Raw genomic sequence first — 57,671 nt, 5'->3', positions numbered from 1 at the left:
CTTTCTTCGGCAAGAATTTCATGGTCTGGGTAATATTTCTTGATCGTTTGAATAATGGTGTTTTCGGCTTCTTTGTCCACTTCGCTTACGTAATCGTTTTTACCTTTATGTTCAACATTTAGTTGGTCAATTCGGTCAAGATGGTGAAGGATATTTCCTCCCGCTGCTCTGGCTGCTTGAGTGGCAATATTTAGAAGTGGATGCATGCTGTGCCTTTGGTTTTTTATTGGTGATTAATGTTTAAATTGTTATGAACGGGTAGAATACACTTTTATAACAATAAATTTTAATGTAATGAGTCCCTTACACTAAAGAATTTTGGATAAACATAGTTAAGTCACTTTTCGAAAGTACGGTTTATCTAAATTTTTGTCTTAATTTGTATACTTATATTTTGGTTTTCTCATTAAGAAATTCATGACAAAAACTCAATAATATTATAAACGGAAATAAAAAATGATTGAAGACTACCGCCTTGATCCAGGATTGGCAAAAATTAGAATAGTGTTAATAGAAACGTCACACCCTGGAAATATTGGCGGAATAGCGCGAGCCATGAAAAATATGGGGTTAAGCCAGTTAGTGTTAGTTAGTCCAAGGGAGTTTCCTAGTCAAGTTGCATCTGCACGAGCTTCTAGCGCAACAGATGTATTGGATAGTGCCAAGGTAGTGTCCACTTTAGATGAGGCTTTACAAGGAACTAAACTAGTTGTTGGTGCCAGTGCAAGATTACGTAAAGTCTCTTGGCCACAGCTTGATGTAAGAGAAACGGCAAAGCTAACTCTAGAAACAGTCGAAGAGGGCGATGTAGCATTAGTCTTTGGTAGAGAGGATTCTGGTTTAAGCAATGCTGAGATGGATAAATGTCATTATTTGGCACATATTCCAACCAATCCCGCTTATAGCTCTTTAAATATTGGTGCGGCTGTACAAGTTTTTGCCTATGAATGTTTAATGGCTACGCAAATCGAATCGGTTCATAGAAAAGGGTATAAAAATAAGTTGGCGAGTACTGAGCAAATCGAAGGGTTTTATGATCATTTATATCAAGCATTGCAAGATATAGAATTTTTAGATCCAGCAAAAAATGCACGCTTTATGAGACGAATGCGACGTTTATTTAATCGTTCGCAGTTAGATGTTAAGGAAATTGATATTCTTCGAGGAGTGCTAACGGCCGCTCAGAGACAATCCCCTAAATTTTTGGCAAGACATAAAAGCATTGATTTAGAATAAAAATATTTTTACGAATGGATTGGTCGTCATAAAAAAGATTTAAATTCAGACGTTGGTTTTTAAAATTTTGTATGTGTATAAAGTTTATTAAAAGCCCTTTTAGAGATGATTCAATCTAATAATACAGATAAGGTTACAGGAGAGTAGATACCGTGTTTAAAAGATTAAAATCGGACATTAATTGTGTTTTTGACCGAGATCCTGCGGCTCGAAATACTTTTGAGGTTTTAACTACTTACCCTGGTTTGCATGCCATACTTTGGTATCGTTTAGCGCATTGGTTTTGGAAGCAAAATTTAAAATGGTTAGCGCGTTTTATTTCTGGGTTTGCTCGTTGGTTCACGGGGATTGAGATTCACCCAGCGGCCAAAATTGGAGAACGATTTTTTATAGACCACGGGATGGGTGTCGTTATTGGTGAAACCGCCGAGATTGGTAATGATTGTACGCTTTATCATGGTGTTACATTAGGTGGAACATCTTGGCAAAAAGGAAAAAGACATCCTACATTAGGTGATGGGGTTGTTGTGGGTGCTGGTGCAAAAGTTCTAGGGCCTATTGAAATTGGAGATGGTGCTAGGGTGGGTTCAAATGCCGTGGTGATCAAATCTGTTGGTATCGGAGAAACGGTTGTTGGTATTCCTGGACGAATTGTTAATCAAAAGGATGATTCTGTAAAAGCCAAAAGAGCCAAAATGGCTGAAAAAATTGGTTTTGATGCTTATGGTGTTGGGCAAGAAATGGCGGAACCTGTTGAAAAGGCCATATATAGTTTGCTGGACCATATTCAAGCGCAGGATGAAAAAATAGAGAAGTTAGCAAAATCAATTTCAGAAATGGGTGGTGAATCTATTGAGATGAATATGCCTGAATTAGATGATGTTGTTCTAGAGCCGAGTGATCCAGAGCAAGTTGCACATTTAAAGAAAAAACACACAGAAGAGCAATAGTTTTTTGTAAGTGTTAATTAAGTATTAAGATAGGGTAAAATGGCCTGAATAAATCTTGAGTTAAATAGTAGGTTATTATAGAATTCTAATATACTATTTAACTGGATTATATTCTTATGAAGTTAACCTCAAAAGGTCGTTACGCAGTTACAGCGATGATAGACATTGCTTTAAATCAAGAAAAAGGTGCGATTACCTTATCTTTAATCTCTGAAAGACAAGGTATCTCGCTATCTTATCTAGAGCAGCTTTTTGCTAAATTAAAAAAAGCGGAGTTGGTTATTAGTGCTAGAGGTCCTGGTGGTGGTTATCGATTAAGTCGAGCACCCGCAGAGATTTCAATTAGCCAAATTATTCGTGCTGTTGATGAATCTGTAGATGCCCGTAAATGCGGTGGTAAAGAAAACTGTCATGGTGGTGATGAGTGTTTATCCCATGAATTGTGGAGCGAGTTAAGTTCAACAATTGACAGTTTCTTAAAAAGTATTACACTTCAAAATGTAATGGATAAAAAACAATCTAATGTCAAAGAAATTGCATTTGGATGAAATAAGGAAAGAATATGGCTGTAACATTAACTGAATCTGCATCAAATCGTGTTAAAAAAATGATTGATAAAAGAGGTCACGGTATTGGCTTACGTGTAGCAACTAAAGTCAGTGGTTGTGCAGGATTTGCTTATGTTGTGGATTATGCTGATCAAATTGACGTTGATGATTCTGTTTTTGAAAGCTTTGGCACGAAAGTCGTTGTTGATTCTAAAAGCTTAGATAATATTGATGGTATGGAAATTGACTACGTTCAAGAGAGCTTATTAAATGAAGGCTTTGATTTTAGAAATCCAAAGGTTAAAGACAGTTGTGGTTGTGGAGAATCCTTCACGGTATAGTTTTTTCCTGGCGAGAGATTAAAACTGACCCCGGCAATTGACCGGGGTTTTGTTTTTCTGCAGTTTTGGTTAATTGTTGGTAAAATATGCCGATTAAAAATTAAAGGGCATTAGTTATGCAAAAAACATTTTCAATAATTAAACCAGACGCGGTTTCAAGAAACCTAATAGGACAGATTACACAACGATTTGAAGAAAATGGTTTACGTGTTATCGCCTCTAAAATGAAACGCTTAACACTTGACGAAGTTGAAGGATTTTATGAAGAACATAAAGGACGAGAGTTTTATGAGCCTTTAATTCAATATATGACTTCAGCACCAGTGATTGTTCAGGTTTTAGAAGGCGATAATGCTATTGCTAAAAACCGTGAAATCATGGGTACAACAGATCCAAGTAAAGCAGATAAAGGAACTATTCGTTCAGATTTTGCTATATCAGTACGCGAAAACTCTGTACACGGTTCAGATTCGCCAGAAAGCGCAGAGCGCGAGATTGCGTATTTCTTTACAGAAAATGAAATTTGTCCTAGAGACTAAATGGTTGTTAAATTAAATGAATCATAGCGATACCTCTCTTCAAGCTCCCGACGAGATAAAATCAGTGCAAAAAATTGATCTATTAGGTATGGATAGACAAGCAATGGAAGCATTTTTTGTTTCGATTGGTGAAAAACCATTTAGAGCTGGCCAAATCATGAAATGGATACACCAGTTTGGGATAAGTGAATTTGAGGAAATGACAAACCTTAGTAAAGCGCTTAGAGAAAAGCTTGCCAAGGTTGCTCAAGTTAGAACTCCTAAGATTGTTGCGGAACAGTTTTCTGAAGACGGTACGATTAAGTGGTTGCTAGAAATGGATAACCATAACTCAGTTGAAACAGTATTTATTCCAGAAAAAAACCGTGGAACACTTTGTATTTCTTCACAGGTTGGTTGCGCCTTAGAATGTAGTTTTTGTTCTACAGGGCAACAAGGTTTTAACCGTAATTTAGAAAACTGGGAAATTATTGCTCAAATGTGGGTGGCAAATAAAGCCCTAGGTTGTAAGCCAAAAGAAGAGAGACGAATTTCAAATGTGGTGTTTATGGGAATGGGGGAGCCGTTGTTAAACGTTACCCATACTTTTCCAGTGGCACGTATTTTAGTAGATGATTTTGCATATGGTTTATCAAAAAGACGTGTAACAATAAGTACCGCTGGTGTTGTACCGGCCATTGATAAAATTAAAGAAGAAACAGACGTAAGTTTAGCAATTTCTCTTCATGCGCCCAATAACGCTCTTAGAGATGAACTCGTTCCTATTAATCAAAAATATCCTCTTGAACAACTCATGCCAAGTTTGCATAGATACGTAGAGGGAGGGCATAGTAAAAAGCATGTAACGGTTGAATATGTCATGCTTGATAAGATTAATGATCGCGTTGAACATGCTCACCAGCTCGTTAAGTTATTGGGCGATTTACCTTGTAAGGTGAACTTGATTCCCTTTAACCCATTTCCAAATACCGATTACAAACGTTCATCAAACAATGCGATACACAAATTTAGAGCCATACTTGAAGAGGGTGGGTTAAATGTAACGGTGCGTAAAACACGTGGAGATGACATTGATGCCGCGTGTGGACAACTGGCTGGTAAAGTTTCAGATAGAACCAGAAGAACCCAGCATCGAGTTGAATTTGCTGACAACCTCTTAAATAAAGTTTAAATCTAGCGGGATAAGAAATGACGGATACTGTTGAAGAAACAATTAAAACGCAGCCATTACAAGAACTTCTTGTTCAAGCAAGAGAAAAGAAAAATATGGCACTTGCTGAGGCTGCAAAAAAACTTAATTTATCCGTTAAGCAGTTAGAAAAATTTGAAACATCAGACTTAGATTTAAAAAACTTAACGCCATTTGAGCGTGGTTATTTAAGGAATTATGCTTTTTTACTGAATGTTGATATGAAAGAATTTGAAGATCAGTTTCCAGCAGGAATGAGTATTGGTTCAGATCTACAAACAATACATCATGATAAATTTCAAACACGTAAACCATTTAAAATTAGTGGTTGGATAAAGTTATTGTTTATTGTCTTACTTATCGCATTAGTTATTTGGATTGCATCGACTCTTGGTATTGATTTTTCAAAAACGGACATAGGTAAAACACTAGAAAAAGTCACTGAAATTTCACTTCCAAACCCAACAGAATAAACATAAATACTAATAATTTAAAGACACAAGAGATTTATAAATAATGGCAAAACAGATTTCAGCAATCAGAGGCATGAATGATATTTACGATCAAGATGCCTCTGGTTTTGATCACTTAATAAATACCGCTGAAAATACCCTGCAACAATATGGTTATCACTCAATACGTTTGCCAATTGTTGAAAAAACAGAACTGTTTGCACGTTCTATTGGTGAAGTCACTGATATTGTTGAAAAAGAAATGTATACCTTTGAAGACAGAAATGGAGAAAGTTTAACGCTTCGTCCAGAAGGTACTGCAGGTTGTGTGCGAGCTGTTGTACAAAATGGCCTTGCCTACAACCAAATACAAAAACTTTATTATACCGGTCCAATGTTCCGCTATGAACGACCACAACGAGGGCGTTACCGTCAATTTCACCAATTTGGTGTTGAAGTTTTTGGTTTAGCAACAGCAGATATTGATGCTGAGTTAATTGTTTTAACAGCGCGTCTTTGGGAAAAGTTGGGTTTAGAAAACTTAGAACTACAAATTAACTCACTGGGTAGTAAAGAAGCTAGAGCCGCATATCGTGAAATATTGGTTACTTACCTAACGCAATATAAAGATCAGCTAGATGAAGACAGTTTAAGACGTTTAGATTCAAACCCATTGCGTATTCTCGATACTAAAAATCCAGATATGAAAGATATCGTAGAAGGCGCTCCCAAGTTAATTGACCATTTGGATGCTGAATCTAAACAACATTTTGAAACGGTTAAATCGTATCTTGATGACCTAGGGATTGGTTATGTTGTTAATCCAAACTTAGTAAGAGGTTTAGATTATTATAATCGTACTGTTTTTGAATGGGTAACTACCGAACTTGGTGCACAAGGTACCGTTTGTGCCGGTGGTCGTTATGATGGTCTTGTAGAACAAATTGGTGGAAAGTCTGTACCTGCAGTTGGTTTCGCAATGGGAATTGAACGTTTAGTTGCGTTGCTTATTGATAAAGATCTTGTTCCGCAACTTCATCAAGCAGATGTCTTTGTTGTTGCTGTTGGAGAAAAAACTTCAAGACCAGGCCTGGTAATTTCAGAAATGGTAAGAGATGCGTTTCCACAACTTAATGTACAAATGAACTGCGGAGCAGGTAGCTTTAAAAGTCAGTTTAAAAAAGCAGATAAATCGGGTGCAAAATACGCCATAGTTATTGGTGAACAAGAAGTACATGACCAAGTGGTAGCATTAAAGCCATTACGTGTGGAAGCTGAACAACAGATTATTGCTTGGGATGATTTAACTAAACATTTAGGTACAATTTTTAATTAATGGTTTGGTATATTGCCAAATAACAATTTTAATAAGAACGAGTTAAAAAGGGTTTATAACAAATGAGTCGCTACGAAACTGAAGAAGAACAAATCGAAGCATTTAAAAGTTGGTGGAATAAACACGGTACACAGTTACTAACAGCAATTTTAGTTGTTGTATTGGCTTTTTCGGGTTGGCGTTATTGGACAAATTCTAAATATGTAGAATCGGCTAACGCTTCTTCTATGTATGAACTACTACAAGCAAACATGCAACAAGGTACTTTTGGTGACGTATCTCGTGAAGCATTAAAACTGATTCAAGAGCAACCTAAAAGCCCTTATTCAGCTGGTGCGGCATTATTATATGCGACTTATAGTTATGATAAAGGTGATACCGATGAAGCTATTGAACATCTAAAGTGGGTAACCACTCATTCATCAGATTTAGCGTTAAAAGCAACTGCTCATATCCGTTTAGCTCGTATTTATACCGATTTAAAAAAATACGATGAAGCTGACGCTCAGCTTGTAGAGCTAAAAGAATTAGATTTAAAAGGTGCAGCTAAAGGTGATGAAGATTACGTTGCTGGCATGTTGGCACTACAAAAGAATAATATTGATGATGCTTATGCCGCTTTTACAGCCGTTGTACAAAACCCTGAAACTGAAAAAAACCTACTAGGTCTTGCTCAAATTCAGTTAGCTGATTTAGCTAAATAACCCATAAATATTGAGTTGGAATCTAGAATGAAGAAACGTATTACTCTTGCCCTTATGATAATGTCTAGTGTGGGGCTTATTGGTGGTTGTTCAACGGCTGAACCGCTAGTTGAACCTTATATGGCACCTATGGAATCGGATTACTCGTTACATAAAAATTGGCAGGTTAAACTTGAAGCAATGCCTAATCGCGATGCTAAAGGACTCTTCTTTGCAGAAGATCAGCAAAATGTTTATATTGCGACAGAAACAGGTTTTCTTGCTTCTTTAAAGAAAAGTAACACTTCACGTTGGAGTGACCAGGTTAATTGGGAGGTTAAATTTGACTCTCCTATTGTTTCTGGCCCAACACGAGATGGTGATCGTTTATTTATAGGGACTTCTAAAGGGCAACTTATAGCCGTTTCAAGCAAAACGGGTGAATATTTATGGCAAAGTCAGCTTTCAAGTGAAGTAATGAGCCGAGCAGTAATTGCCGATGGCAAAATCTTTACCAGAACGGTTGACGGCAAACTATATGCATTGAATGCAAATGATGGCAGTACTGAATGGGTAGCAGAACATCAAATGCCTAACCTTTCTTTACGCGGTGCTCCACAGGTTATTTATTCTGACGGTAAAGTTTTTATTGGTTGGGAATCTGGTTCTGTTCAAGCCTTGTCAGCTAAATCAGGATCACTATTATGGGAAACACGTGTTGCTGTACCAAGTGGTCGAACTGACTTAGAGCGAATGGTTGATGTGCAATCTAACCTAGTTTTAAAAGATGGTCGTTTATATGTATTAGGTTTTCACGGTAAATTTGCTTCAATCAACCCTGAAACTGGAAACTTTTATTTTGTTAAAGAAGTCTCAGGTTTTAGAAATTTTGTAGTGGATGATAATGCAATTTATTTAGTGGATGAAAATGACGTTTTATATAGTTTCGATTTAGTCAGCGGTGCAACATTGTGGAAACAAAACGCCTTTAAAAACCGTTTAGTAGGTGATTTGTCTTTGGCTGATAATGACCTTTTGGTTGTGGATGGTTGGGGATACTTACACTGGTTAAATAAAGTGCAAGGTATTGAAGTTGCACGTGCAAAACACAGTAATGAATATGGTGACGGTGACAGAATTTTAAGAGTTTATTCAGAAGGTAAAAAAGTTTTTTTACTGGATGATGAAGGGGTGATTACAAGCTATAACGTAACCCCATCAGATTTAAAGCTATTTAAAGAACAGTACGCTAAACAAAATGATAAAGCCACAAAAGTGGCGGCAGAAAAAGATACGGCAGACAAACAGAAGTAAAGTTTCTTGTCTGTACAAAAAATTAAAAACAAAAACAAATCTGGTTGGTATTAAAACAGTCAGATTTTGTTGTTTTAGGTAAAGAGAAAAATGAGTAAACCGGTTATCGCTCTAGTTGGGCGACCAAATGTTGGAAAATCCACACTATTTAATCGCTTAACGCGTTCAAGAGACGCTATTGTAGCCGATTATCCCGGATTAACTCGTGACAGACAATACGGAACAGGTCGTGTCGGAAGTTCACCATATATTGTTGTTGATACAGGTGGTTTAAGTGGAGAAATTGAAGGTGTAGATCCTTTAATGGCCGACCAAGTTAGAGCTGCTTTGGAAGAAGCGGATGCAATTTTATTTTTGGTTGATGGTCGTGAAGGTATTACTCCAGCAGATGAAGGTATTGCCAATTATATAAGACAGTTTGATAAACCTGTGCAAGTCGTGGTTAATAAATCTGAAGGTCGCGATCACACAATGACTACGGCTGATTTTTTTCAACTTGGTTTAGGTGAGCCTTTTGCGATTTCTTCTGCACATGGTGATAACGTTACAGCCACTATTGAAAAAGTGTTATCAACGCTTCCCAAAAAAGATGAAGAAGAAGAGTTTGATTTAGATGAACATCCAGGCGTTCGTGTTGCCGTTGTTGGTCGGCCTAATGTAGGTAAATCAACCTTAATTAACCGCATGATTGGTGAAGAACGTGTTGTAGCATTTGATTTACCGGGTACAACACGAGATAGTATATTTGTTCCATTTGAACGTGATGGTAAACCTTATACATTAATCGATACTGCGGGAATAAGACGTCGTAAAAATATTAAAGAAAAAATTGAAAAGTTTAGTATTGTTAAAGCGATTGAAGCGATGGCTGATTCACATGTCGTTATCTTGGTAATCGATGGTTCTGAAGGTTTGACTGACCAAGATTTAACTTTACTAGGCTTGGCTATTGAATCAGGCCGTGGATTAGTTATTGCTGTTAATAAATGGGATAATTTATCAACGGAACAAAAAGATTGGGTTAAAAACGAATTGAGTTTTCGTATTCAATTTGCAGATTATGCCAAACAACATCTAATTTCTGCACTTCATGGTACTGGTGTTGGCGATTTGTTTAAAACCATCGATGCTGTTCATTTAGCCGCGTTTAAACGTGTTTCAACTTCGGATTTAAACCGTGTATTAGAACAAGCGGTACTTGATCACCAACCGCCTTTAATTTCAGGACGTCGTGTTAAATTACGTTATGCTCATTTAGGTGGATTAAATCCTCCAAGAGTCATTGTTCACGGTACCCAGGTAGATAAGTTACCAGCAGCGTATACAAAATATTTAGTGAATGTCTTTCGTAAAGCGTTTAAATGGGTGGGAACCCCCATTACGGTTGAATATAAGGTCACACAAAACCCATTTGAAGGCCGTAAAAACAAATTGAGTTCAAGGTTATCAGCAAAAACTGAAAAATCTGATATGAAAGCAAAGCTTAAGAAAAAGAAAAAAACTCAAAAACGACGTACTTAAGTTACTTAAATAGGTCGTATATGATTAGGCCGTTTTAATTAGGCCTTTTTTAGTTAAAGTTTAAAAATTAAAATGCGTTAAAACTTATTTTTAAAAAAGGTTTACCAAGTTTTAATTTCAAAACCATCATTTTTACCTTCCCAAAAACATTAAGAGTTGAATAAATACCATGAGTCCAAAACTGACCAAACGTATTCGCGAAATCCCTTACAACTATACCTCATTCTCAGATAAAGAGATTGTGTTAAGGTTTTTAGGGGAAACGTGTTGGTCGACCATAGAATCTTTAAGACAAACACGTAATACAGGGCGTTCTGCTCGTATGTTGTTTGAGGTTTTGGGCGATATGTGGGTCGTTACTCGTAACCCATATATTCAAGACGATTTAATTCAAAACCCTAAGCGTAGAGAAGCCTTAATTCAAGCCCTAAGACACCGTTTAAAAGAAGTTGAAAAACGTCTTAATGGTAATGAAATTGCTGCTGGACTTTTAGAATCTACTGCAAATGCCGTTAAGGAGTTTGCGGAATGGTTTCCTCAGCAAGTACTGCTACGTCATCAAGTTGTAAAACGCCTAAAAAAATGTACTCGAGAAGATAACATTGATTTTGGTGGCCTTGCTAGAGTTTCACACGCTACGGATGCGACTGACTGGCGTGTAGAGTTACCATTGGTTGTGCTTACTCCTGATTCGGAGCAAGAAATCATAGAAATGGTGCAAGCTTGTATTGATTTAGAGCTTACGATTATTCCACGTGGTGGGGGGACGGGTTATACCGGTGGTGCAATTCCATTGCATCAAAATACGGCGGTAATTAATACCGAAAAACTTGAATTTATGAGTTTGGTTGAACAAGTCGAGTTACCATTAATAGGTAAGGTACCAACCATTAGAACTGGTGCAGGGGTTGTTACTCGTCGTGTGTCAGAACAGGCCGAACGATTTGGTTATGTATTTGCAGTAGATCCAACATCGCAAGATGCTTCGACCGTAGGTGGAAATATCTCCATGAATGCGGGTGGTAAAAAAGCGGTGTTATGGGGTACAACCTTAGATAACTTAGCTTCATGGAGAATGGTTACACCAGATGCTAAATGGTTAGAAGTAGAACGTATTAACCATAATTTAGGTAAGTTACAAGATCAAAAAACCGTTATTTTTGAGATTCGCCGTTATGAAAAAGATGGCCAAACTCAAATTGGTGAAACGGAACGTTTAGAGATACCAGGTTCAGGTTTTAGACAAGCTGGATTAGGTAAAGATGTAACCGATAAGTTTTTGAGTGGTCTTCCAGGTATTCAAAAAGAGGGGTGTGATGGGTTAATCACCTCTAGCCGTTTTATTGTTCACCGTATGCCAAGCCATATTCGTACAGTTTGTTTAGAGTTTTTTGGTACAGACCTTAGTTTAGCTGTTCCAGCGATTGTTGAAATCCTTGATTATGTTGAATCTAAGAAAAAAGAAGGCATTTTAATTGCCGGCCTTGAGCATTTAGATGATCGCTATATTAAAGCGGTTAAATATAATACAAAAGCAAGCCGTAAAGAATTGCCTAAAATGTTATTACTGGCAGATATTTGTGGTGAAAACGGTTTTGAAGTTGCCAATACTTGTACAGAAATTGTAGCGTTGGCTAATAAGCGTAATGCAGAAGGTTTTATTGCCGTCAGTGACGAAGCACGTAAACGTTTTTGGTTAGATCGTTCTCGTACAGCGGCTATTTCAGCGCACACAAATGCCTTTAAAATCAATGAAGATGTGGTTATTCCACTAGACAGGCTGAATGAATACAATATTGAAATTGAAAAAATCAATATTGAAATGTCGATTAAAAATAAGATTGATATTCTTAACGCCTACATTGAATATTTTGAAGGGGATATTCCTGAATTTAGTCAAGCTGATGATTTTGAAGATATTTCTGGGCCTTCTAACTATTTTAGAGGCAAAGTGGATGAAACGCTTGCGCATTTTAAAACCGTTAAAGCTCGTTGGTTAGGTAAGTTAGAACATTTGCACTCACCAGCAAAAGATTGCCTAGATTTGTTACCCGTTGAGTTTCACGAAAATGTACGAGATGGCGATACGTTATCGAGCCTATTTTTACGTCGTGAAACCGTATTGTCATACCGTAAAGAGGTTAAAGAGTTTTTAACTCAGACTTTCTTAGGGCATGATTTTGAGGCACTGCATAAACGCCTAGATAAAATTCATACTGATATTCGTACTACTCGATTATTTGTGGCGTTACATATGCATGCGGGTGACGGTAATATTCATACAAATATACCTGTGCACTCGGGTAATTATGAGATGGTGCATTTAGCTGAAACTTTAGTGGATCGTATTATGGAAATCTCTCATCGATTAGGTGGGGTTATTTCTGGTGAGCATGGAATAGGGTTAACTAAATTTCAATATTTAGAAAAGTCTAAAATTGAAGCTTTTGTTAAGTATAAAGAAGAAGTAGATCCAAATGGCCACTTTAATAAAGGTAAATTATTACCAGGTTCAAGTTTAGATAATGCCTATACACCATCGCTAAGTTTAGTGAATCAAGAAGCCATAATATTAGAGGCATTTGAACTTGACGCACTGAATAATGATATTAAAGATTGTTTGCGTTGTGGTAAGTGTAAACCTGTTTGTCAGACACATATTCCACGAGCTAATTTGCTGTATTCACCACGTAATAAAATATTGGCAACGGGCCAGATGATTGAAGCCTTTATGTATGAAGAGCAAACACGCCGAGGTATTTCATTGCAGCACTTTGATGCCATGAATGATGTTGCAGACCATTGTACGACTTGTCATCACTGTGAAGCACCTTGTCCTGTGAATATTGATTTTGGTGATGTCACAATTCGTATGAGAAATATTCTGACTAAGATGGGTAAAAAGCGTTCATCGTTTACCGTTAAGTTGGCACTATTTTTCTTAAATACTAAAAACCCTTTAACCATTAAAATGTTAAGAAAAGCAATGATTGGCTGGAGTGCAAACTTTATCACTTTAGGTTATAAAGTCGCTAAAACATTTGGTTTTTTAGGAAAATCAGGGGATATTCCAGCACAATCAACAACCATCGCTCCAGTTCAGCAGCAAGTGATTAACTTTGTGCGTAAGCCATTAAACACGGGGCCTAATCAGTCCACTATGCGCGGTTTATTAGGTTTAGAAGAATCAAATATGGTGCCGATTATTAGTAATCCTAAAAAAGTAGATGATGACTCAGAAGCGGTATTTTATTTTCCGGGTTGTGGTTCAGAACGCCTATTTAGCGACATCGGTTTAGCAACGATTTCAATGCTTTCTGAAACAGGAGCGCAAACCGTGTTACCTCCTGGCTACTTATGCTGTGGTTATCCACAAACAGCAGCAGGTCAGGCGGATAAAGGCGCGCAAATTACAGCAGAAAACCGAGCCTTATTCCACCGTGTTGCCAATACACTTAACTATTTGGATATAAAGACGGTCATTGTTTCTTGCGGTACTTGTATGGATCAATTATTAAAATACGAGTTTGAACTTATTTTCCCTGGTTGTCGTTTGTTAGATATTCATGAATACTTGGTTGAAAAAGGTATGTCAGTAAACTCATCAAATGGTGTTAAGTATCTTTATCACGCGCCTTGTCATGATCCAATGAAAAAAATGGATGGTACAACCGTAGCCAAAGATTTGCTTAAAACTGAAGAAGTGCTTTTTTCTGATCGTTGTTGTAGTGAGGCGGGGACTTTAGCGACAGCCAGACCAGATATTTCTGAGCAGCTTCGTTTTAGAAAATCGATTGAGTTAACGAATGGTATTAACGAACTAACAGGGCATGATAAATCAATTGGTGGTGAGGTTAAGCTTCTAACGTCATGTCCTGCTTGCCAGCAAGGTTTAAATCGTTATGAGGATGAAACAGGTCTTAAAACGGATTATATTGTTGTAGAGCTTGCTAAAAACCTTTACGGCGATGATTGGAAAAAGCAATTTATTGAAAGACTTGAGCATGAAGGCGTTGAAAAGGTACTGCTTTAAATAGAGTGGTATTAGCGTTAATAGCTTAAAATTGAAAACTAAAAAAGGCACATCAATTGATGTGCCTTTTTTTGGTTAATTTTATTGTTTAAATATCTAAATAAAGCAATTTACCAGGCCTGGTAAATTAATAGTGGCCTGTTTTTAAGCGTTATAAAACAAGTTTTAAAACAATATATAACGCTGTTTATTTAGCTACTTGAGAAGAGTAGTATCCAGCTAATTCTTTAATTTCAGAATCAGATAAACCTTTGGCAAAGGTAGACATGGTTGCGTCTTTGCGGAAGCCATCACGGAAGTCTTTAAGCGCTTTTTCTAAATAAGCCGCATGTTGACCAGCAAGTTTAGGAAAGTTAGGTACTACACTATTACCTTGGTCTCCGTGACAACCAATACACATTGCTGCCTTAGCAGGAGCTGCTGGATCGGCCGCTTGTGCATTTGCAGAAAGAAGTAAACCTGTTGATAAGGTTGCAATAATTAATTTTTTCATATTGATTCTCTTTTTTATAATAATGTTTATACACAATAAGTTAATTTATAGCGATAGTGATATTAAATCAAGTTTTCTGCTCTAAAGATTGTGTTTTCGTCTTATGAAGTACTTGTTTCAAGAATTTTAGGTATAAAAAAACCGCCTAAGGTTTTCACCAAGAGGCGGTTTATATACGTGAACACTATAAAAATTATAGAGTACCAACGTATGCAGCAACGTTTTCCATGTCAGCTTCAGAAAGGCCAGCAGCCATTGGAGCCATCATTGAAGTCATTGGACCGATTTGTTCACCAGCTTTATAAGCGTGTAGCTTAGAGATGATTTCAGTTGCAGGAAGTCCTGCAAGTTTAGGTCCAACACCACCTTCAGCAGCGGCACCGTGACAACCAACGCAAGTAGCGAAAGTAGCTTGACCAGCAGCTGCATCACCAGCAGCTTGAGCCGCTGCACCAAAAGAAACTAAACCAGCCGCAGCTAATGCAATTAATGTATTTTTCATAGGGTACTCTCCTAAAAGCACTAAAATAAAAGTTCGGGTTTTCACCCTGGGTGCAATTACAAACCAAAAGAGGGGGTTAGTCAAGATAAGAAGAGTTGAGTAATCCTTAATATTTAAGGGATTTGCTTAATCTTTTAATCTTAAATGATATTGAATTAGGTATCAAATTGTTTCGTAATATTGGTGTTAGATACCAGGCCTGGTAAAAACATATTCTTTTTTATTTTAAAATTATCTTTATATCATGTACTTAGCTGTTTTTATGCTTTGTTGGTTTTTTTTAATAAATCATAATGTCTATTTTGCCTTACTCACTGATTAGCTTTAGCTATAATGAAAACTTAATAGAGATAAATAAATTTTTTTTGTGGGTAACTCATGTTTTTTATACGTTTATGGATTGTTGCAATCGTTCTAACCTTAATAAGTTGGTTTTTATTAAAGTTAATTAGAAAGCCTATGCACATAGGTTTAGTGTTTTTGTTTTGGGTTGCCGTTATTTTTGTAAGCACAGGTTTGTTGTATGCTGTGTCAGTTTGGTTTGTTTCAAATTAATTGAAGTGCAAAGGTAAAGCTGAAAATTAACAATTAAAATGAACTGTTTTCAGATTCTGCTTCTTTAAATTCTTCTAACAGTCGTTGAAAACTTTGATAACGACTTAATGCAATTTCATCATTATCCACTGCTTGTTTAATGGCACAATTAGGTTCTATTGAATGGGTGCAATTATTGTATTTACATTGTCCCAAAAAGGGCGCAAAGTCAGGGTAATAACTTTCAAGTTCAGCAAGTGAGCAAGGTGTAGGGCTAAACTGTCTTACACCCGGTGAATCAATTAAATTCCCGCTACTTCGTCGTTGAGATTGTCCTGATTCTGCTTCAGTTTGAGGCAGGTGATACAAAATACTGTTAGTTGTGGTGTGTTTACCTAAACCAGTGGCTTGCGATAGTTGACCAACACGAATCTCTAAATCTGGAATTAAGGCATTAATTAATGAGGATTTACCAGCACCAGAAGGTCCTACAAACACACTGTTTTTATCCGCCATAAAGTCTTGCAATGTTTGCAGGCCTTCTTGAGATATTGTTGACGCAGGTATTAGTTCAATATTCATCGCATCGTACGGTTCTAATAACTCAGCAATGGCTTCCCAGTCTTCATCCGACTCTAATAAATCGACCTTATTAATAATGATAATAGCGGGTATGTCTAATTGTTGCGCGGCAATCAAATAACGGTCAATCATGTCAGGATGAATACCGGGTACAACAGGCATAACAATACCAATAAAATCAATATTAGCGGCAATCATGCGAGTTTGCCCTCTAAAACCTGGTCTGCTTAATTCATGTGTTCTTGGTTGTACTTTAACCACAACCCCTTTATTTGCTTCAATGTCGGTTTGCCAAATGACCTGATCTCCCGCCACTAACTTGCCTAAGTGTTGGCGAATAGCACAAGTGTATTGTTCGCCTTTACTGTTTTCGATGAGCACACGTTTGCCAAAACTGGTAATTACCAGGCCTGGTTGTTCTTCTCCCAGTGAACTATTGTCAGTTGTGGATTGGGTAAGCGTTTGAGTGCTATTTTTTTTAAGCACTCGGCGTTTTTGTTGATGGGTCAGCTTGCGTTTGGCCATGTTGTTTTAGTCTAACAAGGCATTAATTTTGGCGGCCATAATCATATCATTCATGGTTAGGCCTTTCGCTGAGTGTGTGGTTAAGCTGATTTTACAACTGTTGTAATCAAAACAAATTTTAGGGTGATGATCTTCTTTGTTTGCCAGCCAGGTGACGGCATTTACAAAAGCAATGGTTTGATGGTAGTTTTTAAACTGAAAAGTTTTTTCAATACTGGCATAGTTAAGCGGTGCATCCCAACCAGTTAAAACACTTAAATTACTCTCAATGGTTGGAATAATAATGGGTTTACTGCCTTTAGGCATGTCTACGCAGTGTTGATTTAATAGTTCTTGATTTAGTGGTGTATTGCTCATGGTGTAAATCCTAAAATAATAATTTTGTAACTATAAGAGCTTTGCACGAGTGATGAATGAAGCAAATACTCAGCTACAAAGGTCTTAAATATGTTTATTCTGTTTAGTTAATATAGGTTTAATACAGCTTTATTCAACCCTAATTTTTAATAACCTAGATTCGCAACGCTTTATTTTTTAGCCAATGCTTTTAAATGGTCAATTCTAATTTTAGCGGGTGGATGACTGTCGTGATAAGCCGAAAACAGTGGATCAGGCGTTAAAGTGTTAGCATTATCACGGTACATTTTTAATAAGGCAGAAATTAAATATTCTGCACCCACGTGTTGCGCGGCAAATGCATCGGCTTCAAATTCATGTTTACGGCTTTTCATGGCACCAATTGGCCCCATAAAAAAGAACATAACTGGTATGGCGGTCATAAATAACAATAGCGCAATGGCTGGCGATTGATCTTGCATACCCAGGCCTGTATAAAATTGAGGCAACTGAATTAACCAACCTAATAAAGCCAAACCAATTAAGCTGTAAACAGTACCTTCAATTAAACGTTTGCGAATATGTCCGTGTTTAAAATGCCCAAGTTCGTGTGCAAGTACCGCTTCGACTTCTTCTGGTGTTAAGGTTTCAAGTAAGGTGTCAAAAAACACAATGCGTTTGTTTTTACCCATGCCTGTAAAGTAAGCGTTACCGTGGCCTGATCGTGACGAGCCATCCATTACAAAAATGCCATTAGATTCAAATCCAGTACGCTCAAGTAGATTATTAATACGCGTTTTCATTTCTTCATCTTCAAGCGGGGTAAATTTATTGAAGATTGGCGCAATCCATTTAGGGTAAGCCCACATAATAATTAACTGAAAGGCCATCCAAACTACCCAAGTATAAAACCACCACGCTTGGTGAATGAAATTCGTCATTATGCTCAAAATGACCCAAACCAAAGGTAAACCTAAGGCCAATATAAGAACCCATTGTTTTAATAAGTCCGTAATAAATTTAAACGGGGTGGTTTTATTAAACCCAAAATCGGCTTCTATTTTAAACGTGCTTAAAATGCTAAATGGTAAGTGAAGTATAGATAATACCCATAAAGTTGAAAGTAAAAAAGCCACTTCCATCCATTGTGTTTCTAAACCACTATTAAGCCATAAAGAATAAATTTGCTGAAAACCACCGCCTAATGTCATAAACCACAAAATAGCGGCATCATAAAAAAGCCCTAAACGGCCAAGTTGTAATTTTGCACGGCTATAATCAGCCGCTTTTTGGTGGGCTTCTAAGCTGACTACCTCAGAAAAATCGTCAGGAACCTGATTACGATTTTTTCCAATAAAAAACTGATTTTTGATATTTAACCAAACTTCAATAATTAAATTTAAAGAGAGTGCGACTAAGAATAAAGGGGTAATCCAATTCATACAAAACCTGTTTTGTTATTTTATTTATTACAAAGACCTTTAATTAAATTTATGCAAAGGTCGCTTGTATTTGAGCATAGCGGTGTTTTCTGTAGAAATTCTACGTTAATATAGTGGCATATTGTATGTTAAGACAGGTTTTCACGATAGGTGTTGATAACAAAAGCGCATTAAAAAGTCATGTTATGAATAGTTTTCATCGTTGTGAACAAAATAAATAAGAGAATATGTTGTGAAGTCAGATAAAAATTTAATTTGGATTGATCTTGAAATGACAGGCTTGCAGCCTACTGAACATAAAATCATTGAAATAGCGACCGTTGTAACGGATAGCGAATTAAATGTATTAGCAGAGGGCCCTGTTTTAGCGATTAAAACCGATCAAGTTGAATTAGATAAAATGGATGAATGGTGTACAACGCATCATGGTAATTCTGGGTTAACAAGCCGAGTTCAGCAAAGCCAAGTGACTATGCAACAGGCTGAAGCGCAAACGATTGAATTTTTAAAAAAATATGTACCCGCTGGTAAATCGCCCATGTGTGGTAATAGCATCTGCCAAGATCGTCGTTTTATGGTTGAGCAAATGCCTGATTTAGAAGCGTTTTTTCATTATCGAAACTTAGACGTAAGTACGTTAAAAGAGTTGGCAAAACGTTGGGCGCCAAAAGTGTATCAATCACATCAAAAAAAGGGTGCGCATTTGGCTTTGGCAGATATTTTAGAGTCTATCGATGAGCTTAATCACTATCGTAAATTGATGTTTATGGAGAAGTATCAAAACTAAAAATTAACGATGAATCTAAATTAATTTATGACTTCTGAGGTAGCCTTATAAATACTTATAATCATGAGTCATAACTTAAATTCTTACCCTGTTCTATTAAACCGTTAAGAAAGCCTTAAAATTCAAGCCAATTTATCGATAAAAAGCTCTCTTTAGGTTCTAAAATTATAAAAAATCTTATATAATTCCCTCCTTATCACTTTTAAAAATTCGTGATGAATTTAACTAATTTTTATTCGTTTTTATTTCTGGTGTTTCCGTTATAGGAAATTACATCAAAAAAGGAACGTTTTATTACTAAGAGGACGATGTTGTGGAAATGACTGGTGCCCAAATCTTCGTAAATTATCTAGAAGACGAGGGAGTAGAGCATATATGGGGTTATCCAGGTGGGGCCGTTTTGCCTATCTACGATGCCCTTGATACGGACGCTAAAAATTTAAATCACATTTTAGTGCGTCACGAACAAGCTGCGGTGCATGCTGCAGATGGCTATGCGCGCTCTACAGGTAAACCAGGAGTGGTACTTGTAACGTCTGGACCTGGCGCAACAAATGCGGTAACAGGGATAGCAACAGCTTATATGGATTCTATTCCATTGATATGTATTACAGGCCAGGTGCCAACCGCACTGATTGGTTTAGATGCATTCCAAGAGATTGATACTGTTGGTATTACAAGACCTATCGTAAAACACAACTTCTTAGTTAAGGATGTTAATGATCTTGCTGATACGCTCAAAAAAGCGTTTTATTTAGCAACAACAGGCCGACCTGGCCCTGTTGTGATTGATATTCCTAAAGATATTCAAAACGCCAAAAGCTCTTATGTGTATCCACAAGAAGTTGATATGCGCTCCTACATGCCTGTAACAAAGGGCCATAGTGGACAAATTAAGAAAGCGGTAGAAATGATGCTTTCGGCTAAGCGACCAATTTTATATACCGGTGGAGGTGTTGTTTTAGGTAATGCTTCGGCAGAACTTACTGAACTAACGCATAAATTAGGCTTTCCTATTACCCAAACATTAATGGGGTTAGGGGCTTTTCCAGCGTCAGATAAACAGTCTGTTGGTATGTTGGGTATGCACGGAACTTACGAAGCTAACCTTGCCATGCATAATAGTGATCTTATTATTGCTATTGGTTCACGTTTTGATGACCGCGTAACAGGAAACCTTGAAAAGTTTTGCCCTGATGCAAAAATCATTCATGTAGATATTGACCCAGCGTCCATATCTAAAAATGTATTGGTGGATATTCCAATCGTTGGGCCTGTTACACAAGTTCTAACTGAAATGAATGCTATTTTAGATAAAACAGAACTAAAATCAGATGCAGAAGCGCTAGCTGATTGGTGGACTCAAATTGAAGAGTGGCGTGCAACAAAATGTTTACGTTACGACACAATGGGGCCAAAAATTAAACCACAAGCGGCTGTTGAGTCTGTTTGGCGTGCAACAAAAGGTGATGCCTTTGTGGCTTCTGACGTAGGTCAGCACCAAATGTATGCGGCTCAATACTATCCGTTTGATAAGCCTCGTCGTTGGCTAAACTCTGGTGGGTTAGGCACAATGGGCTTTGGTTTACCTGCGGCAATGGGTGCACAAATGGCACATCCAGAATCAACGGTAGTTTGTGTAACGGGTGAAGGTTCTATCCAAATGAATATTCAAGAACTTTCTACTTGTCTACAATACGGATTACCTGTAAAAATTATCTGTTTAAATAATGGATTCTTAGGCATGGTTCGCCAATGGCAAGAGTTCTTTTATGAGCGACGTTACTCCATGTCGTATATGGAATCATTACCTGACTTTGTTAAATTAGCAGAATCTTATGGTCATGTAGGTATGCGAATTGAAGATCCAAAAAAACTGGACGCTCAATTAGAAGAAGTTTTCTCGGAAAAATACAAAGACCGATTGGTGTTTGTTGACATATTAACCGATCAACAAGAAAACGTTTACCCAATGATTCCTGCCGGCGCAGGCCTTAATGAAATGATTTTGGTATAGGGGCTGACGATGAAACATATTATTTCAATGTTAATAGAAAATGAATCAGGTGCACTTTCACGTGTATCAGGGTTGTTTTCAGCTCGTGGCTATAACATTCATGCATTAACCGTAGCGCCAACTGAAGACGACTCATTATCACGTTTAACTTTGGTAACGAGTGGCACATCAGCTCAAGTAGAGCAGATTGTTAAACACTTAAACCGACTTATTGATGTGGTTAAAGTATTAGATTTAACAGAAGGAACGCACATTGAGCGTGAACTGATGTTAATCAAACTGTCTGCAACAGGTGATATGCGTGAAGAATATAAGCGTTTAGCTGATATTTTTAGAGGTGATATTATTGATGTCACTTCAACGACTTATACCGTGCAAATGGTTGGTGAATCTAGAAAGTTAGATGCATTTATTGACGCGATTGATCCCGTTCTGATTCTTGAAACAGTACGTTCAGGAACGGTTGGTGTTATGCGCGGAGAAAAATGTTTACACATCTAATTAAGTCATTGATAATGCCCACATAAACATGAGGGTGTTATTTACAACGTGTAAACAAACCCAATTTAAATATTAATTTAGTAACAACGAATGCCTTGTAAGCCAAGGTACTCATTAAAAGTAAGGATATAACAATGCAAGTTTATTACGATAAAGACTGCGATCTATCAATCATCCAAGGTAAAAAAGTTGCCATCATCGGTTTTGGTTCTCAAGGTCACGCTCACGCAGCAAACCTAAAAGATTCTGGTGTTGATGTCACCGTTGGTTTACGTGCAGGTTCTTCTTCAATTGCTAAAGCAGAAGGTTATGGCCTAAAGACTGCTGACGTTGCGACTGCTGTTGCAGGTGCTGACGTTGTTATGCTTTTAACACCAGATGAATTTCAATCAGTACTTTATAAAGAAGAGATTGAACCAAACATCAAGCAAGGTGCTGTATTAGCATTTGCACACGGTTTTGCAATCATCTATAACCAAGTTATACCACGCAAAGATTTAGACGTAATCATGATCGCTCCAAAAGCACCTGGGCACACAGTACGTTCAGAATTTGTACGTGGTGGTGGTATTCCAGATCTTATTGCTGTTGAGCAAGATGCATCAGGAAACGCAAAAGAAATCGCTCTATCTTACGCTTCTGGTGTTGGTGGTGGTCGTACCGGTATTATCGAAACAACGTTCCGTGACGAATGTGAAACTGACCTATTTGGTGAGCAAGCCGTTCTTTGTGGTGGTGCAGTTGAACTTGTTAAAGCTGGTTTTGACACACTTGTTGAAGGCGGTTACGAGCCAGAAATGGCTTACTTTGAGTGCCTACACGAACTTAAGTTAATTGTAGACTTAATGTTTGAAGGTGGTATTGCAGATATGAACTACTCAATCTCAAACAACGCTGAATATGGTGAATACGTAACTGGTCCACAAGTTATCAATGCCGAGTCTCGTGCAGCAATGCGTCAAGCACTTAAAAATATCCAAACGGGTGAATACGCTAAACAGTTTATCCTTGAAGGACAAGCTGGTTACCCATCAATGACTGCAGCACGTCGTAACAACGCCGAGCACGGTATTGAAGTAGTTGGTAAAAAACTACGTGGCATGATGCCTTGGATTGCTTCGAACAAAATCGTAGACCAAGACAAAAACTAATTTTTTAGCGGCTTGTTTTGCCAATCTCCGCGTTGTCGCTAGGCTCGTTTAGTTTACTAAACTTCACCTAGCTCCGCCTTGACCTTGACAAAAACGCTCGCTAAAAAGGTTTGATTTAAAACCCTGTAAATCGTTTGGTTTACGGGGTTTTTTAATGTCTGTTGATAATAAAATTTAGATTTTACCAGGCCTTTATACCCCCTTGCGGGGTGTGGTAAAAGGATTGTTTTGCTAATCTTTGCGTTGGTTAATGATTGGCTTAGTTTACTAAACTTCGCCATTAACCGCCTTGACCTTGGCAAAAATGCTCGCTAAAAATGTTTGATTTAAAACCCTGTAGTTCAATTGAATTACGGGGTTTTTTATTGCTTTAAAATTATAGAAATTTGATTTTACCAGGCCTGGTAAAATGGTTTATAGGTTATTTAAATGGTCTTGTTGAATAGGTTTTAGAGTGAAAGGGAGTTATATTTAATCTAAATCCCTTTCACTATTCAGTTTTTTTGATTTAGGCAATAGTAATTCTATTTTTACCATTAGTTTTTGATTGGTAAAGCGCATTATCGGCTTTTTTTATGGTGTGTTCATAGTCTGGTTGCCCATCAAATTCTGCAATACCTGCTGAAAAAGTGACTTTAAATGAATCATCATTAGATTCTAAAAAAGATACAGAGTTCATGGCGTTTGCAATGTTTTGAATAATCAGTTGTGCTCGATCAGCTGACGTTTCGCTAAGTAATATTAAAAACTCTTCCCCTCCAAAACGAAAAGCAAAGTCACTGGGTCTGATATATTGATCCATGAGACCGGCAATGTATGAGAGAACGTTATCCCCCATGTCATGTCCGTAAATATCATTAATGTTTTTAAAGTTGTCGATATCAATCATTGCTATGCTGTAAACAAAACCTGATTTTTGAGCATTGGTTGTTGCTTGAAGCATAATGCTGTCTAAAAACCGACGGTTAAATAATTTTGTTAGAGGGTCTTTTTTCTCTTCATCGGCAACGAGTCTTTTAGATTCTTCTGATAAATGCCAAGATATATCTTTAATGGTTTGCGTTAGCTCTGGTAGAAGTTCTTGTGTGTTTTTATCATATTCAGAGGCGAGTTTAGATAACTTTGCAAGTAATTCTTTGATTTTGATGTAGTCATTTTGGGCGGTAATTACGAGACCAAGTTTGTGATTTATCCAAAGTGAAAAATCAGTATCATTGATAGCAACAGATTTAGTATGAGTGATAAAAGACATAAACCATTCATTGAGTTCATTTCTCATTTGTTGAATCTCTAAGGCAAAAGACATAGATGAGAGGTGGTTTCTTAATAAATGAGATTGATGTTCAATTTTGTTGTGGTTTGAAAAGTAGACTTGGTTAATGTTAATGAGTGCCGCATCTAAAATATTGTGAATAATTAAAAGAATTCTGTGGTCAGTATTTTTACACTCAAGCAGGCCTTTATGTAATGTGTTTTTTAACACAATCATTGCTTCTGAAACCAGGTGCATATCTAGGTTGATACGTGCATGAACTTGTCCAATATGTTGTTGTTGATCGTAGAGTTCATCTAGTTCATCAGGTTGTTTTGATGAAAGAACACTTTTTAACCACATTGATAAAGCATTTTGTAAATGGTTTTCTACTAAATCGTTGGTTAAAAACAGGGCGGTTTTTGGGTTGTTCATCAATAATTTGTAATATTCTTTAACTGATTTTGGAATTAAAGTCTGAATAATATCAACGTGACTCTCTAATAATTGGTTGTTTTCATTTGAATAGACATTACAAAGTTGTGCATACATTGGCATAGAGTTTAAAACCTTATTTTGGGTCTTGAAGTGGGAATTCAAGTTTTAGTATTTATTCTTTCATTTTACATTTTTATTGAGATAAAAGGATAAGATGCTGTGCTTTGTAATAAACAATGATGTTGGATAAGTTGGCAAGGATATGTTAGTGACATCTTTGGCAAAAGAGGTTTTATTGATTTTACCAGGCCTGGTAAAAATGAATTTTTATAGGCCTGGTGGTTATAAATTAAAAATTACAGTCTTTAATCCATTAGAATTGATTGAATAATCTCTTCTGGATTTTTATTTTCTGTTGTATAGACTTTTATGCCGTCTTCATTTAACCGTCTATTTAAACCTTCACCAATACTTTGTGTAATAAAGATATTAATGCCATTTAATGGGTGGTTAGGTGAGCGTGAAAGAGGTCCAGAGAAGTTTTGAAACACTTGTTCTTTGGCTAGTTTAAGGTGTGATTTTTGAATGTTTTTGTTTTCATCAATCTCATAGATTAAATAACCTGGACATTTTCCTGCATGGCCACTGATGGTTTTTGCATTTGGGCTTGTAATGGCAATTCTCATACGTTGCCTCCTTAATTAAATAGTTTAAGCAATGGGCTATTTTTAAGTGGTTTAGAATGATCACCCACCGTTACAACCGTGGTATTAGCCATTGCCATGAGTTTCATAGATTCAGCCAGGTAGATTGTTTGCTTAAAACAGACTTTGAGTTTAGATATTTGTACCGGTTCCACGGTAACAATAAAAATATCATGCGCTCTTAGAGATGCTTTGTAACTAATCTCAATATGATTCACCATTAGGTTTATATTTTGTTTAGCCAGTTGTGCAAAATCGATATCATTTTCAAGTAAAAAGCGATGGCGTGCATGTTCAAAATAATGCTGATAGTGCGCGTTATTCACCACGCCTTGTATATCGCATTCATGATCACGCGCGTCCATTGTTAGGCTAAATATATTTGAATTGATTGGCTGATTCATTTAGATCACTTTACTAATGCTTGTCGTTACAGATTTGTTGTAAATAAACAGCTTTGACAGTTTTAACTAAAAACCATAAAACGATTGTTAATAAAAATAGATGAATGGCCATAGCAATATATAAATAAGAGTCATGCATTGTGTAGTGTGCCATTTTATAGCTTGCAATAGAAATTGCCGCTAATGGGAAAGTAAATGCCCACCAAGACAGTGCAAATGATAATTGCATAAACTTACCAATTGAAACTATCATCAGCAAAGTCATTGCTAAGCCAAAGAAATACAACACCATTCCAAATTGGTTAATTTCATGGTTGTTTAGTCCTAAGTACGAGATAAAACCAAGCGCAGGAGGTGCTATAAATATAAGTAGCGTTGGAACAAGTTTAGCCTGTAAAGGTGTATGGAAAATAATTCGGTTGATTAAAATCGATTTTACGACGATCCAAAAAATAATCCCAACAGAGAAAAAGAACCAGCTTACCTCAATAGGTGCGTGATTAATACCAGAGATAGGTGCAATAATATTACCAACAATAGGGATAAACCAAGCTGGATTAGAGTGTTCGGGTGTAAAAAAGTCTTGGTGTACCCAGTTATAAAGAACCCAATAGGTTAATACGAGTTGCAATACAGCACCAATAATCCATGTGTATTGAGCTACAGAAGTATATCCAAGTGCATCAAAGGCAATACTCAATAATAATAAACTAATGCTAATGGTTGGCACAAAATTCATTTTTATTGGGTGTTTAAGTTCAGCTACAACTTCTTTTGGAAACCTTACAATTTTATAAAAATAGGTTAACAGTAAAATAATAAAAAGCACTAGGGTTATACCTAATGAAATATTCACCAGTGATTGTAAATTAGTATATACGTGTGCAAGTTCAATAAAGGCGATACTCAGGCCTGTAAAGCCCATAATCATGCCAAAAAAGCTGGCGGGGAAATAGGCAATATTTTGTAATCTTTGTAACATGGTGTTCTCCAGTTATTTGCGAAGAAAGGTAGGTTATTTATTAACGAAATGAACTTCTACGACTTAATACCTTGGCTTTGTAAACAAAACTGCCAAAAGGAATTAAAGAGGCAAAAAAACCTAATGCTGCGTACTTCTTTTTAAGTTTAAATTTAGAGATCGCATAAAAAATAAATAGATTAAAAATAATAAATAACCCTCCGTGAATTGGTCCAATTATGCTAACAGCTTCTGGCATATCTCCCAGTCGCTTTAAGGGTACAGCAATAAAAAGAAGAATCAGCAGAGAGCTTCCTTCTAGGATAGATAGTGTTTTTAGAGTTTTCATAATGTAGTTTCTTTTTATGTTATTGATTTGCTAAATAGGGTATTAAAATGATGTAAATCTAACCAGATTATCGAGTGACTTTTTGAGTGTCGATTTCTTCGTTAAAATAGAATGTTCACTTCTCGTAAGATGTGGCATAGAGAGTGTTTTCTAAAGCGTAAACCAGGTATTTTTTAATCACTTTTATATTGAAATCTTTTAATACATAGATTTTTAGCAATTATTTTTTATAAAAGTTAGGGAATACTTAGTTTTGCAAACTTTTTTAAGTTCACAAAAGTAATCATTCTTAATGAAGTGAAATAAAACCCCCTTAAATGATATTAAGGGGGAGAACGAGACTTAGGAGAGTCTTTGGGTTAAACAGCAACAACCGTCATGGTACTTAACCACCACATTAATGCAACAGAACCAAACGTTAAAATAAGACCCCAGATAATAGCTTTAATACCAGTCATAACGTTATCCTCTTATTTGCTTAAAATGGCGTAGTAATCCGCTAATTCGCGAATTTCGTCATCTGTTAAGTCATGTGTAAATTGAGACATACCTTGATTTACATCATTGCGACGATCTTTATCTTGGTAAGCTTTCATTGTACGAATAAAGTATTCTGGAACTTGACCTGCAATTGCAGGCGTGATTCCATTACCTTCACCGTGTGCACCATGACATGATGCGCAAGGCACAATCATCCTGCTCACATCACCTTTACGAACTAAGTGATCAATTTTAGCTGAAGCAGGTTGTGCTTCAATTTTCCAAACGGTTGATGGATTGCTAGCATAAAATGCCGCGGCATCTGCAATTTGTTGATCATCCATAGCGCGTGCAAGTTTTACCATAATGTTGGCTTGCTTATAAGATTCCCAACGACGACCGTCGCGATAATCTAACATCATTTTCATGGTGTACTCTTTTGTCTGACCATTTAATGATGCGTAGTTACGTGATGGTGATTCACCTTTAACACCGTGACATGAGTTACACATCATTTGTTCATGAATCTGTTGTCCACGAGTTGCATCACCTTGTGGCATAGCTTTTACTTTTTCTTCTAAAGAGAAGTTAGACCAAGGTGTTGTATGTGGCTTTTCATCGTGACCGCCAGCTAAAGCGAAGCTACTTGTTACAGTTGCCCCAACTAAGGCAGCGGTTAATAAAGTTTGTTTTAACATATCTTTTCTACCTTAATTATGAGAACACATCTTTAACAAATTCACGCTGCCAGTTTTTTTGATAAACGGCTTCTAGAATTGGTTGTGCTGGTTTGTCTGTAATAGGTGAAACACCTGCAGATTTACCTTTTGGTTGAATTAAACCATCCTTGACCTCATAAACAGCGGCAATAGACACCCCGTAGTTTTCACCTGCTAGGCTATAGCAAACATTTGAATAAATGGCTGTTCCAGGTGTTTTACCTTTAAGTGTATCGGCTACAGCTTGTGCACAAACTTTAGCTTGTGAGTTAGCTGAATAACCAGATTTAGGCATGGCATCAGCAATTGAGCTATCACCTAAAACGTAAACACCTTCTTGAATCTGGGATTCCATAGTTTCACGTTTAATAGGGCACCAACCAGAGCGGTCTGTTAAGCCTAATTTTTGTGCTAAAACACCCGCACGTTGGTTAGGAATAATATTGATAAGGTCTGCTTTAATTGTGCCTATATCCGTTTCTACAGATTTGTTTGCGGCGTCTAAACCAACAACTCGACCACCTTCAGAACCAGCAACCCATTCAATAATTGCATTTTCTGTTTTAAATCCATAAAGTCTTTCCCAAGCCTTTTTAAAAGGAATATCTTTGGTAAAACGTTCTTTTGGATCTAATACAATCAGCTTAGCTGTTGGATTATGGTTTTTAAAGTACTCTGCAAAAAATGAAGCTCTTTCATACGGCCCAGGAGGGCAGCGGAAAGGGTTTTGTGGAGGAGATATAATCGCCGTACCACCTTGACGCATAGCCAATAATTGCTCTCTTAGTTTTAATGTTTGAGGACCTGCCTTATACGCATGTGGAAAGTCAGTGGCAGCTAATTCAGCTGTGTAACCTTCATAATCTTCAAATTTAAAATCAACACCAGGAGAAACAACTAATTTATCGTAAGTGAATTTTTCACCTTTAGCCGTTGTAACGGTTTTAGTGTCAAAGTCTGTGCCAACAACTTTATCAATAACCACTTCAACATTGTATTTACTACGAATAGTGTCAAGGTTGAAAGTAAGTTCGTCTAAAGTGTGCATACCTACAATAACGTCATTACTTCTTAAACAGGTAATGTATTCAGGATCTTGTTCAATAATGGTGATTTTGACATCTGGATCTGCAAATCGTAAGTATTTAGCAAACGTTGCACCACCAACACCACCACCTAGTACAACTACGTGAGCAGCAGATTTGGCAAACGCTTTAGAGCTAGCACCAAAAATACCAGTGCCTGCAACCGCAGTAGCACCAAAAAGTTTTACTAAATCACGACGTGTGATTTTACTATCGAATGTCTTATTTTCTAGTTGGCTCATTTCTGACCTCCTGTCGCTTGAGCATCCGCTTTATCGTTTTGCCTAAGCTCTTCATTTAAGCTAGTGTTTTCCCATTGCTTTTGAGGTTGTTTTACAAACCATTCAGCCATTGCATCAATTTCAGCATCGGTAAATCCACGCGCCACCCTGTCCATAATAACGGCTGGACGAGTACCATCACGATAAGCAAGCATTGCTTTGGTAAATTGCTCTACAGGCATACCTGCTAGTGGAGGCATTGCTTCTAAAAATTCTTGTCCGTTGGTTCCGTGACAAGGAGCGCATTGCCAAGCCATAGCAGCACCCGAAGCCATTGGGTTTTGTGGTTCGGCCAAAACGGGTTGTGAAACCATGAGCGCTGATGAACTTAATAGGGCACTTAGTAATAATTTATTTTTCATTTTATTCTCCTATTTCGCCCACGTATAAAAACCGATTACAAAGAACTGAATCATCCAAAGTATGATTATCCAAAGAGCAACGGTACCCATTTTGTTAACAAATGGGCTTGGCGTATATACACCTACTGTTTGACCTGACTTCCATGCAATTGTTAAGAAGTAAGCTAATACGGCTCCACCAACAACAGCAAAGGTAACAAAGAATAGAATGGTTGAGTACCAGTCCATATTAATTTTATAGTCCATAAAGTCATAACCGAAGAAGCCGTCAAGAATTCCGTAACGTAGCATCTCACGTGAAATAGCTACAACCAAACCAATCACTAATGCCATCGGTAGAGCCATATAGCTACAGAACATGGCATCACCACGTAAACGAACTTGTGCCCAAATAGCGTAGAAAAGAACCATTACGCCACCAATTATGCCCCAGAAAGAGGTTGCAAAGTCGCCCGCAGTTTCTGGAATGGTCATCATCCAAGCAACATATAATGCTGCTGAAATAACAGAACCAACTTTTATCCATTTTTTACCCACTTCAGCGGCCCAGTTTAGGTATTCATGGTCTGCGTCTTCGCGAACCATTTTGAAGCGACGGTAAGTCACTAACATACCACCAGTTACTGGAATAGCCATGCTGATAAAGAAGGCAAAACGCCATAGATTGTAAGCATGTAACTTAGAACCAGAATAATCTAGTACACCGTTTTGCATATACCACTCTTTCCAAAGCTCAGGGTGAAGAATTTGCGAAGTTAAACTGTGCATAATGAAACCAACAACAAGCATAAGCGCCAGGCTGATTAGCATCCAAACTTTACCTCTAGGCTCTTTAGTTTTATCTTTTTCTTTGCTGTTCATAAAGTAGTAGGCATATAGAGCCCAGTAAGCAAGAATAAGAATCACAATAAAGGCAATAACCCAAACAGCAGATAGTACGTTTGATGTATACCAGTGTGGATCATAAACTACTTGAACAAATAGTAATGGTGCGACACCAATAACGATAGCAACCGACACGGATACTTTTGAGACTTCTAGCATTGCAGAGGCTAAACGACGCCATTTAGCTTCGTTTTTAAAAGCACCAAATATAGTGATTGCTGATGTACCTAACATAAGCTGAACAAAGAAAATATGTAAAGCAAATGTTAGTACACCCAAGCCCACAAAAATAATTGGGTAAGTTGGTACGCCTGCGGGGTTACGCAAGGCATACATCATCTCAGTGACCTGAGCTACTTGAGAAGCATCCATTATTTCACCTCCTGTGAGATATTCGCCGAGGCAACTTTGTCAGTTGCATTTTTTTCAGCAAGAGCACGGTTGCGGTTATCGACTTCTTTTTTGATAGCAGCAACAACAGCATCTTGACCTTCATTTTTATTCATAACTAAGAAAGCAGATAAAGCAGTTACTTCAGAATCTAACATTGGCATTTTAGGCATATAAGCGATATTACCAGTTGTCAGTGCACCTTTAACATATTGTTCCATACGTTCCTGAGTTACACCTTCTGAGAAGTAACGGTGTAAAGGACGGATACCTGTTTTACTAGGAGAGTGACAATTAGAGCAATATACCATTGCGATAAATTCACCAGTTTGAATCATATTGCCTTCATTAACGGTTTTTAAAGCATCAGGCGTAAAAGGATGCGCTTTTAAGATACCGACTCTTTCAATGGTTGGTAAATTTGACTTAATATCCATACCAGGTACGTCACGACCAATAACTTGGTTAGAGTATACGTACTGACCAGCAACCCAAGGTTTACGCATTGATTCACGAGCGGTTTCTTCAGGCCATAAACCGGCGACTAAAATAATGACCGCCATTGCACCAGCAAAACCTTCAATAAGTACTTGTGGGCGAAGCATAGTGATAACGAAATACGTTAATGTACCTGCTAAAACAGCCATAATGCTCGCACCAAAATACGAAGGTAGTCGGTTTTCCATAACCAATAAAGCTTGGTCTGGTACTGAAGTTAGATACCATTGGAATAAAAGAGCACCAGTGATGGTTGAGATAATACCTAACCAACCTAATTTACGAGCCATTTCTTTCTTAAAGGCAGGGTCTTTAATACCGGCAACTACAATTCCACCCACAACCGCTGTCATGGTGAACATAAAGGCCATACGCATTGCTGTTTGAATAAAGGTATTGGTTCCGTAGAAACCATTTAAATAACCACCTTCTTCAAACCAAACTTCTTTACCAGGTACCATCATGAATGAAAGGATACCAACAATGATAATTAGAGTAGCGAATGAGGCAATACCGAAAATAAGAGATATTTTCATATGGGTTTGTTTATCAACTTTACCTACAAGGTAAACGATCATATAAACACCAACAACTTCGATAACGAAGAATACCCATTCTGTTGCCCACTTCCATACAAATGAATGGATTAAGGCACCAATTCCATTTGGACTGGCAACGGTTGTTGAGTACCAAATACCTGGTCCAGTAATAGAACCGGCAACATAAGTAAAGACCATTAAGAATAAACCGTACTTCTTAATGAATTCTAAAAGATCATCACGATCTTCACGGTAAGCTTTGTGAGAGAGGTATGCGAACAACATAGCAGCACCCACTGATGTGTGAGATGCTAGTACGTGGAAAGTCGCAATCAGCGCTACTACCCAGCCGGAACCAACCATAGGTTCAAACCAAGTAGGATAAAGGCTAATCAAATCCATATGAATTTCCTTGTTATTAAAAGGGTTTATGCAGCATAAGATTGGCTTATGCTTTGATGGCTATTGTAGAAAACTTATAGAAAAAAAAGAATTAAAATAAATTTATCACTAAGACTATACAAAATTTATGACCCTATATATATATTGAATAATATAGTTGTTATAAGTAAATTGTTGTAGGGTTTTGTAATAAATTCATTACGATGTAATGATGTCGTAGATTCATTCTTTAGTCAAGGTTCATACTTGACTAAAGATATGTTTTTATAAGATTTAAGAAGAGGGAGGTTAGATAGGGATTAAAAAATGAATTTTTCGTTTGAATTAGGTAGGGTAAGTGCTTTTAAGTCAGTTTCAAATAATGACTCAGTTTCCCATTCTTGATTACTAATACGCGTCATAACTTGAGCAATCATTGCTGGTGAATGACCACATACCGCAAAAATTCTTCCACCTAAAGTCAGCTTGTCTTTATAGCTTTGTGGGATTTCAGTAACGGAACCCGTTAAAACAATCACATCATACTCTTTGTTATCGTTCCAATCTTGGCTTGCATCTCCAGTTTGAAAGTCGATGTTTTTAAATTCACTTAGGCGAGTTTTAGCAATATCTTGCAGGTCTGGGTGTAACTCAATGCTGGTAACCGTTTTGCCTAAACTTGCCATTAGTGCGGTTAAATAGCCAGACCCTGTACCAATTTCTAAGATGCTATCGTTTTCATCAATGTCTAGAGCTTGTAAAAGACGGCCTTCAACTTTGGGAAACATCATTGTTTCATCGTGACCAATAGGTATTTCTATATCGCTATAGGCCAGTTCTTCGTTGCCCGGTTCAACGAATAGATGACGTGGAGTATCCATTAATAAATCTAGAATTTTGGGGTCTAAAACATCCCAAGGGCGGATTTGCTGTTCTACCATGAAAAAGCGCGCTTGATCGAGATTCATTTTTTTTCCTTTAGTTTTAATCAATTCTTAATTGGTTCTTAACGATTTTGTAAGAGTCAATTTAGAGCTGACCACAAAATTTAACCGAAGGATTATATCTAATTCACCGCATTTTATAAATGGTTTGTTTGTTTGAAAGTCTAAAAATCGTTAAAAATCCTCTTAATTGGTGTAGTTTTTTCACTTAGGGTTGTTAAAAGGCTATGATTAAGTTTCGTAAAAGAAGCCGTTTATGGTTCTTATAAAATGCAAACAAAAGGGGTGTTTTAGCGGCATGAATAATCGGTTTTTAAATAAAGAGCCTTTTATAGGATTTAAGGTTGATTCTCTTAAAAACTATGCGGATATTATTGATGTAAAGTTTTTACCAGGCCTGTATGAAGACAGTAGCTCTAGTATTTGGTCTATTAAACGCCAAGCAAAAAATGATGTTGATTTAAATTCTGAGTTAATCATTAAAAAGTGCGGTGATCACAAAGCGATTTTAACTACGCCATTTTGGAAAGGCATGAATGGACTTTTTGATTTAACGCTAGCCCAGGCCTACCAAAATGCAGAATATTTATATCCATTTATCGCCTCCAATACCCATTTAAGAGTACCTAAGGCCGTTGATGTTTTTGTTGAACAAAATCAATCGGCTTTGATTGTAGAAAAAATGCAAGGTAAGGCATTTAAAACCGAAGAAATAACAGACAATAATGTGAAGGTATTGGCTCAATTTTTAGCTAAACTGCATCAAAAAACACATGATCGCACAGGTAAAATTCAGCCAGTAAGCTATGAAAATCATCCCGTAGATATGGCTGAGAGTAAGCAATATTGGCATCAAAAGCTTTATCAAACGTTTTTAAGTTTAAATGAGTCTAATAAAATATCAGGTTGCTTTTTGGAAGAGTTATTCATTCAAATAAATTCGATTGAGATTAATCGTATTGTGCCTGTGATGTTGGATTTACGTTGGGATCAGTTTGCTGAAGTGAATGGGGAACTAACAGGTATTTTTGATTTAGATGCTTTTGTTTTTGCACCCATAGAATTAGATTTTGTGATTTTAGAGTACTTGCTTACCCCGCAACAAGCCACTGTTTTTAAAAAAACATATCATTCTTATAACGGTTCTTTAATTACTTTATCGAATGAACAAAGAAACGTTTATAGAGTGCTGTTGTTTTTAATGAATGTATTGGGTGAAACCAATTTTAAAACATGGTTAAATCAGCCAGCAATTTTTACTGACTGATTGTTTGATGAGAAAATTATTGGTTGCTATTAGATGTTGAGTTTTGCGTTTTATAAAGTTTTAGCCAGTTTATGTATCCATATACAGCTAACCCTAAAAACACCATATGCATACCAATGGTTACATAAAATCCTGTTTGCCAATAAAGCGCAATAGCCAAACTGTCAATGATTATCCAATACAGCCAGTTTTCTATGACTTTGCGAGCCATTAACATGGTTGTCATGACTGCAAAAACCATAATTAAAGCATCTAAGTACGGTAACCTAGAATCAGGTAATTTAGATAGATAAAATCCGATTACAGCCGTTATTACCAGGCCTGTTAAAATGTAAATTAAATGAAATTTAAGCGGTCGACCACTAATCTTTACCGTGATAGTTTGGGTCGATTGCTTGTTCCATAGTACAAAGCCATAAACAGCCATACCCATATAGTAAAAATTAAGTAATGCCTGCATGGGTAGCTGGCCATTCCAAAATAATATGGTGTATATAAGCGTGCTAGAAAACGCCGTTGGCCAACACCAAACAGATTCTCTTGCCGCCAAAATAACATATAAGATACCTAAGCTAGCCGCCAACCATTCCCAGCCCGATTGTGCCAATAAAGCATTAACAATATTACTTAAAAAATCATTATTCACAGGCATCAATAACCGCTTTTCCTCTATCGGTACCAATTAATTTTAAAACAAAAACAGTCTGAGGTATTTGTTCTAAAACGGTTAGCATTTCAGTATCTAAAGTATCCATAACGGCTCGATAATCGCCATATATGTGGGTAGACATGCTGTTACGTTGAATATTTACATTGGCTTGCTGATCTAAACGATCAATAAAATCAATAATCGGTTGGCAGTATTTCTCTTGTAATGGGTACATACTAATTTCAACGGATACTTTCATTATGTTTCCTTTATTTTTCTGCACAAATTACAACAAAGGCGCCTAAATCGTGGCCAGGTAAAATGTGAGTGGTTTTTTGATTATCGGTTTCAGGTAAAACGGTTTGCACGCTTTTAAGATTTTTATAACCCGCTTGGTGTAAAAATCCTTTAATATCCGTGTAAGTGTAAAACGTTGCATCACAATAAAAAGGGCTATTGTGTTTGTGTTCTTCGTACATTTTTCCTAAAGGTGAGTTTTTTTCTAAAAAGGCAATAACGATTTTGCCATTATCTTTGGTCACTCTAGCGGCTTCTTGATAAGCCTTTAGAGGATTATCTAAAAAACAGGTAGAAGTGATAAAAATAGCAAAATCAAATTGCTGATCATCAATAGGTAGTGCTTCTGCAACGCCATCAATAAGAGATAAGCCTCTTGTTTTAGCTTGATCTCTCATTGCTAAAGCTGGCTCAATGCCAGTATCTATATTAAGCGGAGCAGTAAAACGTCCGCTACCAGCACCTATTTCAATACCTTTACCTTCTGGTAAAAGTTGTGTAATCGCTGCAATTTCAGCTTGATAAATAGCAGGGTTCTCATCAAACCACTCATCATAAGCGGTGGCGTGAGATTCATATCCTTGAGTTTTAGGCATAAGGGTTTTCTCTATATTTAGTGGCAACCGCCAGAAAGTTTAATGATAAAAACGCTTTGTGGAATCTCTTGTAAAGCATTTTGCATGGCTTGTTTAAGTACCGGCATAATATCTTGGTAATTACCAAATAAAGTGGTGCTCATGGCGTTTGTTGTTACGGTCGTATTCGGCATGTTTTCGATGTCATTTATAAAGTTCTTTACAAGGTCTCTATAGTTTTCTTGTAAAGGGTAAAGGCTTATATCAACTGAAACTTTCATCTGTACAAACTCCAAAAGGGTTGGTTAAACCCTTTATTCTACAAGCAATTAAAAATAAACGCGCCCTGTAACACCAATTTGACGAGGATCACCTAAGCGAATAAAGCCTTTTTCACCAGAGCCATCTAAATCAAAATAAAAGCCTCTAGTAGCATATCTTTCATCAGTTAAGTTTTTGCCCCACAGATAAATCTCATAATCAGCTGTTTCGTAACCAATTCGTGCATTAGTAATAACATACGCTTTTGATGCATAATTATGAACATTATCAAAATAGAACTTGTCAACAGCAGTTATGTCAGCCTGTGTGTAGAATCCGTTTGAATTTCTATACTTAGCTCCAACATTAATTTGATAGTTTGGTGCGTGTGCTTGTTCACGATTAACAATAACATAGTAGCTTGATGCTGGATTTCCTTCTACATTGGTTTGAATTAAGCCTGCTGAAGCGTATAAATTCCAGTTCTTGTTTGCTGTCCAGTTAATGTTGGCTTCTAGGCCATAGTTCTGAGCGTAGGTAAAGTTTTCGGTATAAAATTTCCAAGGGTCAACGCCTGTAACTGTTGGTGATGTGTAACCATCAAATTGTGGGTTGAAACGGTCCATATAAAAAGCCGTGATGTCAGAGGTTAGGCCATACTCAGCGAGATTAGATTTTAAGCCAATTTCATAATTATAAAGGGTTTCAGCAGCAAAATTTTGATTGGCCGTTCCTGCAAGATCAGAGTTAAAACCTCCTGCTTTATAACCACGAGTAATACTTGCATACGCGGTATGTTTGTCATTGTATTTGTAGCTGTAACTTAGGCTTGCACCCCATAGTGTTTCACTTGGATTAAAACGATTGGGGTACTCTTTAAATGTACTTTCATTTTTTTCAATTCTTAAGCTTGCTGATACGGTGGTTTTTTCATTGGTGTGGATGTCGATTTGCCCAAAACTAGCGAGCTTATTAATTGTGTAGTCACTAGAAGATAGCGAGCCAGCATCATTTTCGTTATTGGTTTCTGCAAGATGAGAGCCGTATAGGCCGACCAACCAATCGGTATTACCAAATAATTTTGATTTAGGTGTAGATAACCAACGAAGTTCTTGAGTAAAAGATTTACGTTCTTTTACATTTTCGTAGTTATCACCCCATGCAGTTGTTGGCCCCCAGTCATAGTCATAACCATAAGTCATATCAGAATTTGTAAAGCTTGTTTTACTTGTGAAGATAAAGTTTGGATTGGCTTGCCAGTTAACTTTTACCGATGCGGCGTTAGACAGTTGAGTATCTTTCCCGGGGTCGTTTGAAAGGGTTGTAAAGCTATTATCTGCTGACCATGCATCATATCCATTATTTAAATCAGCATGCAATACAGATACATCAACGGTCGTGTCTGAATCTGGGAAAAAGCGTAATTTACCACGTAAGGTTAATTCATCACGACCATTAGTATCAGTTCTATCTAGTGTTTTGTTGTCTCTAAAGCCATCACTGGTGTGTTTAAATAGAGAGAAGCGGTATTGTGTTGCATCTTCTTTGGAGCTCACAGGTCCGCTGGTCATAAAACCAATTTCTTTTAAGTTATCTTGGCCCAAGCTCATTTCGGCCATGCTTTCTTGGTAGGGTGTTGGGTCATTTGATTCAATGTGAATTAAACCAGCAATGGCACTTTGGCCATAACGAGTGTTTTGCGGGCCGCGAAGTACTTCAACTTGCTTAACGTCAAATAGATTGCCAGCCATACCAATACCGCTAAAATCCATATCATCAATTGAAAAACCGACACTTGAATTTGGTGCACCTGTGTATTCATCACGTTCACCAATACCGCGTATTTGAATGTGGCGAGCATGCGAGCTTTGACCAGAAAAGTTTACATTTGGCGTTTTCAACAGAACGTCATCAAATTCAATTGCACCTTGGTCTTGCAAATCGGCCTGGGTTTTTACGTCAACGCTGGTTGGCATGTCTTGTTTGCTTGTTTCACGTAGGTCGGCATTGACAACAACAGGTTTAAGGTCGTCTGCAAAAGATGGATTGCTTGAAATTGCGGCGAATATAGCCAAAGTAATAGGCTTAAGTTTGTTGGTCATGCGCTTTCCTTATAGGGCAAGAAAAGGCAGTAAAATATAGACTGAGAAAACACAAGTTAAGCCTGCCCAAATTATTTGAGCAAACTCAATGGTTATCTTTTTGACTAGATTGTGCCTTTCCTACGCCAGTATTAGCTGGATCAGGTTCAAAGGGTCTTTCGGTATCTCGAAATCTCAGGTCTTAAGTGACCACCCCTGGCAAACTAACCGTTTTTGATTTAAAAACGTTAGTTAATGTATTTAGGTATAAATTTTTTGCGGATTGTACAGTAAAGTTGGTTAAAATGGAAATCATCCAAGTCTTATATAAAAATATAAGCTATTAAAATGTGTTAAAGGGTTCGTAGATGTCTGAGAGTGTAAAACCAAATATTAGTAAAGAGATTATGCAGCGTTTAAAATCGATAGATGATTTACCGCATTTCCCAGATGCTTTAATGAAGCTTGAGCAAGCGTTAGTTGCTAATGAAAGTTTACCTATGGATAAAATAGTGCAATTAATTGCCCAAGATCCACGTTTGGTGGCTGGATTAATTAATATGGCGAACAGCGCAAAATATACAACGGGTAAAGAAGTTAATGATTTATCTGATGCGGTGACTCGAATTGGTTTAAAGGAGATGCGTTTAATGGCGCATCTTATTCAATATCAAACGTCATTTAAACGTAAACCCCCATTTAGTGATAAACATTTTTTAAGACATTCTTTTTTGTCGGCCTTAATTGCTCAAAGATTGGCTAAAATCGTTAAATTAGATTCTGGTGAGGCATTTTTAGCGGCATTAATGCGGGATATAGGCGTATATCTTTTAGCAATGGAAGATAGAGATAAATATCTTGAAGTGATTAAGGAGACAGATTTTGATGTTTCAAAATTACCACAGGCTGAAAATGAAGTGTTTGGTACTTATCATGCATTAATGAGTGCACGTTTATTGCAGGAATGGAATTTTGCAACGGTTGTTGTAATGGGTGTGGCATTTCATCATAATCCAGAAAAAACAGATCCTAAGTTTCAACCTTTTGCTTATTTAACGTATTTGGCTGAGAATGCGGTATTTAGGCTGGGGTTTGATAATGGTATTGCCGATATATTAGAAGGTGATATAGAAAACCCTCCTGCTAAGTTATTAGAGGCGTTAGCATTTTTTAATCTAACGTTAGAACAGTTTGATGAAACCTCACAATTGGCATTAGCAGATGCAGATAGTATGGGGTTGTAATTTTTTAAATTTATAAATGTAAAAAAACGAATTTACCAGGCCTGGTAAATCGTTTATAAACATAAAAATATGTGTTTATTGTTCCTTTAAATACTTTAATTGTAAATTACAGAGCAATTAGAAATAAGTATCAGTTCTTATGTGTATTTATATGTCTAAAGAAAGTTTATTGTCTATTTTTATCTTATCCATAAGTTATGTATAAATCTTTATAGATATGTTTATGTAAAATATATATAAAACTTATGAGAAAATGTTAAAATAACGGGCTTAATTTTTTAAACTTTGTAAATATCAGAAATAAGAGACTAAATCGATGCCAATCATTACGTTACCAGATGGTTCTACTAAACAGTTTGATCAAGCTACATCAGTTATGCAAGTGGCTGAAAGTATTGGGACGGGGCTGGCAAAGGCTACGGTAGCAGGACGTGTAAATGGTCAGCTAAAAGACGCGAGTGATTTAATCTCTGAAGATGCAAGTGTTGAAATTATTACCATGCGAGATGAAGAGGGCGTACATATTATGCGTCACTCTTGTGCGCACTTATTAGGTCATGCCTTAAAGCAATTGTTTCCAGATGCCAAAATGGCCATTGGACCAGTTATCGACAATGGCTTTTATTATGACATTGATATGGAATATAAAATTACGCCTGACGATTTGAAAAAAATCGAAAAGCGTATGTTGGAATTAGCTAAAACCAAATATCCAGTAATTAAAAAAATGTTATCACGTGAAGAAGCCGTGGCAACATTTGAATCTCGTGGTGAGGATTACAAATTAGAATTAATTCGTGATTTACCTAATGAAACGGAATTTGGTTTTTATTTTCACGAAGAATATGTCGATATGTGTGTTGGTCCTCACTTGCCAAACATGGGGTTTGTTAAGGCACTAAAACTAACTCATGTTGCGGGTGCTTACTGGCGTGGTAATTCAGATAACGTTATGTTGCAGCGTATTTACGGCGTTGCCTTCCCAGATAAGCAATCTTTAAAAGATTACTTGCACATGATGGAAGAAGCAGAAAAGCGTGATCACCGTAAACTAGGTAGAACATTAGATCTATTTCACGTTGAAGATTTAGCCCCTGGAATGGCTTTTTGGCACCCAAAAGGAATGACCTTATACCGTATTGTAGAAGAGTATATGCGTGGTCAGTTGGTTGCTAATGATTATGATGAAATTCGTACCCCATTGATTTTAGACCGCTCATTATGGGAAAAATCAGGTCACTGGGATAAATTTAAAGACAATATGTTCACCACAGAAACCGACAACCGTGATTACGCGGTTAAGCCGATGAACTGTCCTGGTCATATTCAGGTTTATAACCGTCACCTAACCAGTTACCGTGATTTACCGATTCGTATTGCTGAATTTGGTACCGTACACCGTAATGAACCATCAGGAACCCTGCATGGTTTAATGCGTGTTCGTTCATTTACACAAGATGATGCCCATATCTTCTGTACAGAAGAGCAGATTAAGGAAGAGGTTCAAGGTTGTATCGATTTAGTCTTTGAAACCTATGCTGATTTTGGTTTTGACAATATTGCTGTTAAGTTCTCAACACGACCAGAACAGCGTGTAGGCGCTGACGATGTTTGGGATTTGGCCGAAGCCGCTCTTGAAGAAACACTTAAAGATGCAGGTTTAGACTATAAATTGCAACCTGGTGAAGGTGCGTTTTATGGCCCTAAAATTGAGTTTCAATTAAAAGATTGTATTGGTCGAGTTTGGCAGTGTGGAACGATTCAATTGGACTTCTCAATGACTCAAGCAGAGCGTTTAAACGCAACTTATATTGGTCAAGATAATGAAAAACATCATCCAGTAATGATTCACCGTGCCATTTTAGGTTCACTTGAACGTTTTGTTGGTATTTTAATTGAACATTATGAAGGAAGATTTCCAACTTGGTTAGCGCCGGTTCAAGCTGTAATTGCTCCAATTTCTGAATCTAACAATGAATATGTAGTCGAAATGACTAAAAAATTGAAAAAACATGGGTTTAGAGTCGATTCGGACTTGAGAAATGAGAAGGTTGGGTTTAAAATTCGCGAACACACAATGCAACGTGTTCCATATATTTTGGTTGTAGGTGATCAAGAGATGGAAGATGGTAGTGTAAATGTTCGTGCAAGAAATGGTCAAAACCTAGGCTCATTTAGCTTAGAACAACTTGTAAAACTATTGAATGACGATATTTCTAATCTAGGTCGTGTTGTAGAAACACAAGATTGAAATATAGTTAAGTTTGTTTAAAAAACAGACAAAAAAAGAATTTAATTAATTGGAGGATATTGCTATCGCAATCAGAAGAGGTCGTGGAAGACCACAACAACCAGAAGCACCAAAAGATAGAATCAACAAGGCGATTACTGCTACACCAGAAGTAAGATTAATTGACGCAGAAGGTGAACAAGCGGGCGTTGTGTCCATTCAGGATGCATTAGCGCAAGCGGCAGAAGCCGGGTTAGATTTGGTTGAGATTACTGCGAAAGCCAATCCTCCAGTTTGTAAAATCATGGACTATGGTAAATACCTTTACCAGCAGCAGAAAAAGCAGCATGAAGCTAAGAAAAAGCAGAAGCAAGTCCAGGTTAAAGAGGTTAAGTTTCGCCCAGGAACTGAGGAGGGAGATTATCAGGTAAAACTACGCAACCTGGTGAAATTCCTAGATAACGGTGATCGCGTCAAGGTAACTATTTGGTTCCGTGGCCGTGAAATCACTCATAAGGAACTGGGACTTAAAATGTTGGAACGTATTAGGGATGATATTCAAGAGGTTGCTACCGTTGAACAAATGCCTAAGATGGAAGGTCGTCAAATGCAAATGATGGTCGCTCCAACAAAGAAAAAGCAAGCTAATTAATTTTAATATTTTTTAAAAATAATTAATTGCAATACAACAGCTGGGGTCTATTTTAATTTATTAAAACAGATTTCTGGTGCAGCTCCCTCAGTGCTGTTCGTTGTTCCGAGAATAAATCAAATGTATTTTTATACATTTAGATTTAATTTAAAAACTGAAAGTGGCTCAATTTATTGAGTAACACTAAAATGCGGAGTTTCATTCAATGCCAAAGATGAAAACAAATAGTAGTGCTAAAAAGCGCTTCTCAAAAACTGGCTCAGGTCGTTTTAAATGTAAACAGTCTCACTTACGTCATATTTTGACGAAGAAATCGACTAAGCGTAAACGTCAACTTCGTTCTGGAAGTATGATTCACGATCACGATGTAGCGATGGTTCGCCGCATGTTACCGTTCGCTTAATTGGAGATTTGAAACATGGCAAGAGTTAAAAGAGGTGTCATCGCACGCCGTAGACACAACAAAGTATTAAAAGCAGCAAAAGGTTATTACGGAGCTCGTAGTAAAGTTTTTCGTGTTGCTAAACAAGCTGTTATTAAAGCAGGTCAATATGCATACCGTGACCGTCGTACTAAAAAACGTCAGTTCCGTCGTTTATGGATTGCGCGTATTAACGCTGCAGCTCGTATGAACGATATGACATATAGCCGTTTTATCAACGGATTGAACAAAGCTGGTGTTGCAGTTGACCGTAAGGTTTTAGCTGACATTGCAGTTCATGATGCTGCGGCATTTACAGCTATCGCTGAAAAAGCAAAAGCTGCTTTAGCGTAATTAATGCTACTAGGGTAACCTAGTTTTAAAATAGGGGGCTTTGGTCCCCTATTTTTTTTATTTGAATTGGGTTTATCACCTTTCAATTAAATGGCCATGCAAGATGCCACTGTATTATTTTTAAGTAAATTAAGTGTCATGTTTCATAACCATTTCAAATCAATTAGAAACAGTTTTAAAACTATATTATTGAAAATACTCTTTTTCTTTAAGGTGTTTATTTACGACCAGTTTCTATTAATACCGTTTAGGACTTTTACTAAATGCAAGAACGACTTCAAAATATTGTTTCACAAGCGCAAGCAGCGGTTGCTGAAGTAACAGAACTTTCAAAATTAGATGAGCTACGTGTTCAGTTTTTAGGTAAAAAAGGTGACTTTACTGAACTGATGAAAACATTAGGCAAGCTTTCGCATGAAGAACGTCCGAAAGCAGGTCAAATGATTAATGAAGCAAAGCAGGTTGTTCAAAGCTTGTTAAATGCTAAAAAGAAAGAACTTGATGATGCTAAGTTGGCACAAAAACTAGCCGAAGAATCTATTGATATTACGCTTTCTGGTCGTAATGCGGATATAGGCAGTTTGCATCCAGTCTCTCGTACACTGCACAGAATTGAAACATTATTTGCAAATGCTGGCTTTGATGTAGAAACCGGTCCTGAGATTGAAGATGATTGGCATAACTTTGAAGCTTTAAATATTCCTGAAACGCATCCTGCTCGAGCAATGCATGATACGTTTTATATAAACGAAAATACCGTGTTAAGAACACACACCTCTGGTGTGCAGATACGTACAATGGAAAATAAAAAACCACCTTTACGTATTATTGCACCAGGCCGTGTATACCGTTGTGACTCTGATCAAACTCATACTCCAATGTTTCACCAGGTAGAAGGTTTGATTATTGAGAAAAACGCTAGCTTTGCCCAATTACGTGCGTTGCTAATTGAGTTTTTGCGTCAATTTTTTGAAGACGAAAATCTCAAAACGCGTTTTAGACCTTCTTATTTTCCATTTACTGAACCTTCAGCAGAGGTAGATATTGCCACAGATTTATTTGGTGATGGACGTTGGATTGAAGTTTTAGGTTGCGGAATGGTTCATCCAAATGTTTTAACAAATGTTGGAATTGATCCAGAAGAATATACTGGTTTGGCGTTTGGTTTAGGTGTTGAACGATTGGCGATGCTTCGTTACAACGTAAAAGATTTACGTCAATTCTTTGAAAACGATCTTCGTTTTTTACAGCAATTTAAATAACACCAAACCTGGCATTGCCTCCGGTGATTATGCCTTAAAGGCATAGAGTAAATTAGGTATAGAGAATAAAATATGAAATTTAGTGAAAACTGGTTAAGAGAGTGGACTAATCCTAATTGGGATACCAATACCTTATCTGAAGAATTAAGTTTAGCGGGTCTAGAAGTAGATGGTATTGAGCCGGTAGCGGGACAGTTTACTAATGTGGTGGTTGGGCATGTACTGTCAGTTGAAAAACACCCTGATGCAGACAAATTAAATGTTACTCAGGTAGATGTAGGTCAAGCCGAACCTGTACAAATTGTATGTGGTGCTAAGAATGTGGTTGCAGGTATGAAAGCGTGCTGTGCTATGGTTGGTGCTGTATTACCTGGCGACTTTAAAATTAAAAAAGCCAAACTACGTGGTGTACCTTCAAATGGTATGTTGTGTGGTGCAACTGAAATTGGTTTACCTGATGATGGTGTTGATGGTTTACATGTCTTACCAGATGATGCTCCTATTGGTATGGATATTCGTGAATACCTAGATTTGAACGACAGCTCTATTGATGTTGATTTAACACCAAACCGTGCGGATTGTTTTAGTATTTTAGGTTTAGCAAGAGATGTCCATGCTATTAGTGGGGCTGAGTTAACAACCCCATTTAAAGATAAAGATATGGCTGGCAGTATTGCTTGTAGCCAATCTATTGTTGTGAATGAAGCTCAAGCGTGTCCTAAATATTTAGGGTGTGTGGTGACGGATTTTGACACAACAGCAAAAACACCTGCATGGATGGTACAAAAACTGCAACGCTCTGGTTTACGTTCATTAAATTTAGTTGTCGATATTACCAACTATGTACTGTTAGAACTTGGACAACCCATGCATGCTTTTGACTTGGATAAACTGCAAGGTAGTCTTCAAGTTCGTATGGCTAATACGGGTGAAAAATTAACCACCTTAGATGAAAAAGAAATTACCTTAGAAGATAATACTTTGGTTATTGCAGATGACAGTGGCGCAATAGCTTTAGCAGGTATTATGGGTGGTCTTTCAACTTCGGTTACCGACACAACTAATAAAATATTTTTTGAATGTGCCCATTTCTCACGCTTAGCCATTACTGGTAAAGCACGTCAATATGGTTTACATACAGATTCTTCTATGCGTTTTGAACGTGGTGTTGACCCAATGTTACCAGAACGTGCATTAAACCGTGCCTTGCAATTATTTACTGAAATTGCCGGTGGTCAAATTAGTGCAGTGGAAGCTAAGATTTCTTCAGAAAATATGCCAAAACCAGTTGTTATTGAACTGCGTCGTGAAACCATAGCTAATCGTTTAGGTGTTGAAGTAGAAGACACTCAAGTTGAGGCTATTTTTAAAGGTTTAGGATTTACCATTCAAGCCAATGCTAATGGATGGACAATTACTGCACCTTCATTCCGCTTTGATATGGCGATTGAAATGGATTTAATTGAAGAAATAGGGCGTGTTTATGGTTATAACAACCTACCAGAAACACCTGTTATGGCTCCAATGACATTGAATGAACTGGATGAGTCTGAACAATCTTTAAGTACACTTAAAAATGCCCTAGTTCAACGTGGCTACAATGAAGTGGTTACTTACAGCTTTGTAGCAGAAGACAAGCAAAAAGCCATTGCGCCAGATTTGCCTTATGTATTGCTTAAAAACCCAATTTCAGACGATATGAAAGCCATGCGCACGACTTTGTTTCCAGGTTTATTGCAAACAATGGCGTATAACCAAAATCGTCAGCAATCTCGTGTACGTTTATTTGAAGCAGGTTTGGTTTTTTATAAAAACGATAATGACCCTACAGGTGCAACGCAAATACCTATGTTAGGTGGTGCTATTGTCGGTAGTGTTACAAAAGCGGGTTGGGATGCAGATTCTCGCAATGTTGATTTTTATGATATTAAAGGTGATGTTGAAACCCTATTTAGCATGAGTCACCAACTAGAAAATATTCGTTTTGAAAAATGTAATAATCCAGCGTTACATCCTGGACAATCTGCTTCAATCACCAAAGATGGTCAAGAAATTGGTATTATTGGTCAATTGCACCCTCAAGTTGTTAAAACAATGGGCGTGAGTGGAACGGTATTTATGTTTCAAATTCGTCAAGATGCATTAATGACAATGAACGTACCTATGGCACAAGCGATCTCTAAGTTTCCAGAAACGCAACGTGATTTAGCTTTTGTTGTGGAAGAAACTTTGCCAGTGCAAAAACTCATTGATGCGGTGACTTCAGTAAAATCAGATATTTTACAATCAGTAGAAGTGTTTGATATTTATCGAGGTCAAGGAATTGAAGACACCCAAAAAAGTGTTGCGATAGCACTTAAAATTCAACACCAAGAACGTACGCTTCAAGATGAAGAAGTTGAAAGCCTAGTTGATAATATCTTGGTTGCAGCTAAAGATGCTGTAAACGCAGAACTTCGTTAAAATACATATTATTATTTAAGAACCAAAATAAAATTAGGAAAATTTTATGACATTAACTAAAGCAGACATTGCACAAGACCTAGCGGATACATTTGGCTTTAACAAGCGAGAGTCTAAAGAATTAGTTGAACAATTTTATGATGAAATCAGTGATGTATTGGTTTCAGGTGAGCAAATTAAACTTTCTGGTTTTGGTAATTTTGAACTACGTGATAAAGCACCGCGTCCAGGAAGAAATCCAAGAACAGGGGAAGATGTTCCAATTTCAGCACGAAGAGTGGTAACATTTAAGCCTGGTCAAAAACTACGTGCGCAAATAGATAACAATGGCTAAGCCCAATAAAAGCAATCAATTTTCAGAGCAACTTGAAATAGAGTTGCCTGATAAAAAATACTTTACCATTGGTGAAGTGGCTGATATTTGTCAGCTAAAATCGCATGTACTGCGTTATTGGGAGCAAGTTTTTCCTCAACTTGAACCTAGTAAACGTCGTGGTCGTCGCTATTATCAAAAGAACGATGTAATTTTGGTATTAGAGATTAAAAGTTTACTACAAGATCAAGGTTTTACTATTCCTGGTGCCAAAGCACGTCTTTCAAAAAGAGAGGTTGATGTATCAGATACCACCAATCTAAATAGTGAACAAAAAAATGCTGTTGAAACTCTTCAACAGATAAAAAATGAGCTTTCCGAGTTTAGAAGTTATATAAATAAACGATTCCAATAATATTATTGAAAATGTTTACTTAAATAAGGCTTTTATTTTTATCATGTGCACGCACAAAACTCAATGCTAACAGAATTTACCAGGCCTGGTAATTATGCATTTTGGCTTTAGTGTTTTATGAGCATAGGGTAATTTGAAGGAATCTCAAATCTTTATATGTTTTATCGTTTTACTTAGTCCCATAACGTATGAGACTAAGTAATGATAAAATTTCAATCAAATCGGAATGTAGCGCAGCTTGGTAGCGCATCACACTGGGGGTGTGGGGGTCGCAGGTTCAAGTCCTGTCATTCCGACCATTATTTTATTCATAACGAGTAATCTTTATATCAACATATAACAATATGTTTTTTAAAGTGATCACTTTCATTAACTTTTACTTTAGTGTGTTTAGTCAATCAAATCAGAGTAATTGATTCGTAGTAAAAATTATTAAATCTACTTTAGTGACGACGTTTTTTCTGTTCTATTTCTAACTGAATCATCTCTTTCAGAAGTGATGATGCACGTTCTTCATCTTGTCTAAGATTTGCTTTTAATAAATGCTTCCAGGTTTTTTGTAGCTTTTTTTCTAATTTAGAATTTTCCATAACCAAACTCCATTTTTTATAATATTTAGTAATATATTATTACTAAAGAGTGGTTAATGCAAATTTATTTTATATAAAATCATTAGGTTGGCTTTAATATATGAAAATAAAATTAGAAAAATTGGTTATGTTTTATATTATTTGTGAGTAGGTTTATTTCAATAAACGCTATAAACAAATGTATAAAAAGGGTGTAGCTGTTCAACTAGATACTATTCAAAGATACAGCGTTTTATTTTATAGATTAAATAGCCAATACTGTATTTTGGTGGCTTTTAATTGGTATCGGCACAAGAAATTTTATAAGAGATTGAGTATTTGCGCCTTTATACACGTCTTTATAAACGCCTTTACTAAGAGTAGGTAATGGCGTTAGTTATTTTATGTTTCATTAGGTGGGTTTTTTAAATCTGTTTTTTAATTATTAGAAAGGTATTTTTTTAAGGTTTGTGGGCTATGTTTAATGTAGTTCCATTGTGTGATTAGACCGATTAAAAGAAATAATCCGCTTCCAATTACAATGCTTAATAACCATAAATATAGATCAAAAGAAGGACTGCTTTTTAAAAGGTAGATGCTGATTAATACGCTGGCTATTTGTGCAAAACTAGCCGCTAAAATGCCTGCTAAACCACCCAAAAAGGCAAATTCTGTTAAGCCGATTTTTATAATCTCTTTATTTTGAGCTCCAATGGTTCTAAGCAGTAACCAACTTTGAACTCGTGACTGTTGGCTAGCAATGGTTGCGGTAAATAAAACGGCAATACTGGCCAGTAAAGTAAAGGCGTACAGTGCAGAGACAGCCCAGCTTGCTTGTGTCATAATTTGTTGAATTTGTAACATGATTTTACGCACATCAATCAATAAAACACCTGGCGATTGTGTGGCTAATTGTTTAGTAAGTTCTGATACGTTGGTGTGTTTATGTTCAGCTAAATAGAAGTTACTCAAATACGAGATAGGTAAAATTCTATCTTCTTTTGGTTCAACAATAAAAAAGAAGTTAAGCTGAAAACTCTGCCAATCTACTTTTCTAAAACTGGTTACTTGATACTGATATTGTTGGCCAGCAAAATTAAATGTGAGTTCATCCCCCAGTTTAATATGAAAAAGCTCAGCCATACCTTGTTCAACAGATACCCAAGGCTTGTTTGGATTTGCTTTAATTTGATCAGTAATTACATTGTGTTTCGGTAGGAAGTTCATTACCGCTACATTTGCTTCTCTATCTAATAAACGTTTTGCTCTTTCATTGGTTTGCTGTTCTGCTAACAATGGTTTGTTATTAATTTGAGTTAGCCTACCTCTGGCCATAGGTGCTTCGGTTTTATTTGGAATACCTTTAAGTAATTGATCTACATTTTCTTTTTGATTGGGTTGAATATTAATCACAAACGCATTGGGTGTGTCTTGCGGTAAAGATGCTTGCCAATTGTAAAGTAAGTCTTGGCGTACAAAAGTCATTAACATTAATACAAATAAAACCATGCCTACCGATACCAGCTGAATTTGTACCAGACCTGGTTCTTTATTTAAATTAGACAGGGCAATTTTGAACCAGCCTCGACTGTAAGACTGTAATACATTAAGTAATTTAAGCAAAGCCAATGAAGCCAAAAACAGTAAAAGACTAAAGACAATTATGCCTGCCACAATCCACACCAAAGTTTGAATATTAAGCATTAAACTGACTAAGGCTAATAGTAAAAAGAAACTAATAAACCAATGTAAATAACCCGTTTGCGAAGGAACAGATTTTAAAATTTGAATGGGTGGTGTTTTTACCGCACTTTGAAAGGCCTGCCAGGCAAATGTCCAAAGTACCAAAATACCACTAAAAAAACCAACTGAAAGGGCAAGAGTGGGATTTGGAATAACTAATGGGGTAAAAAAGTTTGCCAAATAGGGTTGCGCAAGCACCGATATAACATAGCCTAAACCCGAACCGATGGCACTACTAAAAATGGCTATCCAACTTAATTGAAAAGCAAAAAGTCGTGTCATTTTTCCATTACTTGCACCAAAAGCCCGCATTAATGCCATGCTATTTTTCCAGCGCGTTAAGTAAAATCGGCTAGCAATTAAAATAGACATACCCGCCACTAAAATAGCCGATAAAGCTGATAAATCTAAAAATAACCAAGCGGTTTCAAGTGAGTTACCTAAATCTTCAGAAGGGGCTTTGGCGGACAAAACTTGCCATGCAGAAGGTTTATTTTTTGAAACTTGTTTGGCAAACGTATTTAACGCTTTTTCATCACCTGCAACACTCAACTTATAGGTTACACGGCTACCAGGCCCTATTAATTTAATTTGATTAAGTTGTTCTAACGGCATCCAAACGTGTGGTGCAAACCCCGCCATTGGACTAACCGTTTGTGAACTTTCAATTGCTCCATTTAGCTTAAAAGTTTTAGTGCCTAAGGTAAGAGTAGCCTGGTCATTAATTTGCATGAGTGACAGCAGTTTAGGTTCTATCCAAACTCCATCCTCTGTTAATGGTGTAAATGGCAATATTGAATTTGACGTTAATTTACCTCTTAGAGGTTCTGGGGTAGAGAGCCCTGTAAGCTGCACTAATTGAAAACTTTGTTGTCCTAGCGTATTTTTTGCCAAAGCCATAGTCACAACAGAAACACTTTGTGATGTTTTTAACCCTAGATTTTGGGCTTGTTCTTGCCATTTATGATCTATTGGTCTAGAGCTTTGAATAACGTAATCAGCACCCAAAGATTCGGATGCTTTGCGCAACATACTTTGCTGTACGGTTTCACCGAGTTGTTTAACAACAGTAACCGTTGTACTGGCGATAATGACAGCAATAATTAACCATATCCAATCACCTTTTTTTAGACTTCTAATAAACCATTTTGATGCGGTAACGGCCTCGTACTGAATAGATTTAAACATCTGATTTATCCATCTCTTTCGTTTGTTCAGCACAATTATTTTCTGCGAGGTTTTGTTCTATAAGTTGACCATTGTGTAGGTGATACACTTTTTGACAGCGTTGCGCTAATTCTGAGTCATGTGTAACCAGTATTAACGTCGTTTTTAAATTACGATTAAGTTCAAAAAGTAGAGCCTGAATTTGTTCTGCGGTTTCTTCATCTAAGTTGCCTGTTGGTTCATCGGCAAATAATACGGTAGGTTCGGTGACAAACGCTCTAGCAATAGCCACACGTTGTTGTTCACCGCCAGATAATTCTGCTGGTCGGTGGTTTGCACGGTGTTGCAAGCCTACTTGTTCAAGGGCTTTATGGGCTTTTTCATAGGCATTATCAATTTGAAACAGCTCTAAAGGCATTAATACATTTTCTAAAGCTGTCATACTGGGCATAAGTTGAAAGTTTTGAAAAATAAACCCTACTTGTTGGGCTCTGATTTTTGCGCGTTCATCCTCAGAAAAATGCTCAATATTATGACCAAGTAAACCTACTTTGCCTGATGTGGGCAATTCAAGCCCAGCCATTAAAGAGAGTAGGGTTGATTTACCTGAGCCAGAACGTCCAACAATGGCAATAATTTCTTGAGGCTGGACACTTAAGTCGCAGGCTTTTATGATATCTAACACCTCAGAATCGGAAGGAATCTGGTAATGCACATTTTGCAGTTCAATCACGCAGTCAAGTTTATTGGTCATGCCATTGGTATTCATTTATTTAAGCTTCTCTTATTGCTTACGTTAAGTATTGGTTTGATTTTTCATCCTAGTCTAAGCGTTGCCCAATCGCAAGGTCAAACAGCCGATAAAAATATAAATAAAAATGAATTTACTAGGCCTGGTAAGTTGCTAGTTATGGGGGATAGTTTAAGTGCGGCTTATGGTATTGATGTTAAAGATGGTTGGGTAACGCTTTTACAAAATAAGATTTCACCCATTCATATTGTTAACGGCAGTATTAGCGGCGAAACCACCTCTGGTGGCGTGCAAAGATTACCGGCACTGTTACAAAAAGTAAAACCTCGTTGGATGATTTTAGAGTTGGGTGCTAATGACGCTCTTAGAGGTCAAAATCTAACGGTGACTCAGCAAAATTTGCAGGAGATGATTGACGCGTGTGTAAAAGTGAATCCTCAATGTAAAGTGATATTGCTTGGTATTCAATTACCCACCAATTATGGACCAGCGTATGACGGACTTTTTAAAAAAATGTATGAAGATTTAGCTCAAAAGAACAATCTCACTTTTGACGCTTTTTTTATCGAGCCCGTTGCATTAGAGCCTGATTTAATGCAAATGGACGGGTTACACCCAAATGCTAAAGCGCAACCCATTATTGCCCAGAGAATATTTAATTTGCTCAAACCTGTTTTAGAGGATTCTTTAAGTAATCTTAAAAAGTAAATTTGTTAAAAAATTGACTAAGAACAAACTAATAAAGAGATAGTTTCTGCGTATTTTTAATCGTTTGTTTTATAATGACTAAATAAAGCGAAATGTTAAATTGATTTTGCTATTTACGTTCACTAATTTCACCAAACGGTCGTTATTTTAGAAATGAACCAAAATAAAATGTGGTGATGCATCAATAACTGATTTATGTATCGTCTAAAAATGGCTAAAAGCTATAACGATTCTGTGAAAACTTGCCGTTTTACGAACTATTATTAAACTAGAGTGATTTACTCCTAATGCAAAACAAACTACGCCAGGCAATCAAAGCGATTCAAGGACATAAAATTCCTGAATTGCCTGAAGAAATTATTGAGCTAGACAAAGAGGTCTCAAGTAAATTTGCCAGCATGGCTAATGTTGCAGAGATTATTTCAAAAAATACAACGCTTTCGGGTGAGTTAATGCGTTTGGTTAACTCTCCTGTTGTTAAATTAAAAGAACCTGTTGCCTCTATTAGAGATGCCGTAAATGTAATGGGCTTTAACAATATTGCTAATCTATTGGTTGCTGCAGCAATCAAAAACATGTTTGGTAGTAAGGGTTTATCTAAAGATATTATGGATCACAGTGTTGATGTGGCTTTTTGTATGTCTGATTTATCTGAGTGGGTAGACGGTATAACAAGAGATGAAGCCTATATGCTTGGGTTATTTCATAATGTTGGTGCAATGATGTTAGCCGCCAAAAATGAAGATGTTTATAAGGGATTATTTAGAGACTCCATGTCTAAACCTGTGAGTATCATTAAAAAAGAAGAAGAAGCTTTTGGTTCAAATCACGCCATGATTGGTGTTCTAATTGGTCAAAAATGGCATTTGCCAGTTAATATGCTTAATGCCATTATGCTTCATCATAATGATAAATGTGAACGTATTAAAAATGATCGAGTTAGAGCTATGGTGGCGATGATTAAAGTGGCTAATGCCATTGTTTCTGAAATTTCATTGGGTGTTTACCGAAGCGAAGAAATGCGTGACTATGAAAGTGACGGTTTGCAAGAACTTATGATTGATGACGAAGTGGTTTCAGATATTAGAACCGCATTGATGTCATATAACTTTAAAGACTAAATAGTTAACTATACTGCTTAACGGATTTTGTGGGAATAGGGTATACCAGGCCTGGTAAAACTAAATTACACTTACTTACAAACAAAGCATAAAAAAAGAGCGTGTTTTAAATAAAACACGCTCTTTTTTATTTTTAGCTCTAAAAATGACGTAAATATTATTTTAACTTACAATCTAAGTGATACGCCACTTGCATTGTGTTTTCTAATAAAGTGGCAATCGTCATAGGGCCAACACCACCTGGTACAGGTGTTATCCAACTAGCACGTTCTTTGGCTATATCATACTCAACATCACCGCAAAGTGTGCCATCGTCCATACGGTTAATACCTACATCAATGACAATCGCGCCATCCTTAATCCATTCACCCTTAACCATATTTGGTATACCAACACCCACAACCACTAAATCCGCTTCAGAGACTTTTTTAGGTAAGTCTTTCGTTGCACTATGGCAAACGGTGACTGTTGCACGTTCATTTAAAAGTTCTAACGTCATCGGAACACCCACAATATTAGAAGCCCCAACGACAACCGCATTTAAACCACGTAATGGAATGCCTGTTTTGGCCAACATAGTCATTACACCATGTGGGGTACATGGCGCTAATTGTGGCATGCGAGTAGCTAAACGACCAACGTTGTACGGGTGAAAGCCATCTACATCTTTACACGGGTGAATACGTTCAATAATTTCTTCTGGATCAATATGATCAGGTACAGGTAACTGAACAATAATACCGTGAACATTCTCGTCGGCATTTAATTTATCTATTAAAGCCAATACTTCTGCTTGTGAGGTTTCTGCAGGCAAAACTTCAGACACATCATTAAAGCCCGCTTTTTGACAAGCGATTTTTTTATTACGAACATAAACTTGAGAAGCGGGGTCTTCACCCACCATAATAACGGCTAGCCCTGGTGGTTTTTTACCTAAAGCAACTTGTTTCTCAACTTCTTTTTGAATTGAATCACGTAGTTCGGCTGCAATAGCCTTACCATCTAAAATTTGTGCAGACATTGTTTTTATCACCCTACATAAGAAAAATTGACTAATATCATAACCGATTTTAAGCGTCAATGAATCTAGAATCATTCGTATTGCTTATAATAAAAGTTACTCACAGTTATTAAAGTTGCATAAAAAGGTAGACTTTAAATAAGAATCAATGGGTTAGCATTAAAGAGATTATTGAAGGAAAATGAAACTAAAAATAAATCATAAAAAACTAAAAAATATTCATGTTTGTTGTTGACAGCATAAGGGCTCGCCTATACAATACGCCCCATCTTACGGAGTGTAGCGCAGCTTGGTAGCGCACCTGTTTTGGGTACAGGTGGTCGGGGGTTCAAATCCCTCCACTCCGACCATATTCTTTATTGAATTGAACAATGGTCACATTTTCAGTTCAATAGTCAAAAGGTTCGATAACGCGCCCATAGCTCAACTGGATAGAGCATCGCCCTTCTAAGGCGAGGGTTTCAGGTTCGAATCCTGATGGGCGCACCATATTTTTGGTGTGTTCATCACGCCATCTATGGCGGATGTAGCTCAGTTGGTAGAGCCCCGGATTGTGATTCCGGTTGTCGCGGGTTCGATCCCCGTCATTCGCCCCACTTTTTTTCTATAAATGTCTTTATGTTTAAATGTTCTTAATTTAGGCTTTTTTTAGCGTTTTTATAGAGAATTTCTTATTTATATCTATTTCTATATTTTACTGACTAGTTTTAATTTAATCCTATTCTTTACCTCTTTTTTGCTTTCTTTTTATCTATAAAGTGCACTCTAACTGAACTTATTGTTAATTGTTGGTGCAATTAAAACGTATTTTTACAGTCTATTTTTTATTAAATCCCTATTAAAACGTCTATAAACAATCTTGGTACTTCTTTTGCTTATATGTTATTACCCTTTTTTAAAATAGTAATACTGGAGTAGTAAGATGAAGTCTAAGATAGTCTCTAAAACGTTTGGATTAGTTGCCGGTTTGGCTTTAACAGCGATGAGCTGGCAAGCAAATGCCGCAGAACCTTTAAAGATCGGTTATAGCGATTGGCCTGGTTGGGTTGCATGGGAAGTTGCAGTAGATAAAAAATGGTTTAAAGAAGCTGGTGTAGATGTTCAGTTTGAGTGGTTTGATTATGTTGCATCAATGGATGCTTTTGCAGCGGGCCAATTAGACGCGGTTACTATGACAAATGGTGACGCATTAGTTACAGGATCAACAGGTGCACCAAGTGTCACAATTGCACTTAATGATTATTCTAATGGTAATGATATGGTGGTAGTTCAGCCTGGTATTGAATCAATTAAAGATTTAAAAGGTAAAAAAGTTGGTGTAGAAATTGGCTTTGTTGGACACTTATTGCTATTAACAGCGTTAGAAGAAAACGGGTTATCAGAATCTGATGTGACATTGGTAAATGTACCAACTAATGAAACACCGCAGGTACTAGCTTCGGGTGAGGTTTCTGCAATTGTTGCGTGGCAGCCAAACTCTGGTCAGGCATTAAAAATGGTTGCAGGTTCAAAAGCGGCTTTTACTTCAGCCGACAAAAAAGGGATTATTTATGATGGTTTAGCTGTAAATCCTGCAAGTTTAGCTGCACGTCATGCGGACTGGGAAAAAGTAGTTAAGGTTTGGTATAGAGTCGTTGATTATATTAATGATCCTAAAACACAAGGCGATGCGCTTAAAATCATGGCATCACGTGTTGGCTTAACTCCTGAAGAATATGCTCCTTTATTGAAAGGTACTAAGTTACTTACGTTAGATGAAGCCAAATCAGCTTATAAAAAAGGCCCAGGTTTAGATTCTATTTACGGCTCTTCTAAAGTGTCGGATGATTTTAATGTTGCCAATAAAGTGTATGACGCACCTCAAGATGTTAACGCTTATTTTGATGGAAGCATTACTGAAGGCATGTAGTTTTTAAAGTCTTTACATAACGATAAACAGCCTTCATTTGAAGGCTGTTTTTTTATTTCTATTTTCTTACAGCTATGTAAGGAGTCTTTTATGTCTTTAGCGACAAATCTTTTTCGTCATAATGATGCATTTTGGCCAACGATAGTTGCAGTAAGTTATGTTTTACTGCTATATATTGGTGGCTTTTTACTGATTTTGTCTGAAGCTTTGTGGATGAATCTTTTAGGGATTGTTGCTTTAGCACATGCAATGGTGATAGCCGCTTATTTGATTCATGAAGCCGCACATTTAAGTATTTTTAAAGCGAAACAATATAACCGATGGTTTGCTGAAGCTATGCTGTGGATAACTGGGAATAGTTATTCTAATTATGATGATATTTTGAATAAACATAACCGTCATCACTCAGATAGGGCAGATATAGTGTCATTTGACTTTAGACCTGTTTTGGCCAAACATCCTATTTTTCTCAAGATTTTACAAACGCTAGAGTGGTTTTATATTCCCGCTTTAG

General features: G+C 37.0%; 57 protein-coding genes, 4 tRNA genes and 1 riboswitch (2 of these 62 only partly in view). Of the genes, 35 read left to right on the top strand and 26 right to left on the bottom strand.

Translation table 11 applies throughout. From position 1 onward, the window contains the following. Positions 1–206, bottom strand: partial view of an inositol monophosphatase family protein gene (locus ACYQ0E_RS09165; RefSeq protein ID WP_460187926.1) — the 5' end (the start) only. The gene continues 604 nt to the left of window position 1, outside the view; 206 of the gene's 810 nt are visible here — the first part of the coding sequence; the start codon lies at positions 204–206; its stop codon lies off the left edge, out of view. 250 nt (positions 207–456) lie between these two features. Between ACYQ0E_RS09165 and ACYQ0E_RS09160 the strand changes: the two genes are divergently transcribed. The 12 genes from ACYQ0E_RS09160 (at position 457) to ACYQ0E_RS09105 (ending at position 14,142) form a co-directional block, all read left to right on the top strand. Continuing rightward, entirely contained in the window at positions 457–1,236 is a 780-nt protein-coding gene (locus ACYQ0E_RS09160; RefSeq protein WP_460187925.1) for an RNA methyltransferase, read from the top strand. A 152-nt stretch (positions 1,237–1,388) separates the two neighbouring features. Next, complete coding sequence (gene cysE, locus ACYQ0E_RS09155) at positions 1,389–2,186, top strand: serine O-acetyltransferase (protein WP_460187924.1); 798 nt, start codon at positions 1,389–1,391, stop codon at positions 2,184–2,186. 116 nt (positions 2,187–2,302) lie between these two features. After that, entirely contained in the window at positions 2,303–2,734 is a 432-nt protein-coding gene (locus ACYQ0E_RS09150; protein ID WP_460187923.1) for an Rrf2 family transcriptional regulator, read from the top strand. Between the two features lie 14 nt (positions 2,735–2,748). Then, positions 2,749–3,075: a HesB/IscA family protein gene (locus ACYQ0E_RS09145; protein WP_460187922.1), complete on the top strand. Its 327-nt coding sequence runs from the start codon at positions 2,749–2,751 to the stop codon at positions 3,073–3,075. A gap of 116 nt (positions 3,076–3,191) precedes the next feature. Then, positions 3,192–3,614, top strand: coding sequence for a nucleoside-diphosphate kinase (gene ndk / locus ACYQ0E_RS09140; protein WP_460187921.1), 423 nt, complete (start codon positions 3,192–3,194; stop codon positions 3,612–3,614). Between the two features lie 16 nt (positions 3,615–3,630). Beyond that, the gene (gene rlmN, locus ACYQ0E_RS09135) at positions 3,631–4,785 is read left to right on the top strand and encodes a dual-specificity RNA methyltransferase RlmN (protein ID WP_460187920.1); all 1,155 of its coding nucleotides are present in this window, start codon (positions 3,631–3,633) and stop codon (positions 4,783–4,785) included. A gap of 17 nt (positions 4,786–4,802) precedes the next feature. Then, the gene (locus tag ACYQ0E_RS09130; protein ID WP_460187919.1) at positions 4,803–5,276 is read left to right on the top strand and encodes a helix-turn-helix domain-containing protein; all 474 of its coding nucleotides are present in this window, start codon (positions 4,803–4,805) and stop codon (positions 5,274–5,276) included. Between the two features lie 43 nt (positions 5,277–5,319). Further along, a complete protein-coding gene (gene hisS, locus ACYQ0E_RS09125) occupies positions 5,320–6,591 on the top strand; it encodes a histidine--tRNA ligase (RefSeq protein ID WP_460187918.1) in 1,272 nt (423 codons plus the stop codon). A 62-nt stretch (positions 6,592–6,653) separates the two neighbouring features. Next, positions 6,654–7,295: a YfgM family protein gene (locus tag ACYQ0E_RS09120; protein WP_460187917.1), complete on the top strand. Its 642-nt coding sequence runs from the start codon at positions 6,654–6,656 to the stop codon at positions 7,293–7,295. 27 nt (positions 7,296–7,322) lie between these two features. Continuing rightward, complete coding sequence (gene bamB, locus ACYQ0E_RS09115) at positions 7,323–8,588, top strand: outer membrane protein assembly factor BamB (protein ID WP_460187916.1); 1,266 nt, start codon at positions 7,323–7,325, stop codon at positions 8,586–8,588. Between the two features lie 90 nt (positions 8,589–8,678). Continuing rightward, positions 8,679–10,109 (top strand): ribosome biogenesis GTPase Der, encoded by a 1,431-nt coding sequence (gene der / locus ACYQ0E_RS09110; RefSeq protein WP_460187915.1) that lies wholly within the window; start codon positions 8,679–8,681, stop codon positions 10,107–10,109. 169 nt (positions 10,110–10,278) lie between these two features. Next, positions 10,279–14,142 carry a DUF3683 domain-containing protein gene (locus tag ACYQ0E_RS09105; RefSeq protein ID WP_460187914.1) on the top strand — a complete coding sequence of 1,288 codons (3,864 nt, stop codon included), beginning with the start codon at positions 10,279–10,281 and terminating at the stop codon, positions 14,140–14,142. A 187-nt stretch (positions 14,143–14,329) separates the two neighbouring features. Here ACYQ0E_RS09105 and ACYQ0E_RS09100 read toward each other — a convergent pair whose 3' ends face one another. The 5 genes from ACYQ0E_RS09100 to ACYQ0E_RS09080 form a co-directional block, all read right to left on the bottom strand. Next, entirely contained in the window at positions 14,330–14,635 is a 306-nt protein-coding gene (locus tag ACYQ0E_RS09100; RefSeq protein ID WP_460187913.1) for a c-type cytochrome, read from the bottom strand. Between the two features lie 193 nt (positions 14,636–14,828). Further along, positions 14,829–15,137 (bottom strand): c-type cytochrome, encoded by a 309-nt coding sequence (locus ACYQ0E_RS09095; RefSeq protein ID WP_460187912.1) that lies wholly within the window; start codon positions 15,135–15,137, stop codon positions 14,829–14,831. Between the two features lie 588 nt (positions 15,138–15,725). Then, the gene (gene rsgA / locus ACYQ0E_RS09090) at positions 15,726–16,778 is read right to left on the bottom strand and encodes a ribosome small subunit-dependent GTPase A (RefSeq protein WP_460187911.1); all 1,053 of its coding nucleotides are present in this window, start codon (positions 16,776–16,778) and stop codon (positions 15,726–15,728) included. 6 nt (positions 16,779–16,784) lie between these two features. Next, complete coding sequence (locus ACYQ0E_RS09085) at positions 16,785–17,135, bottom strand: 4a-hydroxytetrahydrobiopterin dehydratase (protein ID WP_460187910.1); 351 nt, start codon at positions 17,133–17,135, stop codon at positions 16,785–16,787. Positions 17,136–17,305: 170 nt separating this feature from the next. Beyond that, on the bottom strand, positions 17,306–18,556 hold the full coding sequence (locus tag ACYQ0E_RS09080) for a M48 family metallopeptidase (protein WP_460187909.1): 1,251 nt from the start codon (positions 18,554–18,556) through the stop codon (positions 17,306–17,308). 232 nt (positions 18,557–18,788) lie between these two features. On the opposite strand from ACYQ0E_RS09080, the gene orn reads away from it, so the two are divergent. The 4 genes from orn to ilvC all read left to right on the top strand — a co-directional run bounded on the left by orn (position 18,789) and on the right by ilvC (position 23,012). Next, positions 18,789–19,343: an oligoribonuclease gene (gene orn / locus ACYQ0E_RS09075; protein WP_460187908.1), complete on the top strand. Its 555-nt coding sequence runs from the start codon at positions 18,789–18,791 to the stop codon at positions 19,341–19,343. Positions 19,344–19,656: 313 nt separating this feature from the next. Then, entirely contained in the window at positions 19,657–21,360 is a 1,704-nt protein-coding gene (locus ACYQ0E_RS09070) for an acetolactate synthase 3 large subunit (protein ID WP_460187907.1), read from the top strand. 9 nt (positions 21,361–21,369) lie between these two features. Further along, positions 21,370–21,861 carry an acetolactate synthase small subunit gene (gene ilvN / locus ACYQ0E_RS09065; RefSeq protein ID WP_460187906.1) on the top strand — a complete coding sequence of 164 codons (492 nt, stop codon included), beginning with the start codon at positions 21,370–21,372 and terminating at the stop codon, positions 21,859–21,861. A 134-nt stretch (positions 21,862–21,995) separates the two neighbouring features. Continuing rightward, a complete protein-coding gene (gene ilvC, locus ACYQ0E_RS09060) occupies positions 21,996–23,012 on the top strand; it encodes a ketol-acid reductoisomerase (RefSeq protein WP_460187905.1) in 1,017 nt (338 codons plus the stop codon). Between the two features lie 508 nt (positions 23,013–23,520). Here ilvC and ACYQ0E_RS09055 read toward each other — a convergent pair. After that, positions 23,521–24,822, bottom strand: coding sequence for a GGDEF domain-containing protein (locus ACYQ0E_RS09055; RefSeq protein WP_460187904.1), 1,302 nt, complete (start codon positions 24,820–24,822; stop codon positions 23,521–23,523). Between the two features lie 148 nt (positions 24,823–24,970). Here ACYQ0E_RS09055 and ACYQ0E_RS09050 point away from each other — a divergent pair, with 148 nt between their 5' ends. Continuing rightward, positions 24,971–25,093, top strand: coding sequence for a hypothetical protein (locus ACYQ0E_RS09050; RefSeq protein WP_460187903.1), 123 nt, complete (start codon positions 24,971–24,973; stop codon positions 25,091–25,093). On the opposite strand, the gene ACYQ0E_RS09045 is transcribed toward ACYQ0E_RS09050, so the two are convergent. The 10 genes from ACYQ0E_RS09045 to ACYQ0E_RS09000 all read right to left on the bottom strand — a co-directional run bounded on the left by ACYQ0E_RS09045 (position 25,068) and on the right by ACYQ0E_RS09000 (position 33,708). Then, positions 25,068–25,388: a NifB/NifX family molybdenum-iron cluster-binding protein gene (locus ACYQ0E_RS09045; protein WP_460187902.1), complete on the bottom strand. Its 321-nt coding sequence runs from the start codon at positions 25,386–25,388 to the stop codon at positions 25,068–25,070. The two genes, ACYQ0E_RS09050 and ACYQ0E_RS09045, sit on opposite strands and share 26 nt — an antisense overlap. Positions 25,389–25,399: 11 nt before the next feature. Next, positions 25,400–25,810 (bottom strand): acyl-CoA thioesterase, encoded by a 411-nt coding sequence (locus ACYQ0E_RS09040; protein WP_460187901.1) that lies wholly within the window; start codon positions 25,808–25,810, stop codon positions 25,400–25,402. Positions 25,811–25,823: 13 nt separating this feature from the next. Beyond that, positions 25,824–26,792: an SLAC1 anion channel family protein gene (locus ACYQ0E_RS09035; RefSeq protein WP_460187900.1), complete on the bottom strand. Its 969-nt coding sequence runs from the start codon at positions 26,790–26,792 to the stop codon at positions 25,824–25,826. A gap of 40 nt (positions 26,793–26,832) precedes the next feature. Next, positions 26,833–27,120 carry a DUF3817 domain-containing protein gene (locus ACYQ0E_RS09030; protein ID WP_460187899.1) on the bottom strand — a complete coding sequence of 96 codons (288 nt, stop codon included), beginning with the start codon at positions 27,118–27,120 and terminating at the stop codon, positions 26,833–26,835. A 470-nt stretch (positions 27,121–27,590) separates the two neighbouring features. Continuing rightward, positions 27,591–28,298, bottom strand: a complete 708-nt coding sequence (locus ACYQ0E_RS09025; protein WP_460187898.1) for a c-type cytochrome — start codon at positions 28,296–28,298, stop codon at positions 27,591–27,593. Between the two features lie 16 nt (positions 28,299–28,314). Beyond that, the gene (locus ACYQ0E_RS09020) at positions 28,315–29,646 is read right to left on the bottom strand and encodes an FCSD flavin-binding domain-containing protein (protein WP_460187897.1); all 1,332 of its coding nucleotides are present in this window, start codon (positions 29,644–29,646) and stop codon (positions 28,315–28,317) included. Further along, complete coding sequence (locus ACYQ0E_RS09015) at positions 29,643–30,047, bottom strand: c-type cytochrome (RefSeq protein ID WP_460187896.1); 405 nt, start codon at positions 30,045–30,047, stop codon at positions 29,643–29,645. Before ACYQ0E_RS09015 ends, ACYQ0E_RS09020 begins: the two co-directional genes overlap by 4 nt. A 9-nt stretch (positions 30,048–30,056) precedes the next feature. After that, complete coding sequence (locus tag ACYQ0E_RS09010) at positions 30,057–31,304, bottom strand: hypothetical protein (RefSeq protein ID WP_460187895.1); 1,248 nt, start codon at positions 31,302–31,304, stop codon at positions 30,057–30,059. Next, complete coding sequence (locus ACYQ0E_RS09005) at positions 31,304–32,761, bottom strand: cytochrome c (protein ID WP_460187894.1); 1,458 nt, start codon at positions 32,759–32,761, stop codon at positions 31,304–31,306. Before ACYQ0E_RS09005 ends, ACYQ0E_RS09010 begins: the two co-directional genes overlap by 1 nt. Positions 32,762–33,060: 299 nt before the next feature. Next, positions 33,061–33,708: a protein-L-isoaspartate O-methyltransferase family protein gene (locus ACYQ0E_RS09000; protein ID WP_460187893.1), complete on the bottom strand. Its 648-nt coding sequence runs from the start codon at positions 33,706–33,708 to the stop codon at positions 33,061–33,063. 274 nt (positions 33,709–33,982) lie between these two features. Between ACYQ0E_RS09000 and ACYQ0E_RS08995 the strand changes: the two genes are divergently transcribed. After that, complete coding sequence (locus ACYQ0E_RS08995; protein WP_460187892.1) at positions 33,983–34,951, top strand: hypothetical protein; 969 nt, start codon at positions 33,983–33,985, stop codon at positions 34,949–34,951. 16 nt (positions 34,952–34,967) lie between these two features. Here the strand turns inward: ACYQ0E_RS08995 and pnuC are convergent, their stop codons facing one another. From pnuC to ACYQ0E_RS08970, 5 genes are read right to left on the bottom strand one after another with little or no spacing between them, the layout of a single operon-like run. Then, entirely contained in the window at positions 34,968–35,603 is a 636-nt protein-coding gene (pnuC, locus tag ACYQ0E_RS08990) for a nicotinamide riboside transporter PnuC (RefSeq protein WP_460187891.1), read from the bottom strand. Continuing rightward, the gene (locus tag ACYQ0E_RS08985) at positions 35,590–35,859 is read right to left on the bottom strand and encodes a YkoF family thiamine/hydroxymethylpyrimidine-binding protein (protein ID WP_460187890.1); all 270 of its coding nucleotides are present in this window, start codon (positions 35,857–35,859) and stop codon (positions 35,590–35,592) included. The genes pnuC and ACYQ0E_RS08985 overlap by 14 nt, the downstream gene beginning before the upstream one ends. A 10-nt stretch (positions 35,860–35,869) precedes the next feature. After that, positions 35,870–36,493: a class I SAM-dependent methyltransferase gene (locus ACYQ0E_RS08980; RefSeq protein ID WP_460187889.1), complete on the bottom strand. Its 624-nt coding sequence runs from the start codon at positions 36,491–36,493 to the stop codon at positions 35,870–35,872. 17 nt (positions 36,494–36,510) lie between these two features. Then, positions 36,511–36,753: a YkoF family thiamine/hydroxymethylpyrimidine-binding protein gene (locus tag ACYQ0E_RS08975; RefSeq protein ID WP_460187888.1), complete on the bottom strand. Its 243-nt coding sequence runs from the start codon at positions 36,751–36,753 to the stop codon at positions 36,511–36,513. 48 nt (positions 36,754–36,801) lie between these two features. After that, positions 36,802–38,835, bottom strand: a complete 2,034-nt coding sequence (locus tag ACYQ0E_RS08970) for a TonB-dependent receptor (RefSeq protein WP_460187887.1) — start codon at positions 38,833–38,835, stop codon at positions 36,802–36,804. Positions 38,836–38,934: 99 nt separating this feature from the next. Next, positions 38,935–39,042, bottom strand: a riboswitch (TPP riboswitch). A gap of 140 nt (positions 39,043–39,182) precedes the next feature. Here ACYQ0E_RS08970 and ACYQ0E_RS08965 point away from each other — a divergent pair. From ACYQ0E_RS08965 to ACYQ0E_RS08920, 10 genes are all read left to right on the top strand, one after another. Further along, positions 39,183–40,058, top strand: a complete 876-nt coding sequence (locus ACYQ0E_RS08965; RefSeq protein ID WP_460187886.1) for an HDOD domain-containing protein — start codon at positions 39,183–39,185, stop codon at positions 40,056–40,058. 316 nt (positions 40,059–40,374) lie between these two features. Further along, positions 40,375–42,309, top strand: a complete 1,935-nt coding sequence (gene thrS / locus ACYQ0E_RS08960; protein WP_460187885.1) for a threonine--tRNA ligase — start codon at positions 40,375–40,377, stop codon at positions 42,307–42,309. Between the two features lie 70 nt (positions 42,310–42,379). Beyond that, positions 42,380–42,940: a translation initiation factor IF-3 gene (gene infC, locus ACYQ0E_RS08955; protein WP_460188709.1), complete on the top strand. Its 561-nt coding sequence runs from the start codon at positions 42,380–42,382 to the stop codon at positions 42,938–42,940. Between the two features lie 205 nt (positions 42,941–43,145). Then, positions 43,146–43,343: a 50S ribosomal protein L35 gene (gene rpmI / locus ACYQ0E_RS08950; RefSeq protein ID WP_081696406.1), complete on the top strand. Its 198-nt coding sequence runs from the start codon at positions 43,146–43,148 to the stop codon at positions 43,341–43,343. Positions 43,344–43,358: 15 nt separating this feature from the next. After that, positions 43,359–43,715, top strand: coding sequence for a 50S ribosomal protein L20 (gene rplT / locus ACYQ0E_RS08945; RefSeq protein WP_040728104.1), 357 nt, complete (start codon positions 43,359–43,361; stop codon positions 43,713–43,715). Positions 43,716–43,978: 263 nt separating this feature from the next. After that, on the top strand, positions 43,979–44,977 hold the full coding sequence (pheS, locus tag ACYQ0E_RS08940; RefSeq protein ID WP_460187884.1) for a phenylalanine--tRNA ligase subunit alpha: 999 nt from the start codon (positions 43,979–43,981) through the stop codon (positions 44,975–44,977). Positions 44,978–45,049: 72 nt separating this feature from the next. After that, a complete protein-coding gene (gene pheT, locus ACYQ0E_RS08935) occupies positions 45,050–47,440 on the top strand; it encodes a phenylalanine--tRNA ligase subunit beta (protein ID WP_460187883.1) in 2,391 nt (796 codons plus the stop codon). A 46-nt stretch (positions 47,441–47,486) separates the two neighbouring features. After that, positions 47,487–47,774, top strand: coding sequence for an integration host factor subunit alpha (locus tag ACYQ0E_RS08930; protein ID WP_040728109.1), 288 nt, complete (start codon positions 47,487–47,489; stop codon positions 47,772–47,774). Next, positions 47,767–48,168 (top strand): MerR family transcriptional regulator, encoded by a 402-nt coding sequence (locus tag ACYQ0E_RS08925; protein ID WP_460187882.1) that lies wholly within the window; start codon positions 47,767–47,769, stop codon positions 48,166–48,168. Before ACYQ0E_RS08930 ends, ACYQ0E_RS08925 begins: the two co-directional genes overlap by 8 nt. A 222-nt stretch (positions 48,169–48,390) precedes the next feature. Continuing rightward, positions 48,391–48,467: transfer RNA gene (locus ACYQ0E_RS08920), tRNA-Pro, on the top strand. A gap of 144 nt (positions 48,468–48,611) precedes the next feature. On the opposite strand, the gene ACYQ0E_RS08915 is transcribed toward ACYQ0E_RS08920, so the two are convergent. The 3 genes from ACYQ0E_RS08915 to ACYQ0E_RS08905 all read right to left on the bottom strand — a co-directional run bounded on the left by ACYQ0E_RS08915 (position 48,612) and on the right by ACYQ0E_RS08905 (position 52,401). Further along, entirely contained in the window at positions 48,612–48,758 is a 147-nt protein-coding gene (locus ACYQ0E_RS08915) for a hypothetical protein (protein ID WP_460187881.1), read from the bottom strand. Between the two features lie 417 nt (positions 48,759–49,175). Then, positions 49,176–51,668 (bottom strand): ABC transporter permease, encoded by a 2,493-nt coding sequence (locus tag ACYQ0E_RS08910; protein ID WP_460187880.1) that lies wholly within the window; start codon positions 51,666–51,668, stop codon positions 49,176–49,178. Further along, positions 51,661–52,401, bottom strand: coding sequence for an ABC transporter ATP-binding protein (locus ACYQ0E_RS08905; protein ID WP_460187879.1), 741 nt, complete (start codon positions 52,399–52,401; stop codon positions 51,661–51,663). Before ACYQ0E_RS08905 ends, ACYQ0E_RS08910 begins: the two co-directional genes overlap by 8 nt. On the opposite strand from ACYQ0E_RS08905, the gene ACYQ0E_RS08900 reads away from it, so the two are divergent. Continuing rightward, complete coding sequence (locus ACYQ0E_RS08900) at positions 52,357–53,106, top strand: arylesterase (RefSeq protein ID WP_460187878.1); 750 nt, start codon at positions 52,357–52,359, stop codon at positions 53,104–53,106. The genes ACYQ0E_RS08905 and ACYQ0E_RS08900 overlap by 45 nt on opposite strands. Positions 53,107–53,393: 287 nt before the next feature. Beyond that, positions 53,394–54,227, top strand: coding sequence for an HDOD domain-containing protein (locus ACYQ0E_RS08895; RefSeq protein ID WP_460187877.1), 834 nt, complete (start codon positions 53,394–53,396; stop codon positions 54,225–54,227). Positions 54,228–54,384: 157 nt separating this feature from the next. Here ACYQ0E_RS08895 and folD read toward each other — a convergent pair whose 3' ends face one another. Next, positions 54,385–55,248 carry a bifunctional methylenetetrahydrofolate dehydrogenase/methenyltetrahydrofolate cyclohydrolase FolD gene (gene folD / locus ACYQ0E_RS08890; RefSeq protein WP_460187876.1) on the bottom strand — a complete coding sequence of 288 codons (864 nt, stop codon included), beginning with the start codon at positions 55,246–55,248 and terminating at the stop codon, positions 54,385–54,387. A 273-nt stretch (positions 55,249–55,521) separates the two neighbouring features. Here folD and ACYQ0E_RS08885 point away from each other — a divergent pair. The 5 genes from ACYQ0E_RS08885 to ACYQ0E_RS08865 form a co-directional block, all read left to right on the top strand. Beyond that, positions 55,522–55,598, top strand: a tRNA-Pro gene (locus tag ACYQ0E_RS08885). A gap of 62 nt (positions 55,599–55,660) precedes the next feature. Continuing rightward, positions 55,661–55,737, top strand: a tRNA-Arg gene (locus tag ACYQ0E_RS08880). A gap of 31 nt (positions 55,738–55,768) precedes the next feature. Further along, positions 55,769–55,844: transfer RNA gene (locus ACYQ0E_RS08875), tRNA-His, on the top strand. Positions 55,845–56,170: 326 nt separating this feature from the next. After that, complete coding sequence (locus ACYQ0E_RS08870) at positions 56,171–57,157, top strand: ABC transporter substrate-binding protein (protein ID WP_460187875.1); 987 nt, start codon at positions 56,171–56,173, stop codon at positions 57,155–57,157. 90 nt (positions 57,158–57,247) lie between these two features. Next, a protein-coding gene (locus ACYQ0E_RS08865; RefSeq protein WP_460187874.1) for a fatty acid desaturase crosses the window boundary here: on the top strand, positions 57,248–57,671 show its 5' end (the start). The gene runs 590 nt beyond the window's last position; 424 of the gene's 1,014 nt are visible here — the first part of the coding sequence; the start codon lies at positions 57,248–57,250; its stop codon lies beyond the right edge, outside the window.

The sequence above is a fragment of the Thiomicrorhabdus hydrogeniphila genome, assembly GCF_054656895.1.
Note: the sequence above shows the minus strand (reverse complement) of the source record. Positions and strands in the feature narration are given on the sequence as shown.

What these genes read in the sequence shown, in the direction of transcription:
- ACYQ0E_RS09130 (WP_460187919.1), top strand. Translation starts at nt 4,803, where the DNA reads ATGACGGATACTGTTGAAGAAACAATTAAAACGCAGCCATTACAAGAA.
- ACYQ0E_RS09080 (WP_460187909.1), bottom strand. Translation starts at nt 18,556, where the DNA reads ATGAATTGGATTACCCCTTTATTCTTAGTCGCACTCTCTTTAAATTTA.
- folD (WP_460187876.1), bottom strand. Translation starts at nt 55,248, where the DNA reads ATGTCTGCACAAATTTTAGATGGTAAGGCTATTGCAGCCGAACTACGT.
- ACYQ0E_RS08910 (WP_460187880.1), bottom strand. Translation starts at nt 51,668, where the DNA reads ATGTTTAAATCTATTCAGTACGAGGCCGTTACCGCATCAAAATGGTTT.
- ilvN (WP_460187906.1), top strand. Translation starts at nt 21,370, where the DNA reads ATGAAACATATTATTTCAATGTTAATAGAAAATGAATCAGGTGCACTT.
- ACYQ0E_RS08970 (WP_460187887.1), bottom strand. Translation starts at nt 38,835, where the DNA reads ATGACCAACAAACTTAAGCCTATTACTTTGGCTATATTCGCCGCAATT.
- ACYQ0E_RS09095 (WP_460187912.1), bottom strand. Translation starts at nt 15,137, where the DNA reads ATGAAAAATACATTAATTGCATTAGCTGCGGCTGGTTTAGTTTCTTTT.
- ACYQ0E_RS08905 (WP_460187879.1), bottom strand. Translation starts at nt 52,401, where the DNA reads ATGACCAATAAACTTGACTGCGTGATTGAACTGCAAAATGTGCATTAC.
- ACYQ0E_RS08995 (WP_460187892.1), top strand. Translation starts at nt 33,983, where the DNA reads ATGAATAATCGGTTTTTAAATAAAGAGCCTTTTATAGGATTTAAGGTT.
- ACYQ0E_RS08985 (WP_460187890.1), bottom strand. Translation starts at nt 35,859, where the DNA reads ATGAAAGTATCCGTTGAAATTAGTATGTACCCATTACAAGAGAAATAC.
- ACYQ0E_RS08975 (WP_460187888.1), bottom strand. Translation starts at nt 36,753, where the DNA reads ATGAAAGTTTCAGTTGATATAAGCCTTTACCCTTTACAAGAAAACTAT.
- ndk (WP_460187921.1), top strand. Translation starts at nt 3,192, where the DNA reads ATGCAAAAAACATTTTCAATAATTAAACCAGACGCGGTTTCAAGAAAC.
- ACYQ0E_RS09045 (WP_460187902.1), bottom strand. Translation starts at nt 25,388, where the DNA reads ATGAGAATTGCCATTACAAGCCCAAATGCAAAAACCATCAGTGGCCAT.
- ACYQ0E_RS09100 (WP_460187913.1), bottom strand. Translation starts at nt 14,635, where the DNA reads ATGAAAAAATTAATTATTGCAACCTTATCAACAGGTTTACTTCTTTCT.
- ACYQ0E_RS09150 (WP_460187923.1), top strand. Translation starts at nt 2,303, where the DNA reads ATGAAGTTAACCTCAAAAGGTCGTTACGCAGTTACAGCGATGATAGAC.
- ACYQ0E_RS09030 (WP_460187899.1), bottom strand. Translation starts at nt 27,120, where the DNA reads ATGAAAACTCTAAAAACACTATCTATCCTAGAAGGAAGCTCTCTGCTG.
- ilvC (WP_460187905.1), top strand. Translation starts at nt 21,996, where the DNA reads ATGCAAGTTTATTACGATAAAGACTGCGATCTATCAATCATCCAAGGT.
- rplT (WP_040728104.1), top strand. Translation starts at nt 43,359, where the DNA reads ATGGCAAGAGTTAAAAGAGGTGTCATCGCACGCCGTAGACACAACAAA.
- ACYQ0E_RS08930 (WP_040728109.1), top strand. Translation starts at nt 47,487, where the DNA reads ATGACATTAACTAAAGCAGACATTGCACAAGACCTAGCGGATACATTT.
- ACYQ0E_RS09000 (WP_460187893.1), bottom strand. Translation starts at nt 33,708, where the DNA reads ATGAATCTCGATCAAGCGCGCTTTTTCATGGTAGAACAGCAAATCCGC.
- ACYQ0E_RS09020 (WP_460187897.1), bottom strand. Translation starts at nt 29,646, where the DNA reads ATGAGCCAACTAGAAAATAAGACATTCGATAGTAAAATCACACGTCGT.
- ACYQ0E_RS08870 (WP_460187875.1), top strand. Translation starts at nt 56,171, where the DNA reads ATGAAGTCTAAGATAGTCTCTAAAACGTTTGGATTAGTTGCCGGTTTG.
- rpmI (WP_081696406.1), top strand. Translation starts at nt 43,146, where the DNA reads ATGCCAAAGATGAAAACAAATAGTAGTGCTAAAAAGCGCTTCTCAAAA.
- ACYQ0E_RS09105 (WP_460187914.1), top strand. Translation starts at nt 10,279, where the DNA reads ATGAGTCCAAAACTGACCAAACGTATTCGCGAAATCCCTTACAACTAT.
- ACYQ0E_RS08915 (WP_460187881.1), bottom strand. Translation starts at nt 48,758, where the DNA reads ATGGAAAATTCTAAATTAGAAAAAAAGCTACAAAAAACCTGGAAGCAT.
- thrS (WP_460187885.1), top strand. Translation starts at nt 40,375, where the DNA reads ATGCCAATCATTACGTTACCAGATGGTTCTACTAAACAGTTTGATCAA.
- ACYQ0E_RS09015 (WP_460187896.1), bottom strand. Translation starts at nt 30,047, where the DNA reads ATGAAAAATAAATTATTACTAAGTGCCCTATTAAGTTCATCAGCGCTC.
- ACYQ0E_RS09145 (WP_460187922.1), top strand. Translation starts at nt 2,749, where the DNA reads ATGGCTGTAACATTAACTGAATCTGCATCAAATCGTGTTAAAAAAATG.
- ACYQ0E_RS08900 (WP_460187878.1), top strand. Translation starts at nt 52,357, where the DNA reads ATGCACATTTTGCAGTTCAATCACGCAGTCAAGTTTATTGGTCATGCC.
- der (WP_460187915.1), top strand. Translation starts at nt 8,679, where the DNA reads ATGAGTAAACCGGTTATCGCTCTAGTTGGGCGACCAAATGTTGGAAAA.
- ACYQ0E_RS09085 (WP_460187910.1), bottom strand. Translation starts at nt 17,135, where the DNA reads ATGAGCAATACACCACTAAATCAAGAACTATTAAATCAACACTGCGTA.
- rsgA (WP_460187911.1), bottom strand. Translation starts at nt 16,778, where the DNA reads ATGGCCAAACGCAAGCTGACCCATCAACAAAAACGCCGAGTGCTTAAA.
- ACYQ0E_RS09010 (WP_460187895.1), bottom strand. Translation starts at nt 31,304, where the DNA reads ATGGATGCTTCTCAAGTAGCTCAGGTCACTGAGATGATGTATGCCTTG.
- ACYQ0E_RS08895 (WP_460187877.1), top strand. Translation starts at nt 53,394, where the DNA reads ATGCAAAACAAACTACGCCAGGCAATCAAAGCGATTCAAGGACATAAA.
- hisS (WP_460187918.1), top strand. Translation starts at nt 5,320, where the DNA reads ATGGCAAAACAGATTTCAGCAATCAGAGGCATGAATGATATTTACGAT.
- ACYQ0E_RS09005 (WP_460187894.1), bottom strand. Translation starts at nt 32,761, where the DNA reads ATGGATTTGATTAGCCTTTATCCTACTTGGTTTGAACCTATGGTTGGT.
- pheT (WP_460187883.1), top strand. Translation starts at nt 45,050, where the DNA reads ATGAAATTTAGTGAAAACTGGTTAAGAGAGTGGACTAATCCTAATTGG.
- pnuC (WP_460187891.1), bottom strand. Translation starts at nt 35,603, where the DNA reads ATGCCTGTGAATAATGATTTTTTAAGTAATATTGTTAATGCTTTATTG.
- ACYQ0E_RS09040 (WP_460187901.1), bottom strand. Translation starts at nt 25,810, where the DNA reads ATGAATCAGCCAATCAATTCAAATATATTTAGCCTAACAATGGACGCG.
- pheS (WP_460187884.1), top strand. Translation starts at nt 43,979, where the DNA reads ATGCAAGAACGACTTCAAAATATTGTTTCACAAGCGCAAGCAGCGGTT.
- bamB (WP_460187916.1), top strand. Translation starts at nt 7,323, where the DNA reads ATGAAGAAACGTATTACTCTTGCCCTTATGATAATGTCTAGTGTGGGG.
- ACYQ0E_RS09120 (WP_460187917.1), top strand. Translation starts at nt 6,654, where the DNA reads ATGAGTCGCTACGAAACTGAAGAAGAACAAATCGAAGCATTTAAAAGT.
- ACYQ0E_RS09055 (WP_460187904.1), bottom strand. Translation starts at nt 24,822, where the DNA reads ATGCCAATGTATGCACAACTTTGTAATGTCTATTCAAATGAAAACAAC.
- ACYQ0E_RS09160 (WP_460187925.1), top strand. Translation starts at nt 457, where the DNA reads ATGATTGAAGACTACCGCCTTGATCCAGGATTGGCAAAAATTAGAATA.
- ACYQ0E_RS08965 (WP_460187886.1), top strand. Translation starts at nt 39,183, where the DNA reads ATGTCTGAGAGTGTAAAACCAAATATTAGTAAAGAGATTATGCAGCGT.
- rlmN (WP_460187920.1), top strand. Translation starts at nt 3,631, where the DNA reads ATGAATCATAGCGATACCTCTCTTCAAGCTCCCGACGAGATAAAATCA.
- ACYQ0E_RS09035 (WP_460187900.1), bottom strand. Translation starts at nt 26,792, where the DNA reads ATGTTACAAAGATTACAAAATATTGCCTATTTCCCCGCCAGCTTTTTT.
- ACYQ0E_RS09025 (WP_460187898.1), bottom strand. Translation starts at nt 28,298, where the DNA reads ATGTTAAAACAAACTTTATTAACCGCTGCCTTAGTTGGGGCAACTGTA.
- ACYQ0E_RS08980 (WP_460187889.1), bottom strand. Translation starts at nt 36,493, where the DNA reads ATGCCTAAAACTCAAGGATATGAATCTCACGCCACCGCTTATGATGAG.
- ACYQ0E_RS08925 (WP_460187882.1), top strand. Translation starts at nt 47,767, where the DNA reads ATGGCTAAGCCCAATAAAAGCAATCAATTTTCAGAGCAACTTGAAATA.